The sequence below is a fragment of the Spirosoma endophyticum genome, from assembly GCF_900112365.1.
Taxonomy (GTDB): Bacteria; Bacteroidota; Bacteroidia; order Cytophagales; family Spirosomataceae; genus Spirosoma; species Spirosoma endophyticum.
Map to the genome: position 1 here is coordinate 1 of NZ_FOLQ01000021.1, position 48043 is coordinate 48043.

Annotated in this window: 50 protein-coding genes and 1 pseudogene; 24 read left to right on the forward strand and 27 right to left on the reverse strand. The window is 44.0% G+C overall.

The annotated features are described in order from the left end of the window. Nucleotides 1–444 precede the first annotated feature (444 nt). Nucleotides 445–876, reverse strand: a complete 432-nt coding sequence (locus BM202_RS29635; RefSeq protein WP_093833055.1) for a hypothetical protein — start codon at nt 874–876, stop codon at nt 445–447. Nucleotides 877–1023: 147 nt separating this feature from the next. Between BM202_RS29635 and BM202_RS29640 the strand changes: the two genes are divergently transcribed. Next, nucleotides 1024–1590 carry a hypothetical protein gene (locus BM202_RS29640; RefSeq protein ID WP_093833057.1) on the forward strand — a complete coding sequence of 189 codons (567 nt, stop codon included), beginning with the start codon at nt 1024–1026 and terminating at the stop codon, nt 1588–1590. Nucleotides 1591–1886: 296 nt separating this feature from the next. On the opposite strand, the gene BM202_RS29645 is transcribed toward BM202_RS29640, so the two are convergent. From BM202_RS29645 to BM202_RS37900, 3 genes and pseudogenes are all read right to left on the reverse strand, one after another. Next, on the reverse strand, nt 1887–2315 hold the full coding sequence (locus BM202_RS29645) for a hypothetical protein (RefSeq protein WP_093833059.1): 429 nt from the start codon (nt 2313–2315) through the stop codon (nt 1887–1889). Nucleotides 2316–2422: 107 nt separating this feature from the next. Next, the gene (locus BM202_RS29650) at nt 2423–2716 is read right to left on the reverse strand and encodes a hypothetical protein (protein ID WP_093833061.1); all 294 of its coding nucleotides are present in this window, start codon (nt 2714–2716) and stop codon (nt 2423–2425) included. Nucleotides 2717–2837: 121 nt separating this feature from the next. Continuing rightward, nucleotides 2838–3029 (reverse strand): annotated as a pseudogene (locus BM202_RS37900) (cold-shock protein). 212 nt (nt 3030–3241) lie between these two features. Between BM202_RS37900 and BM202_RS29660 the strand changes: the two are divergent. Both BM202_RS29660 and BM202_RS29665 read left to right on the forward strand, forming a co-directional pair. Next, nucleotides 3242–3892: a nucleotide-binding protein gene (locus BM202_RS29660; RefSeq protein ID WP_093833065.1), complete on the forward strand. Its 651-nt coding sequence runs from the start codon at nt 3242–3244 to the stop codon at nt 3890–3892. 2 nt (nt 3893–3894) lie between these two features. Continuing rightward, nucleotides 3895–4230, forward strand: a complete 336-nt coding sequence (locus BM202_RS29665; protein ID WP_093833067.1) for a hypothetical protein — start codon at nt 3895–3897, stop codon at nt 4228–4230. A gap of 319 nt (nt 4231–4549) precedes the next feature. Here the strand turns inward: BM202_RS29665 and BM202_RS29670 are convergent, their stop codons facing one another. Beyond that, complete coding sequence (locus tag BM202_RS29670; RefSeq protein ID WP_093833069.1) at nt 4550–5662, reverse strand: replication initiation protein; 1113 nt, start codon at nt 5660–5662, stop codon at nt 4550–4552. Between the two features lie 1089 nt (nt 5663–6751). On the opposite strand from BM202_RS29670, the gene BM202_RS29675 reads away from it, so the two are divergent. Further along, on the forward strand, nt 6752–7096 hold the full coding sequence (locus BM202_RS29675; protein WP_143100788.1) for a hypothetical protein: 345 nt from the start codon (nt 6752–6754) through the stop codon (nt 7094–7096). 494 nt (nt 7097–7590) lie between these two features. On the opposite strand, the gene BM202_RS29680 is transcribed toward BM202_RS29675, so the two are convergent. After that, a complete protein-coding gene (locus tag BM202_RS29680; protein WP_093833073.1) occupies nt 7591–7839 on the reverse strand; it encodes a hypothetical protein in 249 nt (82 codons plus the stop codon). 271 nt (nt 7840–8110) lie between these two features. On the opposite strand from BM202_RS29680, the gene BM202_RS29685 reads away from it, so the two are divergent. The 10 genes from BM202_RS29685 (at nt 8111) to BM202_RS29730 (ending at nt 20624) form a co-directional block, all read left to right on the forward strand. Beyond that, nucleotides 8111–8461: a hypothetical protein gene (locus BM202_RS29685; RefSeq protein ID WP_093833075.1), complete on the forward strand. Its 351-nt coding sequence runs from the start codon at nt 8111–8113 to the stop codon at nt 8459–8461. Nucleotides 8462–8697: 236 nt separating this feature from the next. Then, complete coding sequence (locus tag BM202_RS29690) at nt 8698–9051, forward strand: BfmA/BtgA family mobilization protein (RefSeq protein WP_093833077.1); 354 nt, start codon at nt 8698–8700, stop codon at nt 9049–9051. Further along, the gene (locus tag BM202_RS29695) at nt 9052–9861 is read left to right on the forward strand and encodes a DUF5712 family protein (RefSeq protein ID WP_093833079.1); all 810 of its coding nucleotides are present in this window, start codon (nt 9052–9054) and stop codon (nt 9859–9861) included. It begins immediately after the preceding gene. Nucleotides 9862–9887: 26 nt separating this feature from the next. Next, on the forward strand, nt 9888–11570 hold the full coding sequence (locus BM202_RS29700; protein ID WP_093833081.1) for a type IV secretory system conjugative DNA transfer family protein: 1683 nt from the start codon (nt 9888–9890) through the stop codon (nt 11568–11570). Nucleotides 11571–11673: 103 nt separating this feature from the next. Beyond that, complete coding sequence (locus BM202_RS29705) at nt 11674–12207, forward strand: hypothetical protein (protein WP_177236728.1); 534 nt, start codon at nt 11674–11676, stop codon at nt 12205–12207. Between the two features lie 477 nt (nt 12208–12684). After that, nucleotides 12685–16461, forward strand: a complete 3777-nt coding sequence (locus tag BM202_RS29710) for a hypothetical protein (RefSeq protein ID WP_093833085.1) — start codon at nt 12685–12687, stop codon at nt 16459–16461. A 179-nt stretch (nt 16462–16640) separates the two neighbouring features. After that, on the forward strand, nt 16641–17798 hold the full coding sequence (locus tag BM202_RS29715; protein ID WP_093833087.1) for a DUF3800 domain-containing protein: 1158 nt from the start codon (nt 16641–16643) through the stop codon (nt 17796–17798). Nucleotides 17799–18123: 325 nt separating this feature from the next. Next, entirely contained in the window at nt 18124–18996 is an 873-nt protein-coding gene (locus BM202_RS29720) for a phosphoribosyltransferase-like protein (RefSeq protein WP_093833089.1), read from the forward strand. Between the two features lie 19 nt (nt 18997–19015). Then, nucleotides 19016–19339, forward strand: coding sequence for a hypothetical protein (locus BM202_RS29725; protein WP_093833091.1), 324 nt, complete (start codon nt 19016–19018; stop codon nt 19337–19339). A gap of 268 nt (nt 19340–19607) precedes the next feature. Next, nucleotides 19608–20624 carry a retron St85 family RNA-directed DNA polymerase gene (locus tag BM202_RS29730; protein ID WP_093833093.1) on the forward strand — a complete coding sequence of 339 codons (1017 nt, stop codon included), beginning with the start codon at nt 19608–19610 and terminating at the stop codon, nt 20622–20624. 80 nt (nt 20625–20704) lie between these two features. Here the strand turns inward: BM202_RS29730 and BM202_RS29735 are convergent, their stop codons facing one another. The 3 genes from BM202_RS29735 to BM202_RS29745 all read right to left on the reverse strand — a co-directional run bounded on the left by BM202_RS29735 (nt 20705) and on the right by BM202_RS29745 (nt 22117). Beyond that, nucleotides 20705–21115 carry a PIN domain-containing protein gene (locus BM202_RS29735; RefSeq protein WP_093833095.1) on the reverse strand — a complete coding sequence of 137 codons (411 nt, stop codon included), beginning with the start codon at nt 21113–21115 and terminating at the stop codon, nt 20705–20707. Continuing rightward, nucleotides 21112–21375, reverse strand: coding sequence for a hypothetical protein (locus BM202_RS29740; RefSeq protein WP_093833097.1), 264 nt, complete (start codon nt 21373–21375; stop codon nt 21112–21114). The genes BM202_RS29735 and BM202_RS29740 overlap by 4 nt, the downstream gene beginning before the upstream one ends. Before the next feature lie 82 nt (nt 21376–21457). Beyond that, nucleotides 21458–22117, reverse strand: coding sequence for a recombinase family protein (locus BM202_RS29745; RefSeq protein ID WP_093833099.1), 660 nt, complete (start codon nt 22115–22117; stop codon nt 21458–21460). A gap of 296 nt (nt 22118–22413) precedes the next feature. Between BM202_RS29745 and BM202_RS29750 the strand changes: the two genes are divergently transcribed. The 4 genes from BM202_RS29750 (at nt 22414) to BM202_RS29765 (ending at nt 25305) form a co-directional block, all read left to right on the forward strand. After that, complete coding sequence (locus BM202_RS29750) at nt 22414–22758, forward strand: LytTR family DNA-binding domain-containing protein (RefSeq protein ID WP_093833101.1); 345 nt, start codon at nt 22414–22416, stop codon at nt 22756–22758. 347 nt (nt 22759–23105) lie between these two features. Next, nucleotides 23106–23660 carry a DUF3575 domain-containing protein gene (locus tag BM202_RS29755; RefSeq protein WP_177236729.1) on the forward strand — a complete coding sequence of 185 codons (555 nt, stop codon included), beginning with the start codon at nt 23106–23108 and terminating at the stop codon, nt 23658–23660. A 130-nt stretch (nt 23661–23790) separates the two neighbouring features. Continuing rightward, a complete protein-coding gene (locus BM202_RS29760) occupies nt 23791–24540 on the forward strand; it encodes an SIMPL domain-containing protein (RefSeq protein WP_093833105.1) in 750 nt (249 codons plus the stop codon). Between the two features lie 294 nt (nt 24541–24834). Further along, nucleotides 24835–25305 (forward strand): hypothetical protein, encoded by a 471-nt coding sequence (locus tag BM202_RS29765; RefSeq protein WP_093833107.1) that lies wholly within the window; start codon nt 24835–24837, stop codon nt 25303–25305. A gap of 188 nt (nt 25306–25493) precedes the next feature. On the opposite strand, the gene BM202_RS39135 is transcribed toward BM202_RS29765, so the two are convergent. The 12 genes from BM202_RS39135 to BM202_RS29805 form a co-directional block, all read right to left on the reverse strand. After that, the gene (locus BM202_RS39135; protein WP_093833222.1) at nt 25494–25637 is read right to left on the reverse strand and encodes an integrase core domain-containing protein; all 144 of its coding nucleotides are present in this window, start codon (nt 25635–25637) and stop codon (nt 25494–25496) included. Between the two features lie 95 nt (nt 25638–25732). Next, a complete protein-coding gene (locus tag BM202_RS39140) occupies nt 25733–26029 on the reverse strand; it encodes a DDE-type integrase/transposase/recombinase (protein WP_093833109.1) in 297 nt (98 codons plus the stop codon). A gap of 440 nt (nt 26030–26469) precedes the next feature. After that, nucleotides 26470–26616 carry a hypothetical protein gene (locus BM202_RS37500; protein WP_177236730.1) on the reverse strand — a complete coding sequence of 49 codons (147 nt, stop codon included), beginning with the start codon at nt 26614–26616 and terminating at the stop codon, nt 26470–26472. A gap of 68 nt (nt 26617–26684) precedes the next feature. Continuing rightward, nucleotides 26685–27779: an IS110 family RNA-guided transposase gene (locus BM202_RS29780; protein ID WP_093833111.1), complete on the reverse strand. Its 1095-nt coding sequence runs from the start codon at nt 27777–27779 to the stop codon at nt 26685–26687. 451 nt (nt 27780–28230) lie between these two features. Continuing rightward, nucleotides 28231–28413, reverse strand: coding sequence for a hypothetical protein (locus tag BM202_RS37505; protein ID WP_177236731.1), 183 nt, complete (start codon nt 28411–28413; stop codon nt 28231–28233). Next, entirely contained in the window at nt 28403–28645 is a 243-nt protein-coding gene (locus BM202_RS36825; protein ID WP_143100789.1) for a hypothetical protein, read from the reverse strand. The genes BM202_RS37505 and BM202_RS36825 overlap by 11 nt, the downstream gene beginning before the upstream one ends. Next, nucleotides 28635–28781, reverse strand: a complete 147-nt coding sequence (locus BM202_RS37510) for a hypothetical protein (RefSeq protein ID WP_177236732.1) — start codon at nt 28779–28781, stop codon at nt 28635–28637. The genes BM202_RS36825 and BM202_RS37510 overlap by 11 nt, the downstream gene beginning before the upstream one ends. 88 nt (nt 28782–28869) lie before the next feature. Beyond that, nucleotides 28870–29079: a hypothetical protein gene (locus BM202_RS29785; protein WP_093833113.1), complete on the reverse strand. Its 210-nt coding sequence runs from the start codon at nt 29077–29079 to the stop codon at nt 28870–28872. Nucleotides 29080–29172: 93 nt separating this feature from the next. Then, nucleotides 29173–29748, reverse strand: a complete 576-nt coding sequence (locus BM202_RS29790) for a recombinase family protein (protein WP_093833115.1) — start codon at nt 29746–29748, stop codon at nt 29173–29175. 103 nt (nt 29749–29851) lie between these two features. Beyond that, nucleotides 29852–30220: a hypothetical protein gene (locus BM202_RS29795; RefSeq protein WP_093833117.1), complete on the reverse strand. Its 369-nt coding sequence runs from the start codon at nt 30218–30220 to the stop codon at nt 29852–29854. Between the two features lie 63 nt (nt 30221–30283). Further along, on the reverse strand, nt 30284–30553 hold the full coding sequence (locus BM202_RS29800) for a hypothetical protein (RefSeq protein WP_093833119.1): 270 nt from the start codon (nt 30551–30553) through the stop codon (nt 30284–30286). A gap of 41 nt (nt 30554–30594) precedes the next feature. Beyond that, nucleotides 30595–31134, reverse strand: a complete 540-nt coding sequence (locus tag BM202_RS29805; RefSeq protein ID WP_093833121.1) for a hypothetical protein — start codon at nt 31132–31134, stop codon at nt 30595–30597. A gap of 303 nt (nt 31135–31437) precedes the next feature. Here BM202_RS29805 and BM202_RS29810 point away from each other — a divergent pair, with 303 nt between their 5' ends. Beyond that, entirely contained in the window at nt 31438–34536 is a 3099-nt protein-coding gene (locus tag BM202_RS29810; RefSeq protein ID WP_093833123.1) for a Tn3 family transposase, read from the forward strand. Between the two features lie 24 nt (nt 34537–34560). On the opposite strand, the gene BM202_RS29815 is transcribed toward BM202_RS29810, so the two are convergent. Further along, nucleotides 34561–34773, reverse strand: a complete 213-nt coding sequence (locus BM202_RS29815; RefSeq protein WP_177236733.1) for a hypothetical protein — start codon at nt 34771–34773, stop codon at nt 34561–34563. A gap of 250 nt (nt 34774–35023) precedes the next feature. Between BM202_RS29815 and BM202_RS38815 the strand changes: the two genes are divergently transcribed. The 4 genes from BM202_RS38815 (at nt 35024) to BM202_RS29835 (ending at nt 44139) form a co-directional block, all read left to right on the forward strand. Continuing rightward, a complete protein-coding gene (locus BM202_RS38815) occupies nt 35024–40651 on the forward strand; it encodes a putative Ig domain-containing protein (protein ID WP_093833125.1) in 5628 nt (1875 codons plus the stop codon). Between the two features lie 660 nt (nt 40652–41311). Next, nucleotides 41312–42331 (forward strand): alpha/beta hydrolase, encoded by a 1020-nt coding sequence (locus tag BM202_RS29825; protein ID WP_093833127.1) that lies wholly within the window; start codon nt 41312–41314, stop codon nt 42329–42331. A gap of 19 nt (nt 42332–42350) precedes the next feature. After that, complete coding sequence (locus tag BM202_RS29830; protein ID WP_093833129.1) at nt 42351–43298, forward strand: DUF6624 domain-containing protein; 948 nt, start codon at nt 42351–42353, stop codon at nt 43296–43298. A 142-nt stretch (nt 43299–43440) separates the two neighbouring features. Then, a complete protein-coding gene (locus BM202_RS29835) occupies nt 43441–44139 on the forward strand; it encodes a 3-keto-disaccharide hydrolase (protein WP_093833131.1) in 699 nt (232 codons plus the stop codon). A 92-nt stretch (nt 44140–44231) separates the two neighbouring features. Here BM202_RS29835 and BM202_RS29840 read toward each other — a convergent pair whose 3' ends face one another. The 3 genes from BM202_RS29840 to BM202_RS29850 all read right to left on the reverse strand — a co-directional run bounded on the left by BM202_RS29840 (nt 44232) and on the right by BM202_RS29850 (nt 45949). Then, a complete protein-coding gene (locus BM202_RS29840; RefSeq protein ID WP_093833133.1) occupies nt 44232–44882 on the reverse strand; it encodes a hypothetical protein in 651 nt (216 codons plus the stop codon). 279 nt (nt 44883–45161) lie between these two features. Beyond that, nucleotides 45162–45611, reverse strand: coding sequence for a hypothetical protein (locus tag BM202_RS29845; RefSeq protein WP_093833135.1), 450 nt, complete (start codon nt 45609–45611; stop codon nt 45162–45164). Further along, nucleotides 45608–45949 (reverse strand): PadR family transcriptional regulator, encoded by a 342-nt coding sequence (locus BM202_RS29850; protein WP_093833137.1) that lies wholly within the window; start codon nt 45947–45949, stop codon nt 45608–45610. Before BM202_RS29850 ends, BM202_RS29845 begins: the two co-directional genes overlap by 4 nt. A gap of 791 nt (nt 45950–46740) precedes the next feature. Here BM202_RS29850 and BM202_RS29855 point away from each other — a divergent pair. Next, entirely contained in the window at nt 46741–47433 is a 693-nt protein-coding gene (locus BM202_RS29855; protein ID WP_093833139.1) for a hypothetical protein, read from the forward strand. A 179-nt stretch (nt 47434–47612) separates the two neighbouring features. Here the strand turns inward: BM202_RS29855 and BM202_RS39145 are convergent, their stop codons facing one another. Continuing rightward, complete coding sequence (locus BM202_RS39145; protein ID WP_394333813.1) at nt 47613–47777, reverse strand: VOC family protein; 165 nt, start codon at nt 47775–47777, stop codon at nt 47613–47615. A 6-nt stretch (nt 47778–47783) separates the two neighbouring features. Continuing rightward, nucleotides 47784–48043, reverse strand: a 260-nt coding sequence (locus BM202_RS36830) for a transposase (RefSeq protein ID WP_218160623.1), incomplete at its 5' end; no start/stop codon positions are given.

The following is a 48043-nucleotide window of genomic DNA, read 5'->3' on the forward strand; positions in this document are numbered from 1 at the left end:
CGCAGTCGATACAACCTCACCGCTTCTAATTTAAATGGAAAAGGATCAGGGGTAAGTAGTCTAAACCTCTATCAGGATGGTAAGATCCGTGGCGGGCTTAGCTATGTGAATTCATTAGGCCAAATAGTAAGCTTGGCCTTTGTTCTATAGCTTTAAATAAACCATAAAAAGTACAAGTCGCGACCATTCTAAAGGATGGTCGCGACTTGTACTTTTTATATTCTCGTTGTATAACTATTATGGCTGTTGCAAAAGTCTGTAAGGATGACAAAGAGCCAGGTTTACTAGCCAAATACGTTTCATAAGATGGCTAAAAAGCCCGCATTAATAGAGCTTATAAACTGGCCTATCGACTTTTGCAACAGCCACTATTTTTATGTTATTCAACCAAAAGAAGAATGATAGTATCCTGATTACAGAGCTGATCTTGGAATAAGATAAGGCTTACTGTATCTGAGAAACCCATATAGTGCAGTTACTGGTGGTTGCTTTCTTCTTGATAAAACCGTAGTGAGCTGAATATTTAAGCAAACCTCCACAGTTAGACCCCACAGTGACAATTAACCGTTGATAGTTGGTCACTAAACTATCTGGCACCACGAAACTATTCGAAGCAATCATCCTGATTTTTTCATCTTTCGGGGTCCATCCCGAAATCGTGCTGCTATCCTTTAGAGCATAAATGCTCCATTCAAAACTTAGGGGCTTGTCTCCGTAGTCACCAGCAGTAAATTTTAACCCGTCACCAGCGTAGCACTGTGAATCGACAGTCACTTGATGAGCAAATGTGCAAGGCTCAGTGTCGCTATTTTTACAACCTTCCCCAGCTGTAAAGACTACAAGCAAGCTTGCTAAAAGTGATAAGGAAATTCTCATGGTCTTTTCAGAATAGTATTTGTTAAAGACCAAATTATATTAAAAAAGGTTATAGAAAACTTGTTGTATAAGTGCGATTATGTTAGTTCAATCCCTAAATTTAAGCCTAAATAGGTTTGGTTCTCAACTGTATAAACTTTTCATCTCATGAAAAAGCTATTATTAGTTTCGTTTTTTGTTAGCCTGTATGCCTGTCGACCTAGAGCACCTATAGCGCCCATTCAGCCTGTTCAACCCACGGTAAACCCAGTCATACCAACTCAACCTTCATCGCCAGCGACAACTATTGATGGACCTGCGGGACGGTACTTAGTAACGACTTACATTGTCGCTGGAGATACCCTGCACACAGCCAATAAGGCGGGGTTTCCAATAAAGAGTAAATTGGATATTGACAGTTTTGCCCTTGTCATCAAGCAGACGGGTGGCGATCAATACACCATAACCTATTCCTATTATCATAACCCAACTGGCGAGGTACCTACATATACCAGGAAGGTCACGGGCAGCGTCTTGAATGATTACTATTATCGGCTTACCGCCACTGATGCACAGGCCGGTACTGTTTTTGACTCAAAACTGTCTCGAGTAAACAAGCAGTTCTACCAACGGACTGTCGGTGGAGGCATTGTTATTCCCTTGAAAGGCTCGTCGTCGCCCCTAAATCAAACCACTGACAAAGAAGTCATCCTAGTGGCTGTTCCTCAAGGGTAATGATGCTAAAGGTCTATCGGCGGATGAAATCTAAACAGAATTTCGGTCGTATAACCAATCTTATGATCACTCCGAAGCCGTTTTTAGGGGTACTTTGCTCGTAGTTGGGGGCTCAATCTACGGATATTTCATTAACATAATACCGGCTATCCCCTATCCCTTTCTAAACTCCAATTTGGCCTGTTTTCACGGCTCGTATGGGCCGGTCAATCTTAGAATATTTCCTTAACATAAGATTGCTTATACACCATAAATGAGAAAAATACAATTTCTCGAAGAGCCACGATATCCATTAGCTAGCGCTTTTTACGATAGTAGATTTCTTGTGTATAACGATGAGCGGTAGCTCCTGAACCAGGTAGCAAATAGTGATAGTTATAAACCGTTTTAAACTCATTCGCTTGAGTCAGGGTAGCCGAATAGGGTTCTTGAATAAATGAATGGGGAGGCGTAGCCCGGTTTAACTTCAGCATTGATTCATTAGCGATTACTTGCCATCGGCCCGTTTCGGTTCCTACATTCAGGGTAGAGCTATCAACCGAATAGAAGTCCTTACCCATAAACTGCTCCCCATAGCTACTATCCTGATTGAACACATACGTGTCACTTCCTAGCAGGGAGCCACTACTATCGGTTCGGTTACGATCAGTAAGCGGAGCCGCGAAACCGCTGTAGACAATTCGATTAATGGCCCATTCACCAACAATATCGGCGAAGGTTGGCACGTAAGGCGTAGGGGCGCGCTATTCTGACAAGCCAGTTGAGTCAGCAACAACAAGGTGAGAAGAAAAGTGGATCTCATAAAGGTTGATTGTGATAAGTAGAGCTATGTTTATTCCAGCCAGTGCAGTAAGCGAGTCGCAGCTCGTTGAGGGTCCGTTTCATTCAGGGAGTAGAACTCGACCGATCTCCCTACCAGGCGTACGCCATCCCAACGGCCCATACTATCCTGGTAGATGACCGCATACCCGGCCAGATCCCCCAGCTCAGCCCGGATATCTTCTAAGACATTATCCATGTCATTCGTGACGCTTTTACTGCCCTGGTCTAAATCCACAATAGCAATCACACTGCCCTCGACGGTGTAGGTATAATCGGCTCGTGGCCCTCCAAATCGCTTATTCATGATGGCTAAAGTCAGTCGGTGTTCTTTTTTCCTTTCCCACTCAGGAGCAATCTGATAGATTTAACCTTTATTAGCTGAGGCAGTAAAACACAAAGACATGCTTATCTGCTAGCCCTTCTGTCTAAGCAATTTCGACATTGACCGCATTTAAGCCTTTCTTGCCGCGTTCGACAGTATATTTTACTTTATCATTCTCCCAGATTTAATCGACCAATCCCGAAGCGTGGACAAAAATATCTTCTCCTCCATCATCGGGCTTAATGAAACTAAATCCTTTAGAGTCATTAAAAAATTTTATTGTTCCTGTTGGCATTACTGGTTAGAAATTAGTCCAAAGGTAAAGACGGAAGAAGAAGTTAGACTTCCAAAAGTAGAGCCTTATCCTATCCTGATATTACTTGTGATATTAGACTTGATATCAGGTCTAATATTTACTACTAAAATAAACTTTCTTTTTAAGTCTAATATTTATTTTTATCTTTAGACTAATACGAATGTGAATTTTCATTAACCCTGTAATAATCAATGGTTTATACAACGGGTGGTATTAAAGGAGGAAGCGGCAAGAGTACTGTTGCAACTAACCTTGTTGTTCTATTAGCTAGTAAGGGTAGAGATGTTTTGTTAGTTGATGCTGATGATCAAGAAACAAGTACAGATTTTACTGCTTTGCGTGAAGAGCGTACAGATAACAAGGCAGGCTACACAGCTATTCAACTTGCAGGTACATCGGTACTTAAGCAGATACCTAAACTAGCAGAACGTTACCAAGATATAGTCATCGACACAGGCGGTAGAGATACTGATAGCCAACGGGCCGCTTTGACCATATCAGATGTATATCTTGTGCCTTTTAAGCCTCGAAGTTTTGATGTTTGGACAATTGAAAAAGTACAGAGCTTAGTTGAACAAGCGCAAGTCATTAACCCCCGGCTCAAAGCATTTGTATTTCTCAATATGGCTGATCCAAGAGGGGAGGAAAATTTTGAAGCGGCAGAACTTCTACAACAATCCGAATCCTTAGAATTTATTAATGTGAGTCTGGGACATCGTAAAGCTTTCGCTAACGCAGCAGCTAATGGCTTAGGTGTTTTAGAATTAAAAGGTGACGAAAAAGCAGCCATTGAGTTCAAGGCACTGTATAACTATATTGAAGAATTACTAAACAAGAAATAAACATGCCAGTAGCACCTAAGCCCAAAAGCCGCAAAAAGGAGACTGGGTTTGATAATGAGAAGGCGTTAGATTTTATTCGTCAAGGTGGAAGCCAGTCCCAGGGAGATGAGACCGTGGAACAACAGCCTCAATCAGCAAATCTTGGAAAAGGCCGACACACTACAAAAACGGATCCGAATGATCAGGTTTCAATATCGATTAAATTACTTGTTAGTGAACGGAACCAGATCAATGACAATAGGGCTAAACTATCAGGAAGGGACAAAAAATCCTTAGAAGGATGGATAATTGAAGCAATTACTGAAAAATTAGAGCGTGAAAATAAGCGTAAAAATTAGGGCTAATATCAAACTTGATATTAGCCCTAATTTTTACGCTTAAAACATAGGCAACTACGGTTCTGCTTAGAATTAGTCTGGAACAAACAGCCATTCTATGAGTTGCCTCTACGTAACCCATAATGAGTTTTATACTACCTTTAGAACCAAATAGATTCCGTCCCAAACCTCCTTTTTCTCTACAATAAACCTTGCTTAATTGAGTAGATTTTTTGTTCCTAAGTACTCTCCGACAGCTTTAAATGAAGACTTTTAAAGAAATAAGCCAGAATAAACAGTGGCATATATATCCGTTCTAAATCTCCTTTTTCTCTGATTTCTATTGTTCAGAAGTAGTGTACTGACGCTCTAGAGAGGTCTGAACTTCCTGCTTCAGAAGTTCTTGAGCAGCCTTACCTACCTTGACAAATACAGCATTACAGTACTTTAGGCGGTCATTAATTCGGTCATCTGAGTTCTCTTTCAATTGCCAGCTATAAAGTAGCTTGTTTGCTGCTTCAGTACCGATGTCTTCTAAGTAAGTGGCAATATTTTTATCCGTTACTTTCCAAGCACGTAAATTGTCAATTACCCGCGAAACAATGTGGTTTTTGAGCCAGAATTCAGGGATTTTACCATCTAATTTTCGTTGAATTGTGAATTTAAAGCCCGTAATTTTTTTTCGTCCACCAGATTTTCGTTCAGTTTCATAGACAGGCTCATATGTAAAGGCCAAATTAGTGCTGGCCAATTCGTCTATAGCCTCACTCATTGTGTACTTAATGAGATCTTTGGTCAGTGGATACTTCATTTTAGGTGAACCATCTTTATTCTTTTTGATGCGTCCCGACTTATCCTTGATCTCCCAGCAGTCCATCAATTGTCGATACTGCTCAATTGTAGGGGACCATACCCCTGTATCCCGGAAGGCTGATAGAATTTCAAAGAATCTCATTGAATACCAGCTTCTTAGGCTCATATAATTACTAATTTGATATTTAGTATAATGAGCAATTTTAACAAAATACGGCTCCAATTGCGGATTAAGTAAAACCGTAATAACTCCGTTTTGATAACCGACTGCCTGTTCCTTAGTTGAATCCAGCAAATGTCTTACGTACCATGCCTTACGATCCAAGCTTTCAAATTCCCAAGTGACATGGATCAATTCCATTAAGGCTGCTTTAATGTGTTTATATGCTGTATCTTGGGCCACATCAGCATCCGTTATTATATCACCGATTCGAAATTGATAGTAAGGGCGCAAAGAATAATCATCATCCCTTATTTGATCAATAACTCTCGCCATAATACGTTTGGCGGCCACGCTCATCTTACCCTGTCGAGCAAAGGTCACATTCCAATGCTGCTTGATAAGTTCACTATGCTGAGGCTCGTAAGTAAGCTCAAGGGGAAGTACTAACTGAGTGTTCCGTTTATCGTGTCCAATCATTGTATGAATGAGTAAAGCGGCAGCAATATAATAAAAGGAGTTAAATAAGTCAAACTCCTCAAACTCCGTCCTAAATCTCCTTTTTCCTAGTCTTTTTCCGTCCTAAACCTCCTTTTTATTAGGCTAAATTCCGTCCTAAACCTCCTTTTATTAGTACTGACTCAGTATATATATTAACTATTATAGTAAAATTTCCTACTATGATAGTTTTGCCTCGCGCGTTGCTAAAAAAAATGTGGATAAGGTTGAAAAGACTAAAAAAATCGCCTGAGGAAGAAGCGAAAAAACAAAAAACAAAAAGGACCGCGCGTTTGCTAAAAAAGAGGAGAGGCCCGCAACTATATTTTTAGTTTATATACATTTAGTAATTTATAGGCACAAAATTTTTTTAGTATTTCCTCTCCTTTCTATTGATAGTGGGTATAATTAAAAAAACGGACCAAATTCGTCACGACTCGTTCAGGCAATAACAAAGCCGGTATTGCCGGTGAATATGCAGTTGTGAGAGGCTTTAAAACGTCCCTTTTCGGGTACAGCTCAAAATTGAGGGCAGAGCCATGAAAACTGGTTGTAATCCTGTTTCCTTAACTCATACCAGTTTTCAACGTACCAGCTACTTTAAGGGAACGAGAATTGAATACAGCTCATCCTGATTGGAATCAAATTCATATAACTAACCCGTGACGAATTTGATCCGTTTCTTTAGATGTACCCGATAGTGCCGAAGATATATTAAAACTATAGCGCTAATTAAGTTGATACTGTGCTGAACTATTGCAAATAGATATTTTAGCTATATTGCATTAATCGATAAGTTGCCTACGAAGACAAAGCGGGCTCAAGGAGCTACGAACGGAAGTCAGTGACAGGAATAATCTATTTGTTTAATAAAGTGGCTTAAAAGCCAATTATGCGCTTTCAGACGGAACCGGGCAATGCAGGGATGCAACCTGCCAGGGATAAGCCAAGCCACGTACTGAAGTACGTTAGTTAGTTGGATTGATAGCTAGAAGCCTCCAACTAAACCCCCCGGTCTTGATAGCTCTAAGCCAGATCGGGGGGTTTATAAACCAAAAAACAACTAAATATATGTTCACCTTAGTATTTTCCGGTTACTGCCCAAAAGACAGCGTATTTGTAAAAACTTGGCATGAGGAACCACTATCTAGATATAGTTCAATGGTAAGTCTTGACAAAATGAAAAGTGAAGAGCATTGTTTTCAAGAAGTGGAAAGATTAACTGAACTTGGATGGGAAGTAACTAGAATGACAATATTTGATTCTGATCGAAATATGACTGTACGGATAACTGAACAAGATAGGGCAGGGAAATCTATGTTAGAGTGTATAAAAGACATTAGAAAGGAAAATGAAAAGCCATTACTTCCTATTGTAAACACTTTTGTAAAAAGGCTTATAGGAATGTTGGATTAGTTGCAGAGTGTATGGATTTTCTTAGGCATATCCCACCCCTGATGTATGTCTAAATATTTTTATGAAAGAATTTTTACTTGTAATATTTATCTTTTGTTCATTTCCTACTACAGGGCAAACAAGAGAAGCAATTACATACACAGACACTATAAAGACCAAAGAATATATTAAAGAAATTTTACTATCAGTATCCGAAAAATCCTTTTTATATATTGAACATAAAAAGCTTAATAAGTTAAAAAAATAAGTATAAATAGTATGGTATCTGGTACAGTAGACGATGTAGAAAAGGATTCATCAGAATATTACCGAGGTACTAAAGAAACCATTATGATAAGGTTAAAATCTAGTCGTAGGAAAGATTTCCTATGTTCTGAAAATACAACGTTGAATGGTAAATATGTAAAGACTGATATATATAGTATAGACAATTTTACTTTTGAAATACCAAAAGTGTATTTACAAACACTCCTTAAAATATTCTGGTAAAGTTTCTATTTATTCTTCCTTTCCCCATTTGTCTTTTTCAATGTACGTTGTAAGCTATCTTGGACAAACGCTATAGAGTCCTTTTTGAACTGTTTATAGCTTGTAGTCATTATATCAGACCAAGCAGATACACCATTTCCCTCTCTACCCTCTATCGTTTTTGTACCAGCAAAAATCGGTTTTTTATTAGGTGATTGAGCATGACCGAAATTACAGATAAAAACTGTTATAAAAATTAAGGCAACGGTTTTCATAAAAAAGTTATTTAAGTGATTTGTTTATAACACAAATCTAATTATTTTTAAGCTCACTTAAACAATGAAATATCATGAAAAAGGTAAGTAATTCAGAAGTGATTATTAAAAAAGCATTGGGTTCACGTATGACTAGAATCAAAAGTTGTGATAACCCCAAGTCTGCTAATAAAGCCAGTACGGGTAGTGTTCACACTTGGGGTTAACAGTTGTATTAATTTTAATTAGTAAATCCCGTTATCATACGGGATTTACTCTAAATAACAATAAGATGGAAGCGCAAGAGCAACCAGAATTTACTAACATGGAAAAAAGTGCTGGATTGATGAACACAGTTTATTCAATTCTTAGAAAAGAAGGTTATATACGAGAAGCAGATGCATTAGTCGCTTTCTATAAAGTTATCGAATATAGAAATAGGTTAGAAGGCCAGTATCAAGATCAGATTGAAGACTGGGATAAACGAATGCTGAATGATTATAATAAGGATGTAGAAAAAGTTCTTCATTATATGAGTGACAGAACTAGAGAGGCTGAAAGGATGGGATTACCGATAGTTCCTAATGATGAAAGAATAGCAAATGAACTACAGGTAGGTATACTGAGACCGAGCAAAAACTAAAATGACAGGGACACTTGAACAGCTACTAAATCGCCTTCTCCTACGGATTCGGCGTCAAAGTGATTTCTTTTTAGAAATCAGCAAGAGGGAAGGGGTCTTCGACACCCTTCTCTCTTGCCCTGCGGGGCTAAAAAACTGATAATCAGTTTTTTATGTAATAACAAAGTAATTACTAAATAATTAGTAGTTACTTAATAAATTGATAACCAGTTTATTAAATAATTATCTCTGTAATTATGGCAGTATATAAGACTATTAGCGTAAGTGAAGATACTTTTAAAGAATTTGAGCGCATGGCTGAAAGCTACGCGCTAACTAATAAGGGTCTGGTAGAAGTAATGCTAACCTATTTTAAGGTATCAAAAGCGGACCCAAGGAGCCCCCAGGCTGATAACCCAACTGATGCAATCAAAGCTCTGGATAAGCGATTAGTCAGTTTTATAAAGGAGCAGGAAAAGAAAATACTTTTGCCTATGAAAGAGGCTATTTTCGATATGGCAGGAACTGAAGGAATGGCCCGGCGATCTGACTTGAGAATAGTGAATACCAATGTTAAAAAAGTAATAATAGGACTAAAGTTAGATAAATAAATGCAAACAAAATTTACTAGTCCAATCAAGGCCAGCAATAAAGGTAGTTGCTCGAAATTGGTAAATTATTTAGAGAAAGAAAATGCTAAAAGCCTATCACCAGAAAAGGAATATTTTTTCTCGGCTGATAGAGATAAATGTAATAAATGGGAAGTAATTCAACAAATAGACAACAATGCTAAAGGGCAAAAGATAGAGAAAGAACAAGATAGATTTTTCTCTATTGTTGTAGCTCCTAGTCAGTCAGAGCTTGCTCATATAGGTAATGATCCTGATAAATTAAGAGACTATACAAGAGAAGTTATGCAAAACTATGCGACTGGATTTTGTAATAGTAAAGGTGAAAACAGAGGTTTGGAAAGTAAAGATTTAGTATGGTATGCTAAGATTGAAAATGAAAGGAAATATAGCTCTTTAGATTCAGAGGTAAAGGAAGGCTTAGCGCAAACCGGACAACTGAAAGAAGGTGATCAACGCCATATACATATTATAGTTTCCAGATGTGAAGCTAGAGAGAATAGATATGTTTTAGAATTAGATAAACAAAAACAGGAACAAACTACGCACCTATGCCCGGCCGTTAACAATCAAAAAATATTTAATAGAGACGAGTTTATAAGACAAAATGAACAAGCTTTTGACAAGCAATTTAATTATATTAGGGGGCGTCAAGAATCTTATGATTATTGCAATTCTCTGAAAAATGGAAAACAACAAGATTATGAACAAAAAAGACAAAGGGGAAAAGAAAATACACTTGAAAAAGAGCAAAGAATAAATAATGAAAAAGGTTACGGAATTGGTTATTAAACTTCTAATCATAAATATTTGAAGCCATGTTTAAAGTGAGCCAAGTTATAGGGTACGTCATTGGTATTATTGCTATACCACTACTAATTTATGTAGCATCTAGTATGCTGATAAAATTTTTAATTCTATCGGTAGGTTTCCCAAGGATAGTAGGCGATGTAATTGGCGGATTTGGTGGATTAGTACCAGCCGGTTATATGGTTTTCAAAGGATTTAGGGGCAAAAATCGAGCGGAAATACAAGATACTTCACAGACTACTATGACTGGTATAAAGGTCAAAGATTACGTTTTTGGTATCAGGACAGCAAAGAATTTTATTCTGAAAATCACAAATCCCTTCGCTGGTATACTTGTAGCAGGTGGCCCGGGTGGTGGTAAAAGTTTTAGCGTTATCGAGCCAATTATTACCCAAGCAGTTCAGAAAGGGTTTACGGGCATAATCTATGATTTCAAGTTTCCAACCTTTGCCAGAGTTCTAAACGCAGCTGCGAAGAATAGTAAAGCTGAAAAGTATTATGTCAACTTCGATGATCTGAACCGTAGTCACCGGGTAAACCCTATTCATCCTGACATCATTACTACCATGAGCCATGCCACCGGTGCCGCTGATGCTGTAATGAGCAATTTAAAGAAGGGTGAAGACAATTTCTTTTCGGACAATGCCACATCCTACCTAGCTGGCATCATTTGGTTTCTACGTGAAGAATATCCAACATTCTGCACCTTACCTCATGCAATGCGCTTAGCCGCGCAGCCTGTAAAACAGGTAATAAACTTAATCTGCCAAAATGAGGAAGTTGCTACGTCAGTGGCCAGCATAAAGACCGCGGTGGATGAAGGTGCAGGAAACCAACTAGCGGGCGTTATCTCCACTTTACAAAATGCGCTCGGCAAAATCAATACGCGCTCTATTGTATGGGTACTTTCAGGTAACGACCTTACGCTTGATCTAAATAATCCTGACGCCCCTAAATTACTCGTAATAGGTAATAATCCAGATTTACGGGCAGTCTATGGCCCTGTTCTTGCGCTGATTGTAACGACAACAGTCAGAAAGCTAAACCAGAAGGGGAAGCTAAATTCATTGGTAATACTAGATGAAGCACCAACACTATACATTCCTGATTTCCCGACACTTCCCGCCACTGGTCGAGAAAATGGAATTGTCACTTTGGTAGGCTGTCAAGATTTCAGCCAAATCGAAGAAATGTATGGACCACAACAAAAGGACGCCATACTTAATACTCTTTCGAATCGCTTTTATGGGCGTATGCCCCATGAGCCATCGGCTCAATATGTAGTCCGAATTTGGGGTAAAGAATATGTTGAGCAACGGAGCAGATCAGTAAGTCAACCACGACTAGGGGAAATATCAGGTGCAAAATCTGATTCCTATTCTTTAACTCAGCGTGATCGAGTGACAGTGCAGGAAGTAACAGATTTGAAGAAAGGTGAATTTCTGGGTCAACTCGTGGAAAGTGACGTCAGCTATTTCCGAGCCCAGATAAAGCCAGATCTTATAGACCGTCAAGAAATAGCGGCTTTCAAAAACGTGAGTGAGGAGGAAGTAAAAGCCAACTATACTAAGATTAGTGAAGACATTAAAGCTTTGCTACTTGATAAAAAGATAGCGGAGCCAGAGCCAAGAAAAGAGACAATGCCAGCTCAATCACAGTCCCATACTCCTAGACTATCAGACGAGTTTTAAAATGGCCCCAGCGATAAAACTATACATCTTAGCCCTCATATGTTTTCCAATTCAATGCCTGGCACAAGAAACCTACTATGAAAAACCGCTCAAAAACCATCGCATGATGGTATCTATTGGCGCTAGCACTCAACTACTGCCAACTATAATAGAATATCAGAAATTCATAGTTAGACCACAGATTGGTTTGAGTTACAGACTCAACTATAAAGCGATCAACTTTGAACCGGAAATCATTCTTAGAAGTAGTCTGACTCATCTCAGAACACCATCTAATGTTATGCCAAACTGTTCAATCTGCTATGAAGAATATGAACATAAAGGGGCCAGTATTCACTTAATATTGCCCGTTACTCTTAGATATAAACGTTTCGGAATCAGTATAGGAACACATATTGAACTGCCTTCAATGCGCTACACCTTTGATGAAGTCGATTCTGTTTTCACCCCTATCAGAGTTATAAGAGTAGCAGAATGGCAAGAGCGAAAAAAACCAATTTTCGGATTCTACTTTGGTTTACAATACAATGTGAAACGCTACCAATTTCGAGTGTACGACATGACTAAGAAATATTTGTATGATGGTTACATTCGAAAACCTCAGATACTTAGCTTTTCCTTAGGTTACAGATTATAATATTTTCTTCCCCTTTATCTCCATGTTTGCGTCAGCATTACCGGCACCGTGCAGAGGATGAAAAAAACTTCTAATCAACCCTGTAATGAAAAATTGAGAGCGATCCCGATAAAGTACAATGCCTAGTCAGCTTCTATAAAGTAGTCAGGCGTTGTACTTTATCGGGATTGTTGTATAAATCATGTGGCTGTTGCAAAAGTCTCGAATGAGCCAAGTAGCCTATTTACCAGCTAGTTTTTGGCTACTCAATGATCGAAAATAGTGTATGAGTAGAGCCATTTCAAGCCTTGGCCGACTTTTGCAACAGCCACTCATGTTATGTTATTAAAATAATCTTAGGGGTATAGCATTAATGAATAGATACTAGAAATAGAATAAATACAATTTATTTATTGCTGTATTCTTTTTAGATAAATTAGGTGAGATGATATAAGTTTCTGCCTTTTATATATCGTAACACTATTATCCACATAGATTATGAACTGGGTTGATACTACCGACTTACGTAGTTGGGCAAATAGAAGGGACTGTCAAGAAACATTACCGCAGTTAGTAAGAAAACTAATTAGAGCGACTTCGAACTCGATCAAAAGTATAAAATTCCCATCTGGGGAAAATGTTCTTATTGGCGGTTGGGATGGCATTCTCGTAGTGAGTGAAGAAACAGATTATTTACCTCTCGGTACTTCTCTATGGGAATTTGGTGCAAATTCGGACACAAAAGGAAAGGCTGATGACGACTACCAAAAAAGGACTGGTAATCCTTTAGGGTTTGATCCTGCTGAAAGCACATTTGTCTTTGTAACGCCAAGATTGTGGAAGAAAGGCGATGAATGGGTAACAGAGAAGAAGAAAGACGGAATCTGGAAAGATATTCGAGTTATCAATGCCGAGATGCTTGAAGAATGGCTGGAAATTGCACCTACTGTAGCAGCATGGTTAGCTACCAAGCATTTAGGTAAATACCCAAATGAGGGGATTCAACCATCAGAAGATTTCTGGGATGAATGGTCAAGTGGACCTAAAATTAACCTTCAGCCTCAAATAGTATTAGGCGGCAGAAGCCAACAGGTCGAAGAATTATTTTCTAGTTTGGACAATCCTGCTTTGACGGCTATTCAAAGCACGTCCAGAGATGAAACATTAGCCTTCATCATTTCAGCGTTTAAAAATGATCCTGATCGAGAAGAAGACTTTTTTGCTAGAAGTTTGATCGTAGACACACCAGAAGCATTTAGACAACTTTCTGTTTTAAAAACACCCTTGATTTTTATAGCTAGGTTCGAAGATGAAGGAATATTCAACCGAGCTATTAGTAATAAACATAATGTTATTGTACCGCTAGGTGCAGATGCCGCTGAAAACTGGAGTGATAAAATAATACTACCTAAAATTGATCGAGATTTATTTGTTAGATCACTAACTGAATCGGGTGTTACAGGAGAATTAGCCGAGAAGTATTCTCGCGAATCACTTAGAAATATAACTATTTTAAGGAGAACTCTTGAGTTTGTTAGGAATATACCCGATTGGGCTAAACCAGAGAATGTATATGATTTAATTCCGGCTCTATTAGTAGGCAGGTGGGACGAAAACTATGAAAATGACAGAGAAATTATTGCCCGCCTTGCTAATATCAATTATGAAGAGTATGCCAAAAAACTGACCCGTTGGCTATATACCTCAGATTCACCAATCATAAAAATTGGCAATACATGGCGGCTTGCTTCACCTTTGGATGCTTGGATTAACGCTTCAAGATACCTAACAAGAAATGACTTTACTTTACTTCAGGATTGTTTTCTTGAAATTTTAGGAGAAACAAATCCAGCCTTTGAACTAGATCCTCAGCAAAGGCATATGGCAGCAATTTATGGTAAAGTAAGGCAATATTCCGGTTGGATAAGAGAGGGAGTATCTCAGTCATTGATTTTAGTTGCATTGTTTGGTAGCCAATTACGCTTCGATTTGCCTGGATCGGCAGAAAGTTGGATAAACCAAATAGTTGCTCGTTTACTAATGACTACAGACTCCGTGCTGTGGAAATCATTTGAGCATAACTTGCCACTGATTGCTGAAGCTGCTCCAAGTGAATTTTTAAGTCAAGTTGAAAACCATTTGAGTTCTGATGACTCACCAGTACGAGCCCTGTTTCAGGAGGAACCAGGTTTCTTAACCGCGAACAGCTATCATACAGGGCTACTTTGGGCGCTTGAGGGTATAGCTTGGCTTCCTGAATATCTATCCCGCTCTTCTCTAGTATTGGCAAAGTTGGCAGCTGTTGATCCAGGGGGAAGCTTATCAAATCGTCCCATAAATAGCCTGTCAGGAATTTTTAAGCCTTGGTATTATCAAACCTTGGCATCTTTTAGTGAACGAGTTGACGTACTGAAATTAATTGCTGATAGAGAGAGAGAAATCGGTTGGATTCTGTTAATGAGGATGTTACCAGAGGGTGGCAGGGATGTTGGAATCCCCAGTCATAAAATGCGTTGGAGAAGGTTTGATGAAACCTTGAATAAGCCTATAACCCACGCAGAGATCTGGAAAATGCATTCAACTGCGGTTGATATTTTGTTATCTGTTTTTGATTCCTCCGAACCGAAACTCGCAAAATTGATTGAACGATCCGTAAATATGGGTTGGGTTGATCGTGACAAAGTATTGTCCTTCATTGAAGCAAACTATACAAGTATTAATCAAACAACATACCAAGCGTGGTACTCTATACGAAGAGTTTTGTCGCATCATCGCTCATTTCCTGATGCTGATTGGGCTTTGCATGTTGATGAGTTAACGCGTTATGAAAAACTGTACAATTTGTTAGCGCCCACAGATGAAGTTATTAAGGTACAATGGATGTTTGATGAACAGTGGCCAAGTTTTGCAGATGGTATTGACCGATTAAAGCTGTCACATGAAGAACAAGAGCAATTAATTAATGATCGTAGGGTTGAAGGGTTAACAAGTATCTATAAGGTGTATGGAATTGAAAAGATTAAGGAATTAAGCATGATCGTTAAAGAACCTATAATCTTGGGTAATGTAACAGGTCAAATAATAGATGATCAACAAGATATTTTGTCAATTGCTGAACTGCTAAATACGGATGATGATACCTTAGACTTCTTCCGTGGGTTCATGTTCAGAATGTCTATTAAAAATGGTATAGAATGGATGTTTCAACTGTACAAGCAGTTAGAAGGATTAGGTTATGCTGATTCTAGATTAGCTTTTATTATTCTACCCTTAAATCAATCTGGGACTGTTTGGAATTTTATTGATAGCTTAAATGAAGAAGTTGAGCACACCTATTGGTCAAAAGTGCATCCCCATTTTTACCATCTTTCTATTGAAGAAAAGATAAGAGGGTTGAATTATCTGCTTGATTATAAGAGATATATAAGTGCAGTGCATGTCTGTGCTCTCTTTGTAGATGAGATACCGACCGAATTACTAGTTAAACTTTTGACAAAGTTGGCTACGGAAAGAGCTGAAGAAAATGTTCGTTTGATGGGATACGAAATACAGCGCTTTTTCGACGTATTAGACAAAAGAGATGATGTTGAACTTCAGACGCTTATTCAGTTGGAATGGCTTTATATTTCTATTTTGGATAATCATGGAAGCGGCAGAAGCACTAAACATCTTCATGATGAACTAAGCCAAAATCCTGATTTCTTTATAGAAGTTTTTAAGTATGTTCATAAGCCTGGTGATGGGTCTGATGAAACCGAGCCAGAAGACTTGTCAGGTGAGCAACTTGAAAACAGGGGTATGCAGGCTTTTAGATTGTTACACTCTTGGAAACAGATACCTGGGATCAATAGCGATGGAAAAATAAACAAAGAATTTCTTGATGAGTGGATTAATAGAGTGAGAGACATAGCGAATCGGTATGGACGTTTAGAAGCGGCAGATAGTCACATAGGTCAATCACTTGCTCAATACAATGAAAATGGGGAGCATTGGCCACCTGACGAAATATGTAGTATCATAGAACAAATTAATACCGACAGTATAAAGGCTGGCTTTTCCTCAGCAACTTATAATAAACGGGGATCATCCTCAAGAGGTCCTTTTGATGGTGGTACTAGAGAAAGAGAATTAGTTGCTTATTTTAACAGATTAGCTGCCTATCAAAGAAACAGGTTTCCCAATGTTGCCATTATTCTAGAAAGGCTTGCAAAAGGCTACGAGCAAGAAGCAAAAAGAGAGGATGATGATGCGGAGCGTAGTAGCCTAGATTATTAAGGAAACCTCACTAAATTTCTGAACTGAAAATTAATCAGTTCAGAGATTTAGTCATTTCTGTTACTATGTAAACGACGGTACAGTCATTAACAGAGGCTGAGCGAACGGATATGGTTGGAAAGGGGATAAAAGGTATCAGCGACAATCAGTAACTTGCTGGCTAGCTCACTGAATGCCCGATGAATGACCATATTGCCTTTTTGGATGAATGGGGAAATAATGGCCTCGACTTTACCAAGCCTGGTGTTTCCACCCATTTCATCGTCACCGCCATCACCTTACGCAAAGAACAGCTTAGTGAGGCTGAAGCTCAACTAGAAGCCGTTCGGAAACACTTCTTTCAAACCGGCCCTATCAAATCAGCCAAAGTAGGCAGCGATGATAAGCGCCGGATCTTGATCTTAAAACAATTGCTGACCGTTCCCTTTCAACTATTTGCTCTTGTCGTAGATAAACGAGAGCTGCGCGGGGAGGGCTTTTATTACAAAGGTTCCTTTTACAAGTTTCTGCATGGTCTGGCCGACCGAGAACTGTACCGGAGCTTCCCCAATCTGGAATTAGTGGCGGATCGACACGGTGACGAAAGTTTTATGCAGGGATTCACCCAGTATATCTATAATCGACACGTGCCCACCCTGTTTAACCAGGCTAGTTTTCGCTTTGTAAACAGCCAAGCAAGTCTTCTCGTCCAGGCGGCTGATTTTGTAGCGGGTACTTTGGCTCGGTGTTATGATGAAACGGTTCTATCATCCGAACGAGCGAGCCTCGTTCAATTGTTGAAGCCTAAGTTACTTACCCTAAAATACTGGCCAGACAAATTTGCTCCCGTGGTAGCCCAGAGCTTGCCCGATCAAGCCCATTACAATGCTGGTTTAGCGGAACTGTGTGTGGGTCTCGGCCAAGACTTTTTGCATCGTAAACTGGCCAGTCGTTCCCCTCAAGAAGTTGACCAGGTTACCTGCTTAAGTTATTTGTTGTTTCACTTCCGCCATGTTGATCCCACTCGTTACATTTCAAGCCGGGAACTAATAGCACACATTGAGGAACGGCGCGGCAGTTTGCCCAGTCTGCACTACTTTCAAACGCGAGTAATTGCTCCGCTCCGGGATGCGGGTGTAATTATTGCTAGCAGCACCAAAGGTTACAAAATTCCCTCGTGTGAAGGCGATCTCTACGATTTTGTTAATCATAGTAATACTATCATTCAACCGCTTTTATCTCGGATCAGCAAATGCCGGGATCGAATCCGTTTAGCCACCGGGGGAACGATTGACCTTTTAGATCGAGAGGAGTATGCAAACCTAAAGCAGTTGTTAGCTGATCCATCGCTGACCTGATTTAGTAGTAATGGGTAGGGGTTACAAACCAGGAACGACCGTTGCAGGTTAGTTACCCCTAAAATATACATGATCTTTTGTTCGTATCAGACTACGAGCGTTTTTACAGCCTCTTGACTTTAGTTTGCGGTTGTAAAATTGCTCTCTACCGAAGATCTTCTATAGCCATAAATTACCATATTATTGAAAATTTATATTCATTTAATCTGGTAAAAATGTATTAGGTATAAAATAGGTTTAATTTGCTTTTTCGTAGGCGCGTAAATCTTATAGCCGTTTTATTCTAAGAATTTAATAAATCATCTTTGATTCCCAAAGGCATTTTATGCATAAATCTTTCCGACGAAAAAAGGAATTCACATCTAAAACCAGACCAATTACACCAAGCTTGTTACTTAAGATAAGGCAAAAATTTATACAAAAGGGATGGGCAATTGAAGATGATCATGAAAATACTTGTTTCCAAAGATACTGCTCCATGATCTCTGGTTTGGTCAATGATGAACAAGAAAATTTCATTTTTGACTTAACAGATAGGTTTTTAACAATAGAAGATCGTGAGTATGAACGATATTTTTTTTACTCGGTAAAGAACTTACTTCGTGCTGTTCAGTGTAAAAATATATATGTAATTCCAATGATAGCTCCTGAAGACATAGGTTATAGTGTTAAAAGTGGCGGGAGGGTTGCGTATCTTCTTAAAGGAACAAAAATTAAAACCTTTTCTGAGTATAAGCAACAGACTATTAAATTATACGAAAATATTGAACGTTTACCAGACGACCTAAGTAAAGATGAAATAATAATATTAACAGATGACTTTATGGGTAGTGGTGATACAGCTATCAAAGCTATAAATCATATATTCAAAATAAAGCCTAATTTAAGATATGCAAAAATAATAATAATTTGTATAGCGGCATTAAGAACGGGTGTTGAACTTTTAGAGTCAAGAGGTATAGATGTATATGCAACTGTAATATTAAATAAAGGCATATCTGATTATTACGAACCCTCTGATAAAATTTTTTATTTAAGTTTAATGGATCAAATAGAAAATAGAATAAAGGCGCCTTACAATTATAAGCTTGGATACAAACAATCGGAAGCTCTAATTAGCCTGATTAGACCCCCAAATAATACATTTCCAGTTTTTTGGTTAGATAATAAAATAGCAAAATCACCCTTTCCTAGATAGACCTAAAATTTATTGTGATATGGATGGTATACCTGATTTATATACGATCTTGCTACTACAAATTATCAAAGTGAATGGTAGCGTAGATAGTTTAGTTAAAATAGGCTATAATTATGCACAAATTGCCGAAGCTATAGTATCACTTAGACAAGGTAATATTATAAAAGGCGTTGAGAATGATATTATTCTTACTGAAGAAGGGAATAAATTACTTAAAACATTAAATAAAAGTGCCAACAGAACTGGAATATCAAAGTGGGTTTCGCCTAAAATGGACGATAAAATAGAACCAATTGGCATATTTGATATATATTTGCCAGCTAAAAAGACAAAGTTAGGGTAGCAGATCAATGTTAGACTTACGCGTGAAAACGCAGGATTGATGAGTCATCAATCTAAGAAGTACCTTACATCGAGCCAAAACCTAATCGTTTATTTGGTAGCAGAGCTACCTGCATAAACGATTAGGTTCCGACGAGAAATCGTCTAGCCTGGTAAACGCCGAAATTGACGATACCTATTGGCACGATACACTACTGGCACGTCAATTTCGGCGTTTACCAGGAAGATGCACAAGCAATGTTTGTAATATTTCTGCTACCCTGCTTTTTATGAAATGGTCAGATTACGCGAGTAAATTAATTGAGGAGGCTATAAAACTTGATTATACAAAGGAAGCTATAGATGAGTATTTATCCTATGCTGAACACCTTCACAGGGCGAAACTTCCAATTATATTTGATCAAATTCATCTTTCTTTTTTAGTTGGATACAAGTATGAATACTTACTAGGAGTATCCAATGCCCCCCAATCTTTTTACAAGATATTTTACATTCCTAAAAAAAACGGTGAGGTTAGGACCATAAGCGAGCCGCTAACTAGTTTAAAAGAAATCCAATCTTGGATTTTGAAAGAAATACTGTACAAATGCAAGGTAAGCTCAAACGCAAAAGCTTATGTGATAGGAAAATCCATAAGAGATAATGCTAGATTTCATAAAAAGCAAAATAAAGTACTTACAATAGATATAGAAGATTTTTTTCCGTCTATAAAAATAAATAAAGTAATAGGAGTTTTTAGAAGAGCTGGTTATAGTAAAGCAGTTTCTACACTACTTGCAAGACTGTGTTGTACAGACAATGGTTTGCCCCAAGGTGCTCCTACCAGTCCAGCTATATCTAATTTAGTAATGTACTATTTAGATATGCGCATATTTGGTTTTTGCAGAAAAAGAGCAATTAGGTATACTAGATACGCCGATGATCTCACTTTCTCTGGCGACTTTGACGATAACGAATTAATAAGTTTCACAAGGAGTATTTTAGAAAGAAAAAATCTATTTATAAATAATCAAAAAACAAGGTTAAGGAAAAGACATCAGCAACAAGAAGTTACGGGAGTAGTAGTTAATGAAAAATTACAAGTTCCTAGAGACTATAGGGAAAGATTCAGACAGGAATTATATTTTATAAAAAAATATGGTCTTGTAGGACACGTCAAACATATCAATGCAGGCGATCCAGATAGATACATTCGTGTCCTAATTGGGAAAGCGAATTTTATAAGCCAAATTAATCCTAATGACACTGAAATAAAAGATTATTTAAAAATTCTTTACACTTTATAAACACTTTGCAATACTTAAGTTATATTATATTCTAGTAAGAATAGGTTGTTAAATATGGGATGAATAGTTTATAGAAATTATTAATCAATCCAATTCTCGAGCCTTACGCCATTCATATTTATAAAGTCTTTAGTATTTCGTGTAACTAAAATTAAATTTTTTATTATTGAAATACTTCCTATAAAAATATCAAAATCTTCAACTCGACGCCCTATTTTTCTTAATTGAGCTTTTTGCTTGGCATATTCTTCCAATGATTGACTAATGGGTATTACTCGCTCTGCAAATGAAGTTCTCAAATTTATTACCCGCTGAAGATTTATAGACCGTCTTTCAAGAGAACTATTTTCAACTCCATACAGTAGCTCAGCAATAGTAATTTCTGATATATAACAAGATTGAAAACCTACTTTTTGAATTTTACTCCCCAAGTCGTACGCGCCTTTAATAAAATGAATACAAATATTTGTATCTAATAAATACTGATTCATAGTTCTATATCGCGAGTTCCGCTAACGCGAGCTGAATAAATTTGATTTACTAGCTCATCGCCAGTTTCCTCTCCATGCCAGCTCCCAAACAAACTATAGAAAAGCTTTTCTTTCTCTTGTTCCGAAGTCTGTACAGGTTCAGACTTCTTTTCTGAAGAAACGGTTATTGTAAGCTCGTCTTCGTTTTTAAAAAGTTCTCGAATAGTCTTCATCAAGCTATCGTTTACTTCATTTGGTTTGATATGATAGGTAGTTTGCATGGTCTTTTTGCCTGTATTTGTGCTTACTGATGCCAATATAACGCTTTTCCATTTTACCCAGTTCTAGCCGATTTGTAAAGCATCACGAACCTAACCTCTGGAGTAATCTGTAAACGGCTTTTCCTTCAAACTGCTTGTTCCGCCTAGTTTGATAATGGGTTTGGTTAAGCTTATCAGCAATTTCAGCATAGGTCATACCTTTACTCCGGTAAAGTGTGGCCAGCTCTGTAGCTTGGACATTCGCTTTATGAGTGACTGCGTTATCGACTCGGATAGATTCCCCTTTTTGAATAGCCTGTAAGGTCAGATTTTCAGGCTTACCCAGCTTAAAGCCTTGTGCCTTCTTTTGTGCCAGGGCTGCGCGGGTACGTTCGGAAGTACGTTCTGCTTCATACTGAGCAAACGTAACCATCATACCCACGGTAAGCGTGTTAGCATCGGGTAGATCACAGGCGACAAAATCAACGCCTGAATCCCGTAGCGTCATTACGAAGGCTATATTCCGGCTGAGCCGGTCGAGCTTTGCAATCAATAATTTCGCCCCCCATTGCTGACAAGCTCGGATAGCTTCCTGAAGCTTTGGCCGGTCGCCCTTTTTGCCGGACTCCACTTCGGTAAATTCCTGAAGAAGCTTATCCCCATCACGGAAATACTGATTCACAATAGACCGTTGATCCCCAAGGCCAAGCCCGGAGCGACCTTGTGATTTAGTGGATACCCGGTAGTAACAAATGTAATTCATATATAATCCTCGGTTCGGCGTTCCGATATCACGTTAAACGGTGATGTTCCACGGCCTGAATTATCAAATATAGTTGTTTATGGCATTTTACGAACGGACGTTTGTAAAATGCCATAAAACGTTGACTAGCCTATTTCGTTTTTAATCCAACGATTGATCCACAGTAAAATAGCGTCTTAGCTTACTTATTAGCTCTACTGCTCTGTGTATGAATGGACCCAAATACGCTGGCCTTATTCCGACTGGGCACCCACCTTTAGTGAATCCGATCCACAGCCTGTCAAACCACTCCACCCATGTACCATCATATTGGAACCCCTAAAGGCTTAATTCCCGCTTATCGGCACATCCAAGACACCCACCGGATCATGTATCTGGAAGGGCACGGTAATTATAGCTTGATCTATATTCAAGGTCTCGCTCAGCCTTTACTGGTGAGTCGAACCATTAAGTATTTTGAACCGGACCTACCCCATTTCATTCGGGTGAGTAAAGCCTTATTGATCAACCCCACTTATATCCAAGGCGTCCACCAAGTACGATCTCGGTCGGTGTCGATTGAGCTAACCAACAAACGGCGTCTGGCCGTGGCGCGTCGTCGAATTGATCAGGTCTTGATCCAATTAGGTGTATTGATTTAACTTGGCCAATTGATTCCTTGAAGGAGAGGGTTTTGATACGGAAAAGAAAGGTACGCTTTAAGCTAAAACTTACCATTATTGCTTCATCATAAATTGTATTTTTCTCATTTATGATGTATAAGGAATCTTATGTTAAGGGAATATTCTAAGATCAAACACCCTATATGAGCCCTGAAAACAGGCCAGATTGTCCTTTGGAAAGGGAAGAAGAGAGCCCAACATTATGTTAATGGAATATCCGTAGATTGGCCCTCTTTATGGCGAGTAAGGGACCGCTAAAAACGGCTTCTGAGTGATCATAAGATTGACTATTCAACAGAAGAATGCTCCTAAAACTCTACTTCACTATGCGATTTAGTTTTACCCTGTTGCTAGCTGTCAGTGCACAGGTAGCCTTTAGCCAAGTGATGCTGAAAACCAATCTATTGTACCCTACTTTGGTCAGGGGAGCCGCCGTCGCTTTGGAAGTAGCCACGCCTAAACATTCCTCAGTCAACCTGTACGCAGCTTTTGGCTCTAATGGTGATTTAGCTTTAGCTGACACATACACATTTCAGAACCTGATTGTTGAAAAACGATTTTACAAAAACTCAGCCAGCTTTTTTCGGGGTGCTTATTGGGCTCCCTATGCTAAATACATGCATCGTCAGATTTACAAAGAAGGCCTTCACGGCTCTATTATTACAACCAGAGGGCGAGATTCGGATGGGCATTCCTTGGGACTAGGTACAGTCGTGGGTTTGCAAGTCCCCAATCGATTCATCAAGCGGACGTTCATCGACGCTTTCTTGGGTGGAGGTTATTTAGCATACTTGTATGAGACCGATGCTAAAAATCCAGGTCAAGGCCGGTTTGGTCATGTCGATTTGCGAGTGGGTTTATCACTTGGTTACCTGTTCTAAGAGTACTATTAGTTATCATAATTGCACTCATATAACTAAGTCAACTTTATATTTTTAGGCCATTTGTATAGAATTCCGGAAAATACCGTTTTTGTTTTCTAATTGTCTCTCGCTTCATCTTACTTGACTAATGGTCATTTCTCAATTAGTAAAGGCAAGCCGACTAGCCATCTTGGTTATCTCAATCGGCTTACCACTTTTCGCCGCGCCAAGCTTAGCTCAGTCGATTGAAAATCGGTTGGTGCTTTTCGGGGATGCTTCCGAAGAATTACCTGCTGATCAAGCAACGCTTCAGGTCAGTTTAAGCTTTAGTGACGAGCGAGACATGAAGCTAGTTTATGAAGAGCATCGAAAAGCCAGACAACAACTGACCGATCTGCTCAAGCAATTAAAAGTTCCGACCACCGCTATTCGTTTTTCTCAGCTACTAACCCGGCGAGGACGCGATAGCTACCGTGGTCAACCTGGCGAGCGAGCGACCAGTTACCAGCGAGTATTAATCAAATTTACAGATCTAGACCAACTGGGAGAAGTTCAACAGGCTTTAACAACGAGTAACTTTAGTGATTTAATCACTACGTTTTCGGTCGGTAATCAACGTCAAGTTGAACTTCGATTAATGGAAAAGGCGATCGAGCGTGCGCAAGAAAAGGCTAATCAAGCTGCCAAAGCTACCTCCCGCACGATTAAGCGGATCGTACGCATCAGCGACGTTGGCGAGAATGAAGGGTTTTACTCGTACCGGGAAAATTTTCGCAATAACCTGCCTCAGAATCAGATCAGTTATGACAATAACGATGCCTTGCGGCAGATGGCCAACATCCCCCAGATATTTCGAATTTCAGCCGTAGTTCGAGTTGATTTTGAATTAAACAATTGAGTACGGATGATATTAGTACTCTTTTATGAATGAGTAATATATGTATCATTATCCGATTTCTAATTTAATTCTCATAACATAAAATCAGTTATAAAACACATCCTCAAAAAATGCTATTGATTAATTCAAAGCTCGAACCGTGCTTTTGTATTTTCCTACGTTTATAAATCTACACTTACCCTACCAAGAATAATTACAGACAATATAATATATCGATTTATTTACAGATGTTCTATTAATTATTACATTAGATCGTTCTTATTTTACAAACTCATCTTACTAAACTTTTCAACCATGAACAAACTTGCATTACTCATGCTTAGCCTTATCACTCTATCTCTAGGAGGCTGCAGGCAAAACGATCAAGAGGCTACCCCTGATTTGGCTACTTCCTTAGTCGGGCAGTTTAAAGCTACCTATCTGATTGCCGATCCAACTACTCAGCAAAGCTCGTCAAGCGGGTCGCTCTCACTGGTTCAATTAGAGCGCAAGAACAACAACACGCTGGCTGTTAAGGTTAAAATCGATGATGGCGCTGTTCAGGTAAATGACCGCTTTGACGCAGTGGTTACGCCAACAAATTTAGAGGGGGATGGCTTACTCATTCCTGATCTTCGCAGTCGATACAACCTCACCGCTTCTAATTTAAATGGAAAAGGATCAGGGGTAAGTAGTCTAAACCTCTATCAGGATGGTAAGATCCGTGGCGGTCTTAGCTATGTGAATTCATTAGGCCAAATAATAAGCTTGGCCTTTGTTCTATAGCTTTAAATAAACCATGAAAAGTACAAGTCGTGACCATTCTAAAGGATGGTCGCGACTTGTACTTTTTCTATTCTCGTATGCTACTGATTGAGTTGGACAGATATTAAAATCACCGAAATAAGCCTTCGTATTGCACATTTCCGTACCTCACTTTCTTATACGGATACCAGCGAAGTTTCGGTTTTCGCTTACGTTGATGCATCTGATGAGGGCCGGGCCGCCGGTGCGGTTAAATAGTTCAATGACGCATGCGGACGGACTGTGTTATAGGCATTGATGGCCCGTTCTACGGCTTCTTCTGCTGATGAAAAAGAAGAAAACCCACGAGCCAGTTTACAATCGTCCGCTCCGGCGGCCCGGTTTTAATGAACGAAGAACCCGCTCTGCCATCGCATTCTCATTTGGATCACCGGACTCAGTCATACTACTAGTGGCGTTGGCTTGCCGTAAACGCTGAACATAGGTCCACGAGCAATATTGCACACCTCGATCTGACCGGGTCGCCGGAGCGATGATGGATCAAAGGCTGGCTAATGTCTTTACGAGCTGACAAAGCCATCTTCAAGGCATTCAGCGCCCCTTGAGCATGCATAGTCTTCTGAAGTGACCAGCCTACTATTTTGCGAGAGAAAGCGTCCATAATTACATATAGGTAGGCAAAATTGGCTCCTACAGGAATGTACGTCAAATCGCTGACCGCACCGGCGGCCCGGCCACAATTCATTGATTCTAGTTGGTTTCAAATCTTTTGCCTTGTTGGGATACTTATAATGCGGATGGTTCGAGTCCGTCGTTGCCACCTTACTAGCCTTCTTTTTAGCCAACATGCCGTGCTCCTTCAAAAGCAGATGCAACCGATCTCGGCCCAGCTTTATTCGGTGCCTCAGCAAGAAAATCTTTAGTTCACTGTGCAACTTGTGGGTGCCCATACCCGGCACTTCACGACGTATTCGTCTGACCTCCTGCAAGATAGCATCAGTTTGAAAACTCGTTCTCTCTTGTCGCCGGGTAGCCGCGTACCAGGCTTGACGCACTCTGCCCGCACGGGCGGCCCCGAAACAGCTTACAAATCAACTCCATGCCCACTAAGGGATAGCGACGAGTTAATTTTTCGGCCGCCTGGCCGCACCGGCGGACCGGCCAGGCTTTTTTATGATAGGGATATTAAACCGCGCGGGCGGCCCCGTGTTCTTCCGCAATTTGAATAACGGTCTGATAAGCTTCCGTTTGCAGACGTAAAAACTGGTTCTCCTTTTCCATTTCGGCCAGTTTCTTCTCTAACATTTTGACATAATCAGCATCTCGTTTCATGGCTTTACGACCGCTGGTACTGTCGTGAAAAGCAAGTTTTGCGTTAGGATTTTTTCAATATCTTTGAATTACCCAAAGGACAATCCCACTACAGTAGATTGATCCTGCGTAGTCCCGCTAGTCGGGACTATTTTTTTGCCTATCCTTGATTGACTCATGAAGTATGAAGGATTGTAATCCACTTCATGACGCCATACAGCATATGCTAGTAGTAGTAGCTTCTTTTGAACCGCTACATAAGCTTTCATTTTATAATTGGTTCGTTGATATACCCGTTCGAACAAGGCCTGACAGGTTGGCTCCCCGAAGCGAACAGCGTTGAAAGCAGGTAAGTGAAGGATACGCCGGATACGGCTATTTCCCTTCTTAGAGATACGCGTTTTGCCTGAACGATTGCCCGATTGATTTTCTATTACATCATAGCCTGCGTAACTTACTAACTGACGCTGGTTAGTAAACCCTTCAAAACCATTGGTCTCGGCGATCAATACCGCTACTGATAGTAAAGCTAGTCCCTTAATAGCGATGAGCCGCTTTACTTGTAAATGAAGAACTTCATCGTCCTTAATTAATTGTTGGATTGCTCGTTCCAAGGCTTCGAGTTGTTGGTCATAAACGGCTAGCAGCTTCGTATTCTGCTTAACTAGAAAGTCATCCCCTAAGGCACTGTAATCCAAGGCATGCTGCTGATTACGACATTGAGTCTTCAACTCCTGAAAACGTTGGTGTTGACGTGTGAGCATACGTAAACTGTAAATGTTCTTGGACAAGGGCTTCCACAAAGTAAGTTGCTGCTCCAGGCCCATTCGGGCCAGGCCTTGGGCATCAATCTTGTCATTTTTCGACTTGTAGCCTAAGCTCTTTAGATAGTGTTTTGCCTTATTGGGAAGCAAAATACTTACTGCTTGGTCATGCTGATAAAGAAACCAAGCAACGGCCTCATGGTAAACCCCCGTCGATTCCATCACATAGCGTAGCGGTAAATCATCAAGTTTGCGATGGCGAGTTACCCATTGTACCAACTGGCCAAAAGTAGTTACCTTGTTAGCCACTTTTGTAGAACCCTTAACGACCACTCGACCATCAGCATCTATTACCGAAAGGCATACCTGTAATGAATCCTTGCTGATGTCCAGACCAACACAATAGCGTAGCAGTTGCATAGAAAAGGGGATAAAAGGGTGAATAAGTTGGTTGACCGACCGCCCTTTCCCGCCTTTGCACATGGATGCCAGATCATGGCCAATGGCCACGTCTATGGGTACTGTTGGAGCTACAGGGAAAAGACAAGCTAGCCAGAGCAACCAGCGGGACAGTATCGTTTACACGTACTAACGGCGGAACTCAGGGTGCTGGCTAGCTTTGTCAGACCTTACCCAAAAATTGCACTTTTTTGGATGAAATCAACTGAAAACAAAGATATGAACGGCGGACCGTGATGTTTGGGTAGTTTTGCAGAATCGTACATAATTCGTCATTTGGGGTGCATTTGCAGAATCGTACGGCAGCGGCCGACCGTCGCCCGGCGGCCCGGATATATCCTCACCGGCTACTCCCGATAGGTATGATAGTAGCTTCTGTGCGAATGGTTACGTCAATACAGGTCTCAACGAGTTAGTCCTCATCACTGGGTCGCTTCAAGTTTAGCTTATCGGACCGATGGTATAAATCGACGTGTTTCGCCTGGATTGATTGAATGCTCCAAATTTGGTCATAGGGTAGCAGAATCTGGCTGCTCTGGCTAAGATCATGACGATTCAGCCGCACATCGCAAACCAGTCCCTGGTTAGTCAGCACGGCATGGAATGTTGTGTCGGCATTGAGCCGAACGCGGCCCGGCCAGATTTAAGCAATGTACCGCACGGGCGGCCCCGCACCGTTCGCCAAACCGCTCAGGGGTTTGGTGATCATAGTAGTTAGCGGAGACAACGTAGTGGTTATCAGGATTAACTAAACCGTCTATCACTTCTCTAAGTGCCGATACTAAATCGGGTTCTATCGCATCGGTGGACCGTGGTTCAGTCGTCATTTTCGAATCGTTTTTCAAAGGTTACGTGTGTGGTAGGCAATTTCCCGGATTCCTGCTTTTCTTTGGACAAGCTGGCCAGTACTTCACAATTCTGACGGTTCGGCATAGGTCGGCACACCGACTGTGTAGTATTCAATGGGATATCGCATTATTAACTATAACTAGCTTGGAGCCAACCAAACGACCAGGTTTTCACCCGTTTGGTTGGCTCCTTTCGTTGGATTTTAGTCTACAGCTACTGGGTGATAAGTACCAATTATTTCTCCTGTTTGAATCCAGGTCAGGTTCGCCAGCCTTTCTGTCCACTCAATTAACTGTAGTCGATGAACAGACTGCATTTCGGGATCACCATGTTTTTCCATATCAGTGTGAATCTCGATTTCCTGTTTTGCCTGTTGAATTGATGCTTCCAGTCTTGATTGTATATTGCTCATACTTAATGTTTTTAGGGTAAAATTAGGTAATAAAGGGCCTCTTTGCAGAATCGTACTGCCCGGCGGCCACCGTGGCGCGACCCGGATAAATCCTCATCTTGTAATTGATGATCGTTCAATCTGCTTACGATACCGTTTGACACTCGACATGCTAATCCCCGTCAGGCTTACTGTTTCCGCAACGGATAAGCCTCGCTCAACGGCCTTTTTCACTTTAGCGAATTTCTCCATATTGAGTCCTTTTGGTCGGCCAATATGTTTGCCCTTAGCAGCAGCCAGTAACTGGCCAGCACGTGTTTTCTCCAAAAGACTCTCTCGATCGTATTCAGCTAGAGCGGAAAATATTTGGAGGACAAGCTTACCCGCCGGTGTTGCGCTATCCACACCCAGATCCAGGGCTCGGAATTGAACCTCTTGTTTTGTAAAATGGCCAAGGAGTGAAATCAGATGATCCCGACTCCTACCCAGACGGAAGAAGCGGGCGACGACAACCGTGTCACCGGGACGAAGTTGAGATAGTAGCTCGTCTAAGGCAGGTCGTTTGGTGCTTATACCGGTGATTCTATCCTGGAAGATCTGATCACATCCTATTTTCTGAAGGGCCTCAAGCTGGGTATCCAAATTCTGATCCGCTGATGAAACGCGGGCATAGCCAAATAGTTTATTCATCGTTCGATTAGAATAGACGGGTAACCTTGTTCATCAAAGACACGCTGGATAAGAGAGCCCCTGCTCGATTTTGCTCAGGGTGTCATAAGGCATTGATTGAGGGCTATAGTAAGGAGGAATTTGACGGATTATTTCGGCCGAGTCTAGACTTGGTAACAGTCTGAGATTGCACGAACTCCTTACCGGTTAATTCGTTAAGCTCATAAATAAATAAAACGGGCCCAATTTCATCTTCAAAATATTCGGTGTCCAACCGTAGCCACACACGCCAATCAGGCACTTGAAGATGAGAAATCGCACCCACGGATACATGTTCGGCAGGCCTGCGCTGGTGCAAATCAGCATATTTCTTAACCAGTTGTGGTATTTGGTTAATCAGGTCGGCTTGTACCTTGGCTTGTACCTCGATTGGCAACCGACCAAATGTAAGCCGGGCTTCAGCAGCCCATTCTGTGTCAAAGGATGGCATCATAGCTAAACAATAGTAGGGTAAATTATGGTATCGACTCACCGAGATTTTTGAGACCTTACTTGGCTACGCAAAGGCTTCTTCCTGAAGATAGCTTAGTACATTCTCTAACGTCGACGTATAGAGTAATTCCCATTCATAGAACATTCGACCTTGATCGCCCTGATCATAAATGAGGCCATCTAGTGTGACACCGTTGACTAAAAAGCCTTCGATCGTAATCCAGTTATCTAACAAATAGGCTTCATCCATAACCATCCCAAACTGGTCTAAAACGTGATTCGTGAATGCGGTTTGGATCTGCTGGACTAAACGGAGATGACTTAGTGTATTCATAAATAAAGAATTTATAAAGTTAAAGACAAGGAATACAGGGCTTACCTAGCCTCTTTGTCTGTATGGTCAATAAGCTGCTTGAGTAAGTCTTTAGGCTCAGCTAACGAGAGAATATAATCACCCCAATTGGCCGAATTGCCAAATCGCCGGTCGAACTCAGTCGGTAAGCTTTCTAGCTCGACTCCCGCTGCTACCTGTCGATTAATACCATGATTTTCAAAAAATAAAATCAACCGATGCAGTTGACCGGCCAGGACTGGGGCCTGAGCCATCAGGGCAAATCGGCCATCTCGCTCACATTCCCATAGATACGCCTTATCCTCATAATGGAGCAGGTCCCATTGATGCAGTAAGTAGATTTGGCGATAGTGGGGCAGGTTCAAATAAAACCGGCCAAACGCTTTTTCTTTACTATACCAATGATCGCGAAAATGCTGCCGTAATCGCTTCTCCTCCCCAGCCTGATCAGACTTTGCGACGCAGGCTAACTCAGCAAAGCCATCCTCCAGAGGCATTTGCTCTAAACGGCGGTAGTTCCGAATAAAATGGAGAACGGCCTCTAAATTAATATCGTCAATCATTAGAATGGTGGGTAAGTAAGGATCATGTAGTGTGAACGAAAAAGCTTTTGACTACCTAGAAGAAGCACTTGATTTTAGTACCTACTCAACAGCCTTGTAACAGACTGACTGCTAGTTAGCCCCTTAGGATAAAAATTAGGTCAAGAAGTTGGGTTCATAAATATAAAAGTTAAAAAGTTTCTGGTCCTACTTTTTGACCCTTATTTTTAGTGGTCATGGCAGCAACATCACAGCCGTACGCTAGGACCAGAAAGGTATACCTTTTTGACCCGTCTATCTTCCTTCATTTTATAGCTTCCATATATGGCACGTCGTGACTACCTATCCACCGAGGATCGAACGCGCTTTGATTCTCCTCCGCAACTTGATAGCACCCAGCGACTTATTTTTGCTGATCTGCCGGCCTGGGCGGAAGACTACCTGGCCGAGATTCATACGCCTACTAACAAGGTAGGCTTCGTCCTGCAACTAGGTTACTTCCGGGTGGTCACCCGCTTCTTTATACCCGACCGGTTTCCATCGGTTGATGTAAACTGGGTAAGTCAGCATCTGCAGCTTGCCCAGGGAGCTATTCAGTTGAGCGAGTACACGCATAACCGGACACTCTACCGCCATCGTGCCATCATCCTGACTCAATTGGGCTACGCGGCCTTTGACCACGCCTACCGGCTCGAGTTGGCCCGGGAAGCACGTCGACTCACGCACTTACAGACCCGGCCCGGGCTGATCCTGGATGCCCTGGTCAGCTACCTGCGGGAACGACGAGTAGAAACGCCCCCCTACAATACGCTGCGGGAGATCACGACCGAAGCACTCGATGACTTTGATGTACATTTGCAGACCCTCATTGAGCAACACCTTGACCCCGGCGACCGGGCGATATTGGACGCGCTGCTGGACAATACGACCACGCCGGAACGTGCCGGACGCTATCCGCTGACCCACCTCAAGCGTATTAGCCAGTCCATGCGGCCTAAAGACATAACCGAGCGGGTTGCGTTATTCCAGCAGTTGAAGACCCTCTTTATACCCGTAGCCCCCCTCATCGCCCGGCTGGACCTGGCTGATGAGACCATTCAATATTATGCGCAATACGTATTAGACAACCGCAGTACCCTGGTGGCCGACCGCACCCATGAGCGGTACCTTCGCCTGCTGGCCTTCATTATTCATCAATACATGAGTGTGGGAGATGCGCTGATCCTGACGCTAAAAAAGGCTGTCGTGCTGGTATTCAACGACGTCGAGCAGAAGCTCAAGGAGCAGTATTACCAAAGCCGTCATGTCACAGCCAGCTTGGTGGGCCAGGTGAGTCGACGCGCTGACATCCACATTGACGTGCTGACTCAGATCGAGACCATCGTCGACCAGCCGGAACTGAATGACGAGCAGAAGGTCGCTCAAATCCGGGAATCCCTGGCCCGCAAGCGAATTACCGCTGAAGGGTTACTCACCGATAAACGGCGGGTTGGAGAACTAACAACCATCAACCAGCCAATTCAGGAACGCAGTGATTATTATGTGGCCCTGGAGAAAGCATCGGTCCGCCTGCAGCTTCGGGTATCCGCTATTATTCAGGTCCTGGCGTTCGATCCGGATACATCGAATGTCCCTTTATGGAACGCCCTGCTTTATTTCCAGGAACGGGCCGGGGATATTACTACCTCCCCGGCTGTGCCCGTAAATTTTCTGGACATGCTTGAGCGGCAACAGGTCTTCACCGAAACGGGACGCCTACGGGTATCACTCTACAAAGTCTTTCTGTTTCGGGCGGTTCGGGATGCCCTGCGCGACGGCTCGCTGACGGTGTTATCCTCGTATGAACACCGTTCGGTAGAAGAATATCAAATTCCCCTGACTCAGTGGCAGCAACACCGGCAGGCATATTTGCAACGGGCTAACCTAACCCACTACCAGCAGGCTGCCCCCACGCTACTAGCCCTTAACCAGCGACTCAACCAGCAATTTGCGGCTACGAATGCCGGAATTGCCCGCAACATTCAGGTTTATTTTGATGCACACGGGGGCTGGCACCTGCACCGCTATCGGGCTGGAGACCGGGAAGACAACCCGGCGGTCCATCTGCTCTATCCGGCCAGCCGGGTCATCTCCCTGCGCGATGTACTCCTGCAGGTCGAAACACTCACGGGCTTTCTAAGTAGATTTCAGCATCAGGGGCTGCCCCACAAACCAAGCCGGCCTGAAACCCCGCTGTTGCTGGCCGCCCTGATTGGGTATGGCGAAAATATTGGTATCCGCAAAATGGCTCTGATTTCGCGTCGTATCTCCGCTCACGCCTTAGAAACGGTGGCCACCCAATACTTTTCACCTGAAATGACGCAGGAAGCCAGTGATTGCATTGTTGCCCGAAGTAATGCGCTGCCCCTGACCGATTTATTCCGTCGACAGGAGAACGTTATTCATACGGGTAGTGACGGGCAAAAGTATGATGTATCGGCTCCCTCTTTACGCGCTGCGGCTTCGTTCAAATATCACGGCAACGGTGAAGGCATGACTGTCTATTCCGGTCTGGATGAGGCTGGGCAGCTAATTTATTCAACTGTCTTTAATTCGGCCGAACGAGAGTCACCCTATGTATTGGATGTGATCCTGCACAACAAAGTGATCCAGAGCGATGCCCACGCGACGGATATGCACGGCTTTTCAGAAGTAAATTTTGCGATCACCGGACTGGTCGACGTTGAGTTACGCCCGCGCTTTGTGACGATCCACCGGCAACGACTTTATAGCATCGATTCGGTCGCCACCTATGCTGAGTACGGATATAAAATTGTGCCTGATGCCCGTATCGATCTGGAACACCTGATTGAGCAGTGGGATAACATCCTGCGCTTAGTGACAACCATTAAACTGGGCTACACGCAGGCATCCACCATTCTCAAGCGGCTTAACTCCTACGCCCGTCAGCACCCCCTCTATAGAGCCCTGAAGGATTTAGGTCGACTCTACAAGACAGACTATATTCTACGCTATGTGGATGATCCTGAGTTACGGGCTCATGTTGAGGGTATGTTGACAAAGGTGGAACACAGCAACAAGTTCAGCAGTGCCGTGACGCTGGGCAATAACCAGGCGTTTGGGTGGCAAACGCAGCGGGAGCAGGAGATAGCGACCGGCAGTAAAATGGTATTGATGAATGCAATCAATTTCTACAACCTGCTGTATTTGTCGGAAAAGTTGCGCCAATGTCCGACGAAAGAGGAGCGGGACGAATTACTGAAAACGATACTACAGTCCTCGACACATACCTGGCACCACATCAACCTGGGCGGGGAGTATGACTTTTCGGACCCGACCGTTATAGAGACTACTTTTGATCTGGAGGCACTGTTGAATTTCTCCCTTACCAGGCCGGTTCGCCCCTCTCGTTCAACCAAGTGACGAATTATGTACGATTCTGCAAAACTACCCATGTTTAGGATATAACAGGGGAAGTAAGCGGTAGCGAAAGTAATTGCGGTTAAGACGGCGCAGTTCCGTCCTGGAGATGCCCAAGGTTTCTTCCAGCTCGGAGGCCTGGACTCGTTCAGCCCGATAGGCTTCGACGACCTTCCATCGGAATAGGTGTCGAGTTTTCTTTTTCTTATAACCTACTAAATCATTAAGATACGTATTCATACTGGATTTTGACTAAAGTTTCCAGTAGCATACGCCCCTCCGTGTAACACATCCGCTCACCACTATAACATTCGTCTTAGCCCTTAAAAAAAGGGAAGTTTTCGCTTTGCGGATGGGTAAGGCCTGCCGTCATCTGGCTCACGATTCGCTATAATGTTACAATGGTGAGAGGATGTGTTACAATGGTGAGAGCTTGATGCTCAGGCTTTTGCCACCTTTGTCCCCAGTCAACTCAATCTACGCTTACTGTATGAAAACATTATTTTACCTAGTCAGCCAGGCCCTCAAAAGCCTACTGGTTCTTGTTTTACTTAGTGCACTGGGTAGACCAACCCAGGCTCAAAACTCGGGGTCGGTGACGACTACCCAGAGCTTTTCCTACACCGGCCAGATCGTCAGTTGGACCGTACCAACAGGAGTGACATCGTTAACCATCGAAGCCCGGGGAGCGGAGGGGGGATTTGGTGATCGCCAGTTTGGGGGTGACTTCATTATTTACCCGGCTGGCAAAGGTGCCCTTATTCGGGGGACGGTTGCCGTGAGTGGCGGGCAAACACTTAAAATATTGGTCGGTCAGAAAAGTCCAAATCGCAACGGGGGTGGCGGTGGATCGTTTATCACCACGAATACGAATGCCCCTCTAATCATTGCCGGTGGTGGTGGTGGCAGTGGGACGGATAGTGATCTGGCCACCAAAGATGGTCAGTCAAGTAGGCCAGGAGGAGCTAACGGAGGAAATGATGGGAATGGAGGACCAGCGATCGCTGGCGCTAGCGCCGGTGGAGGGGGTTTACTAACTGATGGCAGTAACAGTAATTTTCCCAACGGCCCTAATGAACAATCCCGGGGCGGTAAAGCCTTTGTTAACGGTGGAGCGGGTTCATCCAACAACGATAGCTTTGGACTAGGCGGTTTTGGTGGCGGTGGCAGTGGAACCGGTACCGCTGCTGGTGGCGGGGGTGGTGGCTATTCCGGTGGCGGTGGGAACAAAGGTCCCGGTGGTGGGGGCGGCTCGTTCAACGGCGGCACCAACCAGACCAACACGGTAGGAGCTAACTCAGGTAATGGCTTAGTAAATATTACTTATACCACCCCACCCCAGCCCATCCGCTACGTCAAACAGGGTGGCACGGGGGATGGCACCTCGTGGACCAATGCCAGTGGGGACTTGCAGGCCATGATCAACGCCGACCAGGTGCAGCAGGTCTGGGTGGCCGGGGGGGCCTACTACCCGGGGACTTCGCGCGGCTCATCTTTCTCTCTCAAAAGCGGGGTAGCCGTTTACGGAGGGTTTAACAGCACCAATCCCGAGAGTAGTACAGCTAGTCGCTCCTCGATCAATCCGGTGCTGGGTACCCCCTCTTCCACTACGCTCTCGGGCGATATTGGCACTAAAGGGGTTAACACTGACAATAGCTATATCATTCTTACCAATAATAACGTCGCCAGCACGGCTAGGTTGGATGGGTTTGTTATCAGTGGAGCCTATAACGCAAACAATAATTTCTTCGACATCTCGGGAGCGGGGGTAGTGAATTCAGGAGGTGGGCCCAGCTTTGTGAACTGTCAAATCAGTCAGAATACCATAACGCCTAATACGCTAGCAGCCGGGGCGGGTATGACTAATCTCCAGAGTAATCCAACCCTACTTACCTGTGTAATCAGTGGGAACATGGCAAATGGTACGAGTGGAGGCGGCATCTATAACAATACCTGTAGTCCTACCATAACGAGTTGTATTATCGCTAGTAACACCGCTACTGGGGGAGGCGGTGGTATGTATAACGTGGACTCAAACTCAGGTGCAACCTCACCGGTGCTGACCAACTGCCTATTGATTCAGAATGTAGGAGGTTCGCAAGGGGGTGCTTCATACGATGATCGTAGCAGTCCTCGCTATCTTAACTGCACGTTTGCCGGTAACCGGGCCAACTCGGGAGCTGCTATTCAGAACGGGGGCTCGCCCTCGCTGACTAACTGCATTATTTGGGATAATCAAGGTAGTGCTGCATTGGGAGGTTCAACCGTAACGGCAAACTATTGCCTGGTCGAATCAGCCGAGATAGACTATTCGGGTACGGGCAATATAAAGGCGACGTCCTCACCTTTCACCATGGGCAGTTACCTGCTTTCAGGATGTTCAGTGGCACTTAACGCGGGTAATAATGCTGCCTATACGTCAACTCAAGGGCCCGGTACTGATCTGGCTGGTAATTCGCGTTTTTATCAGGGTGGAGTCATCGATATCGGGGCCTACGAGTATCAGGGCAATCCGACGCCATACGCAGCCATCACCAGCCGGCCCCCCAGCGCCAGCAGCGTGACGGTGGGGGCCATCGTGAGCGTGCCCGTCAGCGTAACGGGCAGTGTGAGCCAATACCAGTGGTACAAAGACAACCTCAACACCCCTGTTGGGGGGCAAACCACGGCCACCCTGAATCTGATCAACGTGCAGCCCAGTGACGCAGGCTCGTATTCGGTGGTGGTGACGGGCAGTTGCAACAGCGTGACCTCGACGGCTTTCAGTCTGAGCGTGAGTGCCCCCACCCAGCCCATCCGCTACGTCAGGCAGGGGGGCAGTGGTACAGGCGACGGTACGTCGTGGGCCAATGCCAGCGGGGATTTACAGAGCCAGGTCAACATCGCCGGAGCCCAGCAGGTCTGGGTGGCGGGGGGGACCTACCAACCGGCCAGCGGGGGTAGCTTTGCCATGAAAAACGGGGTGGCCATCTACGGGGGCTTTTCCCGCACCAGCACCGCCAGCCGCCCCTCGGTCAACCCCGTCCCGGGTCCCGGCGGGGCCTCTCAGCCCTCCTCCACCACCCTGCTGGGCAACGGTAACAGTGTCATCCGGAACCCCCAGGGCCTGACCAGCGGGGCGGTGCTGGACGGCTTTGTCATTCAGGGGGGGAGGGTCACGGATGGTTCTGGCGGGGGGATGTACAATTATAACAGCAGTCCCCGCCTGACCAACCTGGTCTTCATCAACAACTCGGCGGCGGCTGGCGGGGGGATCTACAATGAGTTCGGGAGCAAACCTAGTCTAACCAACTGTGTGTTTAGCGCCAACTCGGCTACCTCTGGCGGAGGGCTGTTTAATCTTACCGGCAGCCAGGCTGAGTTAATCGATTGTGTTATTAGTAGCAACTTGGCGGTGAGTGGCGCAGGCATTTATAACGCTTTTCAAGCCGGTTGCCGCCTGGACAATTGTAAGCTGGTCGGTAATGTAGCGACGCAGGACGGCGGAGGAATTTACACGATTACGAATGGGAGCCTGGTCACCTTGTCAAGCTGTACCCTGAGTGGCAATGCGGCCGTTAATGGGGGTGGGGTTTACAACGATTCAGGCGTTCCAACACTGATCAACTGTCTAATTGAGGACAATAAAGCCACCGGGCAGGGGGGTGGGATCTATTTTACTCAAATGGCCAACTACGGCAGCTTAACGAATTGCCTGCTCCGGGGTAACTCAGCCCAGCAGGGGGGCGCTATGTACAACCGGCTTGCCAGTCCTACCCTAACCAATTGCACGATCAGTGATAACACGGCTAGTCAGGGGGGAGCCCTGTATAACACGTATTTCAGTCCTACGCTCACGAGCAGTATTGTCTGGCATAACCATGCCGGCACGGGGGTTGAGAATACCTTTGTCAATACAGACGGTAGTACAATCCTAACCCGATATTGCCTGATTGAATCCGGCGTAACCAGTTATTCCGCCGGGGAGGGTACTATCATGGCGGTCAGCTCTCCCTTTGCCAGTGATACAGATTACCGATTAGCTATGGCTTCCCAGGCCATCGATGCGGGTGACCCCAGCAGCACCACGGCTACCAGCGGAGCCACGGATCTGGAAAATAACCCCCGCATTGCCAATACGCGCATTGACATTGGCGCCTACGAGTACCAGGGACCCTTCTGCCAACCTGTGGTTATTACCCAGCAACCGACCAGCGGCTTGTCGGTTTGCGTGGGCAGTAGCGTCACGGCGATGATTTCGGTGAGTGGTACCAGCCCCACCTACCAATGGTACAAAGATGGTACGTCCCTGGGCTCAGCCCAGCAATCGGCTACACTCACTCTAACCCATGTGCAGCCTAGCCAGGCGGGAGCTTATATGGCCGTCGTGACGGGCAGTTGCAACAGCGTGACCAGCACGGCCTTCTCGCTGACGGTCAATTCGCTGCCCGCGGCTACCCTGACGGCCAGCCCCTCGACGGTCCTGAGTTGCGCCCAGACCAGCCTGACGCTGACGGCCGGGGGCGGCACCAGTTTCGCTTTCAGCGGACCGGCTATTGCCAGTCAAGCTAATAACCAGGCGGTAGTGAATGCGCCCGGCACGTACTCGGTGACGGTCACCAACGCTGGCTGCACCAGCACCACCGCCATCGCCATCAGCCAGGACACCACCGTACCCGTGGCTACGCTGATGAGTAGTGGACCGCTGAGTTGCGCCGTTACGTCGGTGACGCTGACGGCTTCAGGTGGTACAAGCTACAGCTTCGCCAATGGCAGTGGTCCGTTGGGCACCCCCGGCCCAACCAACATGCTAGTGGTTAGTAGCGCGGGGACGTATTCGGTGACAGTCGCCAACGCCAGTGGGTGTGTCAGCAGTACCAGCACGACCGTCACCAGCAATACCGCGACAGTGTCGGTGACCAATCCGGCCACCACGAATGCCACCCAGGGCACGAGCTTTAACCAAACCTTTACGGCCAGCGGAGGGATAGCACCCCGCAGTTTCAGTCTGGCAAGTGGCAGCTTGCCTGCGGGGCTGAGCTTATCAACAGCGGGCGTTTTATCGGGCACCCCCACTCAGAGTGGTAGCTTCTCCCTCACGGTCCAGGCCACCGATGCCAACGGCTGTTCGGGGGTGAGTGCGAGCTATAGCCTGACGGTGCTGGGCGGTCAGCTGACCGTGATAGCCCCTGATTACAACTGTGCCAGTGGGGTTATCTCCTTCCATACCACGGGGGGCGACGGATCCCCCATTGAGTACTTTGCCACGGGCATCACCCCCTGGACGAGCAACCCCACCCAGCGAATCGAAACCGAACTGCGGGCCGATCCCAAGAAGATTCAGCTGTTGGCCCGTCAGAACGGCCTTACGGTGAGCTACTTATTCGATCTGCCGGCCTACTGCGCGGGCCTGCCCACCCCCCCTCAGTCCTCGACCAACCCCGCCCCGATCGTTAGCCAGGGCATTGGTGCGCAGGTGGCAGTGGAACGGGAGCCCTACCGCTTCACCATCCCGGCGGGTACCTTCACCGACCCCCAGGGAGAGCCTCTGACTTACTACGCACTGGCCTTGCCGGCGGGTCTTAGCCTACAAGGCAATGAGATTAGCGGCACGCCCACCACCCAGGGGCGGGCGGTGGTGACTCTGATTGCGGTGGACCCTTCGGGGCAGACGGCCAATACCAGCTTCTGGTTCACGGTGGGTTCCCCCGTGTCGGATGTAACGCCTGTGCTGACGACGCTACCGGCGCTGCAGTACGGAAGGACGCCTTTCAGTTTGGTCGTGGATGTGTTTGAGTTGAATGGCGTCGGCACAGGTGGGGCCGTGACGCTTTACCTGGCCAAAGATCCGCAGGTGGTGCTGAGCTTCGATGGCGCCTCCATGGTGATTGGAGGGAAACCGGTACAAAACAGGAACTGGAGTTTTGACGGGACCTCCAACAACGACTTCTACATCCTGACTTGCGGTGGGGGGGTGAGTGGGGGTGGTAAGCAATCGGTGGGCCTGAATGGAATCAGCACCCCGGGAAGCACCCGGGGCCGTTTGACGCTGAGCGCGACCGTGTCGCTCGGGAATAGGGCGGAGTTGCGGCTGACCAACAACACCGATGCGGATCAGGTGGAGTACTTCAACAAGTAAGCGAAAACAGTAACGTGACTTACAGCCACTTCCCATTGGGGAGTGGCTGTTTTTGTTTAACCCATATCGCTGCCCATTCAGTCTGCCTATACTCACTGGAGTTTCTCCGTTTCAAGCGGATTAAGTAGGCGCTACCCTAGCCTGTAGTATCAAAGTAGTATTGCCTTCCGGGATTTGTGGGTACCGGTTGCCAGTTGGTAACCTCGTTGACGGTCCTTTACTCACCCTTGAAAAAGGGATTTTGCCTCGCTTTCAAGCTATTGCAAAACCTCACTGTACAACAATCATTGTACACTAGCTTACATACGAAAAGCGTACAATGTGTGTATGTTGTACAGACAGAATCCAGTGCGTATGCTACTAACTGAAGTTGACAGTTATTAAAAACTCACTGTCTCATTAAATCCTCCCATGTGATACGAAGGAGCGATCATGTATCTGCTCCAAAGATGGGGCGTTTAAGAAGACGCTTTTACACTCGATAGTTTGGCTAGTTCGCTTTGTAACGGCATGATGTTATAGTGGCGCACTAACCCCTGAGTGACCATCAGGTTCGTCGCTTGAAAAGGCTTATTGTTAAAAATCTGTAACAGATGTTAAAAACCTTGCTTCCCATAGGTGGAAAGTAATACTTGTGCTCAATTATAGAATAACGGGCGCATGAATAAGGCTATACTCTGTCTGCTACTCCTGAGCCTATCGCTCAGAACGATTGGTCAAGACGTCATTGATAACCAGTACTCGGTCTTTCGAATCTTGGCGGGTCAAGATACCACCACCTTTATCGTGGTGGGCAACAAAGACGAGCTAAAGAAACGCAAACCGCTACTTATTTTTCGGCAAGGTTCGATGCCCATCCCCCTGTTTGGCCGTTACCAGCGAGGCACTGCCGCCATTATTTTCCCCTTTAAGGTCAAGGACTACCTCAACCAGTATCACATCGTAGCTATTGCTAAACCAGGCGTCGCCTTGATGGCCGATTCGGCGACGATGGTCCGTACGGTCGAAACACGAGATCCCCGATTTTCCTCCCAAAAGTACCTGGATCACAACTACCTTAATTTCTACGTGAATCAAACCAATCAGGTCATTGACTACTTGCTCAAACAACCCTTTATCGACAAAGCGAAAGTGGCTATTTGTGGGGGATCAGAAGGCTATCCAATCGCGATAAAAGTGGCGGCTACAAACCGTAACGTCACTCACCTCATTGGATTCTCCGGTTTGTTAGAGGGCAGATGGCAGGCGCAACTTAGGGAAACCCGTGAGCGGGCAAACCTGGGGGAGTATACCCAACAACAAGCCCAGGAAGCCATCGAACGTATGTATGGATACTGGCGTGAGGTGTTGAAAAACCCTACGTCTACAAAGTCAGAAGGCGGGGATACACCGTATGCAACCTATTCATTTTCAACGAGTAGAAACTTGGAGCACTTACTAAGCTTACGTATACCCATCTACATTTGCTATGGTACAGCTGACTTATCATCCAGTCTCAATGACCTGCTACCCATTGAGTTCGCTAGTCGAGGCAAAACGAATTTGACCCTAAAGCCCTATCTGGATTATGATCATACCTTTTTCCTACTCGTGCGTGACGATAAAGGGAAAGTGATTGATAAGGTCTATAAAGGCGACGAGGTAGCCCAAGACTATATGAACTGGTTGAAAAACCGGTAAGATTTAACCATACGGCCTAATGAAAACGAGTCTCTTTGTTTGGATAATTCTTTGCTGGTGTACCAACATAGCCCCTTGCCAAATAACATACGCTACGCCAGATACAGCTTATATTCAAGCGGTCGAAAAGGCTCTTGATTATTTGCAAAAAGGGCAATGTCAGCCGTGCTTGACTGCTTACAAGAAGGCGTTCCTGATCGCGCAAAGAAGTGCCCTCAGCACCATGCGAGCCGCTCTTTGTGCCTATCAGTGTGGGCAGTCTGAATTGGCAAAAACATACATTCAGCAAGCGGTTACTATTGATTACAGCATTGCTGAGGAGACTTGGATCGACTATCAGTCCGCTCCGGAATTTAACCTTGTCCGTTCTTCGTCCATGAAGGCGTTGGTGCAGGAGGTGTTTGCCCAGAAAGATGCCCAACTCGGCATCAACCCGTCCTTAAAAAGCCAGCTACAGGCGATTTATACCACGGACCAGCAACCTCGCTCTCGGGTCGATTCCGTGATGCGCGTTTACGGTCAGAACTCTCTACAATGGCGACAACTTTGGCAGGGCATACACCAAGTGGATTCCATTAATTTGGGGAAGGTTGAACAACTCATTCAGCAATACGGCTATCCCGGCAAGAGTTTGGTTGGGGCTAAATTGGGAAACACGGCTTGGCTGATTATCCAGCACTCTCCTGTTGTCATTCAAGAGAAGTATTTACCCATTCTTCAACGAGCGGCTGACCAGGGTGAAATGCAAAAAACAAATATGGCGCTGTTGATAGATCGCATTCGGGTGTATAAAGGGCAGAAACAGTTGTACGGTACCCAAGTAAAAATGGAGTCAACGGGTCAGAAATCCTTTGATGCGATTGAAGACGAGAAGAATGTGAATAAACGCCGGGCAGAGGTGGGCTTAGGCCCCTTAGAAGAGTACGCCAAACAATTTGGTTTTGAATATAAGCTCCCCAGCAACTAGCTAGTCAATAAATATTCTCATAAATCGCTCATTTATCTATTTCATGACGTCAGAAACAAGTAGCTAAGCTGGCTGTTTGCCTTCAGTTGATGACCCCAAAGGCTAAGCACTTTGGGGTAAACTTAACCTAATTGACTTATCTATGAAGCAACTACCCTTTGGCTTGCTCCTTCTTTTTTCGCTTTTAACGACAGGACTATTCGCTCAGCAAAAAAATAACTGGATTTATCTGTTTGATGGAAAATCAACCCAAGCCCTGCGTGGCTATCAAATGAGTTCGTTTCCGACTCAAGCCTGGAAAATTGAAGAGGGTGCTCTTGTCGCCCAAACGGGTGTACCCAATATTGACTTGGTGACCAAGGAAAACTATAAGAATTTTGAACTAATGCTCGACTGGAAAATGTCGGTAGCAGGTAATAGTGGGGTATTTTATTACATTGATGAGATAGCCAATAAAGCGGTTGATAATGGCAATAGTCCTAATTGGCTGGACAACTTTGAAATGCAGTTACTGGACGACATAAACTTTAATGACAAAGCACCTATTCGTTCCGCCGGTTCGCTTTATGATCTGATTACCCCCTCTCATAAAGTGTTGAAACCCGTAGGCGAGTACAATCAGTCTCGACTCCTTGTGCAGGCTAATCATGTAGAACACTGGTTAAATGGGGCTAAAGTAGTGGAGTATGAGATTGGATCGTCTGCCTTGAATCAGTTAATCAGCCAAAGTAAATACAAAGACAATCCTCGATTTGCCAAGTCTACCAATGGCCTACTTATGTTTCAGCATCACGGCCAGAAGGTTTGGCTAAAAAACATCAAAGTCAGACGCTTGGACTGACGTATGTTACGAATTGGACCCCAGTGGCGAGTGTCAGCCGCTGCTGGCCACTTGAGCGTTATCTATACATATCATCTCCTAATACCCTCATATTAGCGCCGCTCATCGGTTGCCTTAGTGCGTTTAAAAAACCACCAGCCGAGCCAGCCCACCAGGCCCTCTACGAAACAAAGTATGAACCATAGCGGGAGATTGGATCGATTGCCAAAGCTGATCGACGTGAAAAAAATTACTAGACCCAACCCCGCCCAGTAATGCGGATGACCTAGTTGATCCGCCCGCCAGTGTACAGACAGGGACGTATCTTGATTGGGCCTTAGCAGGGGGCTTAATTTGGGATAGTCCCATCCCAACAGGCCTAAGTTGGCTAGCACCATCAGACCGGTGATCAGGGGCGTGCCATGAAAGTTCATCGACAGGGTAATTAGGAAGATATTAAGACTAATGGGTAAGAAGGCTACCGCCCCCAGCGTGCTCCAGCGCTGAGTGACTAACAAGAAGCCCGCCACCAGTTGCCCCCATCCCAAGAATTGCCACCACAGTCCTGTTCGATATAAAGTTTCAAAAAAGACATCCAGGGTCATGCCCGTTGGGGGGATTTGCATCGATCCGACTTGGATAAAGCGCTCGCCCATGGCTTTACCCAAACCTGAAAAGGCATAGGCCCCGCCAATAAGATACCGTAGGTAAATGACAAACAGGGAAAGGCCTGTTTTCTTTCTCAGCGAATCGATCCAAGTCATTGGTAATATACTGTGTTAACTAAAACAGAAAAATACCGCCAACATACTCAGATACTGTCAATCTCTTAAAAGGCTCCCAAGTGAGACAAAGAAACGTTCATGTGTCTGCTTCAAAAACGGGGCTTTTTCTGAACGATAAAAAACAAAAGTGTGTGTTGGTAAATTTCTCATAATCAGTACAATGCGCTAAAAGACTGCTCCATCTTCGCTTCCAATTGGAAACGAAGATGGAGCGGAAAAAGCCTTACTACTTCCTGTGAAAAACGAGCCGATCGGTCCCTACTGTTTCACTCTTTCCAGGAAACGTTGATAGCTATACATAAATAGACTGGGTAAAAATCCAAAACAGAAGATAACTACCCCTGCAACACTTAAGTAGGGTGCCCAGTAGAAAATAAACTCTGAACCCATCGGGTAATTGGAGAAACAAATGCCTAGTATCAGTAGGCAAATAGCTATATAGCCAGTGGTAAATATGAGCTTAAGCATGTTGGTCTTCGATTTTAGGGTTAAATAATAGAGTGTATCGGCCTGGATCTGTTGGATCACTTCGGGAGGAAACGTTGTTTCAATAAAGGCTTTGGCAGTAGCCAAATCTAGTTCATCCGATTCTTGTTCCAGCAGGGTGCAAATATGATCGAGAACATCGGCCCGTACTTCCCTGGTGGTAAGGCCATGTTGGGCTAGATACGAATGAATTTGTTGGATGTCATCGGGGGTTAGTTTCATGGGATCGTGCTGGGGAGAGGGGTGATGACCGATTGAAGCAACTCAACAAAGTTCTTTAATTCCTCGAGGGCGGCTTTCACACTAGCCTTTCCCGGTTCCGTGATGGAATAGTATTTCCGCTCCCGCTCCCCCAAGAAAACCGACCTACAGCTTAAGATGCCTTCGGCTTTCAAGCTGTGTAAAATCGGATAGAGCGATCCTTCCCGGACAAGGATCTGCCCTCCGGTCACTTCCTTCAACGTTTGGACAATCTGGTAGCCGTACATTTCCTCTTTATCGGAAAGAATTTTAAGGATTAGGGGCTTGAGGGTGCCTTTGAGCAATTCTTTGGAGTACATAACGAATCAGTAAAATTACTGGCAGTAAATATACATCGTAATTCGATGCATTGCTATCCAATGTATCATTTTTCTGCTTTATTATTGAGAAATACAAATGACGTAGAGATTACAAGCTAAGTCCATAGGATGGGACATTAGGACAAAATACCAAGTATTGATAAAGGCTGATTTGCAAACAGCCACTCGGAGTAATTAATACTACTATATACAATCTCAATAAATGCTCATTTAAGAGAAGTAGAAGCATTCATGTATCTGTGCCATTAATAGGGCGTTTAAAGAAACTGTACAGTAAGGCCATGTATCCGGCAACAGCGGGTAAACCTAAAAAAGGGGAAGGCAATGGCTGACCACCAAATTCCCAGTCTGCCTTCGCCCTCACTGGAACCCATAACTCGTCTGTCATAAAAAGACAAATTCAGTAAAAGCACCTTAATTAGCTGTATAACAGAACTCCAGTTATGTATAACTTTTCCTCTAGGTAAACATAAAGCCAGTGGCTGTTGCAAAAGTCGGTACAGCCCAGAATAGAGTGCTGCTTTCGACCAGTTTTTGCCACTTATTAAGATCTTGTAGCCATCCAAGTAATGCTTTTTTTATTCAGCGCTGACTTTTGCAACAGCCACGTGTGTTATAAAACGAGTCGTATACTACTAACTAAGAAGCTGGTTAAATTTTTTTGTACATGTAAAATCGCAAGTTTAAATAGCTTCAGTAAAAAGCCTGATTACAACTCTTTCCTGCTGGCAACGGTCTGTTTAGAAACGAGCGCCTTAACTAAATTACACATGAAAAAAAATTTATGTCTGATCGGACTTGTATCGGCTAGTATTGCCAGTTATGGTCAACGTATCGAATCTTCGATACAGGTGGGTTCGGGTTTATTTTCATACCGGGGACCAAACTCGGTTAATGAAACGGGACTGAACGCCAATGGCAACTCTTTCATCAGTAATCCCTATGGTCGTGCCAGCGGGGCCAGTTACAGCTTGTCCGGGCAAATTCAATCGGTAACGAAATGTAAGCTGATTTATGGAATTCAGGTAGGCTATGAACAACTAACCAGCCGCGTTGCCATAACGAAAATAATCGGAGATTTTTCAAATAGCCCAACTAATGGACGCGGTAGTCTTCAGAATCAATATGTCAATCTGAGTCCATTCGTGGGAAAGCGATTTGGTGACGCACGGTTTTCTGTAGATGCAACACTTGGTTTAGACGCTGCTATTGGGTTACGTAGCCGGGAATCCTGGATGCTGGATACATACAATTCATCTTTTCAAACACCGGCAGCGCCAAGCCAGCGAATACCCGATGTAGATTTTCGGCCGCGCCTGAACCTGACGGGCTATTACAAGGCGTTCGGGTTAAGTGCGGGTTACTCTTACGGCTTATCGAATTATTTAGCTAATCGCTACACGGATGCAAAAGTTTACTCTCAATTCTGGCGGGCTGGTGTCGTATATAGAATAAAAAAATAGAGTCGATTGCTTATTTGGACTTCAGGCTAATAGGCTGTTTACTACGTTGTTCTGGGTGAAATTACTAAGATTGACAGATATTAAAGCATAGTCTCATGAAAAGCTCCTATCTGAGACGAAACTGATTTGGCTGTCCATAACTGAGCATTCATATAATGGGTTCAACAGGAGTTGGGACACTAGCCTTCAAACTTCTTAAGGGCTTCTGGTGTCACTGGCGTAAAAAAGTTCACCAGATTGCCATCTGGATCTCGGAACAGCAAGGAACGATTACCCCATGGCATGGTAGTCGGCTTCTGAATGATCAGGTCACCTAAAATGTCGACTAATTTTTGATAAGTAATCCTCGCTTATTGGTTTGCATTAAAAGCACTGAAGTTGATGCTTAACTTTCCACCCACATTCGTCAAACAGCGATTCAGGGCATAGGCTAAATCATCATTAGTCAAATAATCCTCGGGCCTCAACCACCCCCCTTTCAGATGTCGCCATAAGGTTTCGGCAAGGTTGAGATGGGGACAGTAGACAGGCAGGAAAAACAAATATAGCCCTCTGGCTTCCCAAATCGGCCGCATCATTTGGATGTAGCCCGCTGTGTGAATCCGGGCAT

Coding starts and splice junctions, on each gene's coding strand:
- BM202_RS29635 (WP_093833055.1), bottom strand. CDS start 876: ATGAGAATTTCCTTATCACTTTTAGCAAGCTTGCTTGTAGTCTTTACA.
- BM202_RS29640 (WP_093833057.1), top strand. CDS start 1,024: ATGAAAAAGCTATTATTAGTTTCGTTTTTTGTTAGCCTGTATGCCTGT.
- BM202_RS29650 (WP_093833061.1), bottom strand. CDS start 2,716: ATGAATAAGCGATTTGGAGGGCCACGAGCCGATTATACCTACACCGTC.
- BM202_RS29660 (WP_093833065.1), top strand. CDS start 3,242: ATGGTTTATACAACGGGTGGTATTAAAGGAGGAAGCGGCAAGAGTACT.
- BM202_RS29665 (WP_093833067.1), top strand. CDS start 3,895: ATGCCAGTAGCACCTAAGCCCAAAAGCCGCAAAAAGGAGACTGGGTTT.
- BM202_RS29670 (WP_093833069.1), bottom strand. CDS start 5,662: ATGATTGGACACGATAAACGGAACACTCAGTTAGTACTTCCCCTTGAG.
- BM202_RS29675 (WP_143100788.1), top strand. CDS start 6,752: ATGTTCACCTTAGTATTTTCCGGTTACTGCCCAAAAGACAGCGTATTT.
- BM202_RS29680 (WP_093833073.1), bottom strand. CDS start 7,839: ATGAAAACCGTTGCCTTAATTTTTATAACAGTTTTTATCTGTAATTTC.
- BM202_RS29685 (WP_093833075.1), top strand. CDS start 8,111: ATGGAAGCGCAAGAGCAACCAGAATTTACTAACATGGAAAAAAGTGCT.
- BM202_RS29690 (WP_093833077.1), top strand. CDS start 8,698: ATGGCAGTATATAAGACTATTAGCGTAAGTGAAGATACTTTTAAAGAA.
- BM202_RS29695 (WP_093833079.1), top strand. CDS start 9,052: ATGCAAACAAAATTTACTAGTCCAATCAAGGCCAGCAATAAAGGTAGT.
- BM202_RS29700 (WP_093833081.1), top strand. CDS start 9,888: ATGTTTAAAGTGAGCCAAGTTATAGGGTACGTCATTGGTATTATTGCT.
- BM202_RS29705 (WP_177236728.1), top strand. CDS start 11,674: ATGATGGTATCTATTGGCGCTAGCACTCAACTACTGCCAACTATAATA.
- BM202_RS29710 (WP_093833085.1), top strand. CDS start 12,685: ATGAACTGGGTTGATACTACCGACTTACGTAGTTGGGCAAATAGAAGG.
- BM202_RS29715 (WP_093833087.1), top strand. CDS start 16,641: ATGAATGACCATATTGCCTTTTTGGATGAATGGGGAAATAATGGCCTC.
- BM202_RS29720 (WP_093833089.1), top strand. CDS start 18,124: ATGCATAAATCTTTCCGACGAAAAAAGGAATTCACATCTAAAACCAGA.
- BM202_RS29725 (WP_093833091.1), top strand. CDS start 19,016: ATGGATGGTATACCTGATTTATATACGATCTTGCTACTACAAATTATC.
- BM202_RS29730 (WP_093833093.1), top strand. CDS start 19,608: ATGAAATGGTCAGATTACGCGAGTAAATTAATTGAGGAGGCTATAAAA.
- BM202_RS29735 (WP_093833095.1), bottom strand. CDS start 21,115: ATGAATCAGTATTTATTAGATACAAATATTTGTATTCATTTTATTAAA.
- BM202_RS29740 (WP_093833097.1), bottom strand. CDS start 21,375: ATGCAAACTACCTATCATATCAAACCAAATGAAGTAAACGATAGCTTG.
- BM202_RS29745 (WP_093833099.1), bottom strand. CDS start 22,117: ATGAATTACATTTGTTACTACCGGGTATCCACTAAATCACAAGGTCGC.
- BM202_RS29750 (WP_093833101.1), top strand. CDS start 22,414: ATGTACCATCATATTGGAACCCCTAAAGGCTTAATTCCCGCTTATCGG.
- BM202_RS29755 (WP_177236729.1), top strand. CDS start 23,106: ATGCGATTTAGTTTTACCCTGTTGCTAGCTGTCAGTGCACAGGTAGCC.
- BM202_RS29760 (WP_093833105.1), top strand. CDS start 23,791: ATGGTCATTTCTCAATTAGTAAAGGCAAGCCGACTAGCCATCTTGGTT.
- BM202_RS29765 (WP_093833107.1), top strand. CDS start 24,835: ATGAACAAACTTGCATTACTCATGCTTAGCCTTATCACTCTATCTCTA.
- BM202_RS39140 (WP_093833109.1), bottom strand. CDS start 26,029: ATGAATTGTGGCCGGGCCGCCGGTGCGGTCAGCGATTTGACGTACATT.
- BM202_RS37500 (WP_177236730.1), bottom strand. CDS start 26,616: ATGAAACGAGATGCTGATTATGTCAAAATGTTAGAGAAGAAACTGGCC.
- BM202_RS29780 (WP_093833111.1), bottom strand. CDS start 27,779: ATGCAACTGCTACGCTATTGTGTTGGTCTGGACATCAGCAAGGATTCA.
- BM202_RS36825 (WP_143100789.1), bottom strand. CDS start 28,645: ATGACGACTGAACCACGGTCCACCGATGCGATAGAACCCGATTTAGTA.
- BM202_RS29785 (WP_093833113.1), bottom strand. CDS start 29,079: ATGAGCAATATACAATCAAGACTGGAAGCATCAATTCAACAGGCAAAA.
- BM202_RS29790 (WP_093833115.1), bottom strand. CDS start 29,748: ATGAATAAACTATTTGGCTATGCCCGCGTTTCATCAGCGGATCAGAAT.
- BM202_RS29795 (WP_093833117.1), bottom strand. CDS start 30,220: ATGATGCCATCCTTTGACACAGAATGGGCTGCTGAAGCCCGGCTTACA.
- BM202_RS29800 (WP_093833119.1), bottom strand. CDS start 30,553: ATGAATACACTAAGTCATCTCCGTTTAGTCCAGCAGATCCAAACCGCA.
- BM202_RS29805 (WP_093833121.1), bottom strand. CDS start 31,134: ATGATTGACGATATTAATTTAGAGGCCGTTCTCCATTTTATTCGGAAC.
- BM202_RS29810 (WP_093833123.1), top strand. CDS start 31,438: ATGGCACGTCGTGACTACCTATCCACCGAGGATCGAACGCGCTTTGAT.
- BM202_RS29815 (WP_177236733.1), bottom strand. CDS start 34,773: ATGAATACGTATCTTAATGATTTAGTAGGTTATAAGAAAAAGAAAACT.
- BM202_RS38815 (WP_093833125.1), top strand. CDS start 35,024: ATGAAAACATTATTTTACCTAGTCAGCCAGGCCCTCAAAAGCCTACTG.
- BM202_RS29825 (WP_093833127.1), top strand. CDS start 41,312: ATGAATAAGGCTATACTCTGTCTGCTACTCCTGAGCCTATCGCTCAGA.
- BM202_RS29830 (WP_093833129.1), top strand. CDS start 42,351: ATGAAAACGAGTCTCTTTGTTTGGATAATTCTTTGCTGGTGTACCAAC.
- BM202_RS29835 (WP_093833131.1), top strand. CDS start 43,441: ATGAAGCAACTACCCTTTGGCTTGCTCCTTCTTTTTTCGCTTTTAACG.
- BM202_RS29840 (WP_093833133.1), bottom strand. CDS start 44,882: ATGACTTGGATCGATTCGCTGAGAAAGAAAACAGGCCTTTCCCTGTTT.
- BM202_RS29845 (WP_093833135.1), bottom strand. CDS start 45,611: ATGAAACTAACCCCCGATGACATCCAACAAATTCATTCGTATCTAGCC.
- BM202_RS29850 (WP_093833137.1), bottom strand. CDS start 45,949: ATGTACTCCAAAGAATTGCTCAAAGGCACCCTCAAGCCCCTAATCCTT.
- BM202_RS29855 (WP_093833139.1), top strand. CDS start 46,741: ATGAAAAAAAATTTATGTCTGATCGGACTTGTATCGGCTAGTATTGCC.